Annotated in this window: 45 protein-coding genes (2 of these 45 running past the window's edge); 30 read left to right on the top strand and 15 right to left on the bottom strand. The window is 70.0% G+C overall.

Going from position 1 to position 57,671, the window contains the following annotated elements; translation table 11 throughout:
* Nucleotides 1-653, bottom strand: the 5' portion of a protein-coding gene (locus ACZ6X9_RS26920; RefSeq protein ID WP_469780584.1) for a PaaX family transcriptional regulator. It extends 190 nt beyond the left edge of the window; only the first 653 of its 843 coding nucleotides appear in the window; the start codon lies at nt 651-653; the stop codon falls past the left edge of the window.
* Nucleotides 646-2,277, bottom strand: coding sequence for an AMP-binding protein (locus ACZ6X9_RS26915; RefSeq protein ID WP_469780583.1), 1,632 nt, complete (start codon nt 2,275-2,277; stop codon nt 646-648). The genes ACZ6X9_RS26920 and ACZ6X9_RS26915 overlap by 8 nt, the downstream gene beginning before the upstream one ends.
* 279 nt (nt 2,278-2,556) lie before the next feature.
* Between ACZ6X9_RS26915 and ACZ6X9_RS26910 the strand changes: the two genes are divergently transcribed.
* The 3 genes from ACZ6X9_RS26910 to ACZ6X9_RS26900 all read left to right on the top strand — a co-directional run bounded on the left by ACZ6X9_RS26910 (nt 2,557) and on the right by ACZ6X9_RS26900 (nt 4,679).
* Nucleotides 2,557-3,786, top strand: a complete 1,230-nt coding sequence (locus ACZ6X9_RS26910) for an acyl-CoA dehydrogenase family protein (protein WP_469780582.1) — start codon at nt 2,557-2,559, stop codon at nt 3,784-3,786.
* Nucleotides 3,783-4,211 carry a RidA family protein gene (locus tag ACZ6X9_RS26905; protein ID WP_469780581.1) on the top strand — a complete coding sequence of 143 codons (429 nt, stop codon included), beginning with the start codon at nt 3,783-3,785 and terminating at the stop codon, nt 4,209-4,211. The genes ACZ6X9_RS26910 and ACZ6X9_RS26905 overlap by 4 nt, the downstream gene beginning before the upstream one ends.
* 66 nt (nt 4,212-4,277) lie before the next feature.
* Nucleotides 4,278-4,679, top strand: a complete 402-nt coding sequence (locus ACZ6X9_RS26900) for a cupin domain-containing protein (protein ID WP_469780580.1) — start codon at nt 4,278-4,280, stop codon at nt 4,677-4,679.
* Nucleotides 4,680-4,728: 49 nt separating this feature from the next.
* Here the strand turns inward: ACZ6X9_RS26900 and ACZ6X9_RS26895 are convergent, their stop codons facing one another.
* The gene (locus ACZ6X9_RS26895; RefSeq protein WP_469780579.1) at nt 4,729-5,949 is read right to left on the bottom strand and encodes a protein-glutamine gamma-glutamyltransferase; all 1,221 of its coding nucleotides are present in this window, start codon (nt 5,947-5,949) and stop codon (nt 4,729-4,731) included.
* An 841-nt stretch (nt 5,950-6,790) separates the two neighbouring features.
* On the opposite strand from ACZ6X9_RS26895, the gene ACZ6X9_RS26890 reads away from it, so the two are divergent.
* The 10 genes from ACZ6X9_RS26890 (at nt 6,791) to ACZ6X9_RS26845 (ending at nt 20,440) form a co-directional block, all read left to right on the top strand.
* Nucleotides 6,791-7,786: a hypothetical protein gene (locus tag ACZ6X9_RS26890; protein ID WP_469780578.1), complete on the top strand. Its 996-nt coding sequence runs from the start codon at nt 6,791-6,793 to the stop codon at nt 7,784-7,786.
* Nucleotides 7,787-8,494: 708 nt separating this feature from the next.
* The gene (locus ACZ6X9_RS26885; protein ID WP_469780577.1) at nt 8,495-9,637 is read left to right on the top strand and encodes a hypothetical protein; all 1,143 of its coding nucleotides are present in this window, start codon (nt 8,495-8,497) and stop codon (nt 9,635-9,637) included.
* 835 nt (nt 9,638-10,472) lie between these two features.
* Nucleotides 10,473-11,690 (top strand): RBBP9/YdeN family alpha/beta hydrolase, encoded by a 1,218-nt coding sequence (locus ACZ6X9_RS26880; RefSeq protein WP_356079663.1) that lies wholly within the window; start codon nt 10,473-10,475, stop codon nt 11,688-11,690.
* Nucleotides 11,687-13,648: a VMAP-C domain-containing protein gene (locus ACZ6X9_RS26875; RefSeq protein WP_469780576.1), complete on the top strand. Its 1,962-nt coding sequence runs from the start codon at nt 11,687-11,689 to the stop codon at nt 13,646-13,648. The genes ACZ6X9_RS26880 and ACZ6X9_RS26875 overlap by 4 nt, the downstream gene beginning before the upstream one ends.
* A complete protein-coding gene (locus ACZ6X9_RS26870) occupies nt 13,645-14,679 on the top strand; it encodes an AAA family ATPase (RefSeq protein WP_469780575.1) in 1,035 nt (344 codons plus the stop codon). The genes ACZ6X9_RS26875 and ACZ6X9_RS26870 overlap by 4 nt, the downstream gene beginning before the upstream one ends.
* Before the next feature lie 10 nt (nt 14,680-14,689).
* Nucleotides 14,690-17,416, top strand: coding sequence for an SAV_2336 N-terminal domain-related protein (locus ACZ6X9_RS26865; protein ID WP_469780574.1), 2,727 nt, complete (start codon nt 14,690-14,692; stop codon nt 17,414-17,416).
* A gap of 591 nt (nt 17,417-18,007) precedes the next feature.
* Entirely contained in the window at nt 18,008-18,712 is a 705-nt protein-coding gene (locus ACZ6X9_RS26860) for a hypothetical protein (RefSeq protein ID WP_469780573.1), read from the top strand.
* Complete coding sequence (locus ACZ6X9_RS26855; RefSeq protein ID WP_469780572.1) at nt 18,624-19,139, top strand: helix-turn-helix transcriptional regulator; 516 nt, start codon at nt 18,624-18,626, stop codon at nt 19,137-19,139. Before ACZ6X9_RS26860 ends, ACZ6X9_RS26855 begins: the two co-directional genes overlap by 89 nt.
* A 127-nt stretch (nt 19,140-19,266) precedes the next feature.
* Nucleotides 19,267-20,076 carry a tyrosine-type recombinase/integrase gene (locus ACZ6X9_RS26850; RefSeq protein WP_469780571.1) on the top strand — a complete coding sequence of 270 codons (810 nt, stop codon included), beginning with the start codon at nt 19,267-19,269 and terminating at the stop codon, nt 20,074-20,076.
* 37 nt (nt 20,077-20,113) lie between these two features.
* Complete coding sequence (locus ACZ6X9_RS26845) at nt 20,114-20,440, top strand: integrase (protein ID WP_469780570.1); 327 nt, start codon at nt 20,114-20,116, stop codon at nt 20,438-20,440.
* Nucleotides 20,441-20,583: 143 nt separating this feature from the next.
* On the opposite strand, the gene ACZ6X9_RS26840 is transcribed toward ACZ6X9_RS26845, so the two are convergent.
* A complete protein-coding gene (locus tag ACZ6X9_RS26840) occupies nt 20,584-22,113 on the bottom strand; it encodes a helix-turn-helix domain-containing protein (protein ID WP_469780569.1) in 1,530 nt (509 codons plus the stop codon).
* A gap of 124 nt (nt 22,114-22,237) precedes the next feature.
* On the opposite strand from ACZ6X9_RS26840, the gene ACZ6X9_RS26835 reads away from it, so the two are divergent.
* The 5 genes from ACZ6X9_RS26835 to acnA all read left to right on the top strand — a co-directional run bounded on the left by ACZ6X9_RS26835 (nt 22,238) and on the right by acnA (nt 27,585).
* A complete protein-coding gene (locus ACZ6X9_RS26835; RefSeq protein WP_469780568.1) occupies nt 22,238-23,239 on the top strand; it encodes a hypothetical protein in 1,002 nt (333 codons plus the stop codon).
* A gap of 1 nt (nt 23,240) precedes the next feature.
* Nucleotides 23,241-23,603, top strand: coding sequence for a GntR family transcriptional regulator (locus tag ACZ6X9_RS26830; RefSeq protein ID WP_469780567.1), 363 nt, complete (start codon nt 23,241-23,243; stop codon nt 23,601-23,603).
* Between the two features lie 125 nt (nt 23,604-23,728).
* Nucleotides 23,729-24,148: a DnaJ family domain-containing protein gene (locus ACZ6X9_RS26825; protein ID WP_469780566.1), complete on the top strand. Its 420-nt coding sequence runs from the start codon at nt 23,729-23,731 to the stop codon at nt 24,146-24,148.
* Between the two features lie 254 nt (nt 24,149-24,402).
* Nucleotides 24,403-24,546: a hypothetical protein gene (locus ACZ6X9_RS26820; RefSeq protein ID WP_469780565.1), complete on the top strand. Its 144-nt coding sequence runs from the start codon at nt 24,403-24,405 to the stop codon at nt 24,544-24,546.
* A gap of 324 nt (nt 24,547-24,870) precedes the next feature.
* Entirely contained in the window at nt 24,871-27,585 is a 2,715-nt protein-coding gene (acnA, locus tag ACZ6X9_RS26815) for an aconitate hydratase AcnA (protein WP_469780564.1), read from the top strand.
* A gap of 79 nt (nt 27,586-27,664) precedes the next feature.
* On the opposite strand, the gene ACZ6X9_RS26810 is transcribed toward acnA, so the two are convergent.
* The 4 genes from ACZ6X9_RS26810 to ACZ6X9_RS26795 form a co-directional block, all read right to left on the bottom strand.
* Nucleotides 27,665-27,871, bottom strand: coding sequence for a DUF397 domain-containing protein (locus tag ACZ6X9_RS26810; RefSeq protein WP_469780563.1), 207 nt, complete (start codon nt 27,869-27,871; stop codon nt 27,665-27,667).
* Entirely contained in the window at nt 27,855-28,700 is an 846-nt protein-coding gene (locus ACZ6X9_RS26805; protein WP_469780562.1) for a helix-turn-helix domain-containing protein, read from the bottom strand. The genes ACZ6X9_RS26810 and ACZ6X9_RS26805 overlap by 17 nt, the downstream gene beginning before the upstream one ends.
* A 55-nt stretch (nt 28,701-28,755) precedes the next feature.
* Nucleotides 28,756-29,676, bottom strand: a complete 921-nt coding sequence (locus ACZ6X9_RS26800) for an FG-GAP repeat domain-containing protein (protein ID WP_469780561.1) — start codon at nt 29,674-29,676, stop codon at nt 28,756-28,758.
* A 140-nt stretch (nt 29,677-29,816) separates the two neighbouring features.
* A complete protein-coding gene (locus ACZ6X9_RS26795; protein ID WP_469780560.1) occupies nt 29,817-30,476 on the bottom strand; it encodes a TetR/AcrR family transcriptional regulator in 660 nt (219 codons plus the stop codon).
* Nucleotides 30,477-30,593: 117 nt separating this feature from the next.
* Between ACZ6X9_RS26795 and ACZ6X9_RS26790 the strand changes: the two genes are divergently transcribed.
* Nucleotides 30,594-31,319, top strand: coding sequence for a DUF5701 family protein (locus tag ACZ6X9_RS26790; protein WP_469780559.1), 726 nt, complete (start codon nt 30,594-30,596; stop codon nt 31,317-31,319).
* A gap of 58 nt (nt 31,320-31,377) precedes the next feature.
* On the opposite strand, the gene ACZ6X9_RS26785 is transcribed toward ACZ6X9_RS26790, so the two are convergent.
* The 4 genes from ACZ6X9_RS26785 to ACZ6X9_RS26770 all read right to left on the bottom strand — a co-directional run bounded on the left by ACZ6X9_RS26785 (nt 31,378) and on the right by ACZ6X9_RS26770 (nt 38,433).
* The gene (locus ACZ6X9_RS26785) at nt 31,378-32,310 is read right to left on the bottom strand and encodes an FG-GAP repeat domain-containing protein (RefSeq protein ID WP_469780558.1); all 933 of its coding nucleotides are present in this window, start codon (nt 32,308-32,310) and stop codon (nt 31,378-31,380) included.
* A gap of 50 nt (nt 32,311-32,360) precedes the next feature.
* Nucleotides 32,361-33,320 carry an FG-GAP repeat domain-containing protein gene (locus tag ACZ6X9_RS26780; RefSeq protein WP_469780557.1) on the bottom strand — a complete coding sequence of 320 codons (960 nt, stop codon included), beginning with the start codon at nt 33,318-33,320 and terminating at the stop codon, nt 32,361-32,363.
* A gap of 115 nt (nt 33,321-33,435) precedes the next feature.
* Nucleotides 33,436-34,338, bottom strand: coding sequence for an FG-GAP repeat domain-containing protein (locus ACZ6X9_RS26775; protein WP_469780556.1), 903 nt, complete (start codon nt 34,336-34,338; stop codon nt 33,436-33,438).
* 105 nt (nt 34,339-34,443) lie between these two features.
* The gene (locus tag ACZ6X9_RS26770; protein ID WP_469780555.1) at nt 34,444-38,433 is read right to left on the bottom strand and encodes a GH92 family glycosyl hydrolase; all 3,990 of its coding nucleotides are present in this window, start codon (nt 38,431-38,433) and stop codon (nt 34,444-34,446) included.
* 407 nt (nt 38,434-38,840) lie between these two features.
* Between ACZ6X9_RS26770 and ngcE the strand changes: the two genes are divergently transcribed.
* From ngcE to ACZ6X9_RS26720, 10 genes are all read left to right on the top strand, one after another.
* Nucleotides 38,841-40,286 carry an N-acetylglucosamine/diacetylchitobiose ABC transporter substrate-binding protein gene (gene ngcE / locus ACZ6X9_RS26765; protein ID WP_469780554.1) on the top strand — a complete coding sequence of 482 codons (1,446 nt, stop codon included), beginning with the start codon at nt 38,841-38,843 and terminating at the stop codon, nt 40,284-40,286.
* Nucleotides 40,287-40,335: 49 nt separating this feature from the next.
* Entirely contained in the window at nt 40,336-41,250 is a 915-nt protein-coding gene (locus ACZ6X9_RS26760) for a carbohydrate ABC transporter permease (RefSeq protein ID WP_469780553.1), read from the top strand.
* Nucleotides 41,251-41,350: 100 nt separating this feature from the next.
* A complete protein-coding gene (locus ACZ6X9_RS26755; RefSeq protein ID WP_469780552.1) occupies nt 41,351-42,271 on the top strand; it encodes a carbohydrate ABC transporter permease in 921 nt (306 codons plus the stop codon).
* Nucleotides 42,272-42,528: 257 nt separating this feature from the next.
* Nucleotides 42,529-43,725, top strand: a complete 1,197-nt coding sequence (locus ACZ6X9_RS26750) for an ROK family transcriptional regulator (protein ID WP_469780551.1) — start codon at nt 42,529-42,531, stop codon at nt 43,723-43,725.
* Nucleotides 43,726-43,893: 168 nt separating this feature from the next.
* Entirely contained in the window at nt 43,894-45,000 is a 1,107-nt protein-coding gene (locus tag ACZ6X9_RS26745; protein WP_469780550.1) for a substrate-binding domain-containing protein, read from the top strand.
* A gap of 17 nt (nt 45,001-45,017) precedes the next feature.
* Nucleotides 45,018-45,815: an ATP-binding cassette domain-containing protein gene (locus ACZ6X9_RS26740; protein WP_436780741.1), complete on the top strand. Its 798-nt coding sequence runs from the start codon at nt 45,018-45,020 to the stop codon at nt 45,813-45,815.
* The gene (locus tag ACZ6X9_RS26735) at nt 45,812-47,107 is read left to right on the top strand and encodes a sugar ABC transporter permease (protein WP_469780549.1); all 1,296 of its coding nucleotides are present in this window, start codon (nt 45,812-45,814) and stop codon (nt 47,105-47,107) included. The genes ACZ6X9_RS26740 and ACZ6X9_RS26735 overlap by 4 nt, the downstream gene beginning before the upstream one ends.
* A gap of 281 nt (nt 47,108-47,388) precedes the next feature.
* Complete coding sequence (gene dxs / locus ACZ6X9_RS26730) at nt 47,389-49,368, top strand: 1-deoxy-D-xylulose-5-phosphate synthase (protein WP_469780548.1); 1,980 nt, start codon at nt 47,389-47,391, stop codon at nt 49,366-49,368.
* A gap of 264 nt (nt 49,369-49,632) precedes the next feature.
* Nucleotides 49,633-51,192 (top strand): amino acid permease, encoded by a 1,560-nt coding sequence (locus ACZ6X9_RS26725; RefSeq protein ID WP_469780547.1) that lies wholly within the window; start codon nt 49,633-49,635, stop codon nt 51,190-51,192.
* A 208-nt stretch (nt 51,193-51,400) separates the two neighbouring features.
* Nucleotides 51,401-52,894: an ArnT family glycosyltransferase gene (locus tag ACZ6X9_RS26720; protein WP_469780546.1), complete on the top strand. Its 1,494-nt coding sequence runs from the start codon at nt 51,401-51,403 to the stop codon at nt 52,892-52,894.
* Between the two features lie 199 nt (nt 52,895-53,093).
* Here the strand turns inward: ACZ6X9_RS26720 and ACZ6X9_RS26715 are convergent, their stop codons facing one another.
* Nucleotides 53,094-53,525 carry an NTP pyrophosphohydrolase gene (locus ACZ6X9_RS26715; protein WP_469780545.1) on the bottom strand — a complete coding sequence of 144 codons (432 nt, stop codon included), beginning with the start codon at nt 53,523-53,525 and terminating at the stop codon, nt 53,094-53,096.
* Between the two features lie 135 nt (nt 53,526-53,660).
* Between ACZ6X9_RS26715 and ACZ6X9_RS26710 the strand changes: the two genes are divergently transcribed.
* A complete protein-coding gene (locus tag ACZ6X9_RS26710; protein ID WP_469780544.1) occupies nt 53,661-54,737 on the top strand; it encodes a PLL family lectin in 1,077 nt (358 codons plus the stop codon).
* 255 nt (nt 54,738-54,992) lie between these two features.
* On the opposite strand, the gene ACZ6X9_RS26705 is transcribed toward ACZ6X9_RS26710, so the two are convergent.
* Both ACZ6X9_RS26705 and ACZ6X9_RS26700 read right to left on the bottom strand, forming a co-directional pair.
* Entirely contained in the window at nt 54,993-57,122 is a 2,130-nt protein-coding gene (locus ACZ6X9_RS26705) for a 3-hydroxyacyl-CoA dehydrogenase NAD-binding domain-containing protein (protein WP_469780543.1), read from the bottom strand.
* Nucleotides 57,119-57,671, bottom strand: partial view of a thiolase family protein gene (locus ACZ6X9_RS26700; RefSeq protein WP_469780542.1) — the 3' portion only. The gene runs 662 nt beyond the window's last position; 553 of the gene's 1,215 nt are visible here — the last part of the coding sequence; its start codon lies beyond the right edge, outside the window; it ends in the stop codon at nt 57,119-57,121. The genes ACZ6X9_RS26705 and ACZ6X9_RS26700 overlap by 4 nt, the downstream gene beginning before the upstream one ends.

The raw sequence follows: 57,671 nt of genomic DNA, 5'->3' as shown, positions 1-57,671 counted from the left end.
TCCTCGGGCGCCGCCGGCCGTCGCCGCGCCCAACGGCGCAGCACCGGCTCGTGCGCCTCCAGGAACGCGTGGTGCCGGTGGGCCAGTGCGTCCAGATCCCACCAGCGGGCCACCGCCTCAGCGGTCGGATCGAAGCCCAGATGCCGGCCGCGGAACAGGTCCACGTACGGGCCCAGGCCCAGCCGGTCCAGCGTGTGCCGGGTCTCCTCGTACACGTGCGCGGGGGCGATCCACACGCCGGGTGCCGCCGTCCCGAAGCCCAGCCGGGAGAGCCGCGAGCGCAGCAGGTGCCGCTTGTGCCGTTCCTCCTCGGGCACCGAGAAGACCGCCAGCAGCCAGCCGTGGCCCGGGCGGGCGGCGGGCCGGCCGAAGATCCGCCGGTCACCGTCGTCCAGCAACTGCCGCGCCGCGTCGGAGAGTCCGTAGCCCGCCGCGCCGTCCGCCGTCCGGCCGGCGGTCAGCAGGCCGCGCCGCTTCAGCCGGGAGACCGCCGACCGCACCGAGGGCGCGTCCACGCCCACCGCGCCGAGCAGTCGGATCAGCGCCGCGACCGGCAGCGGGCCGGCCGGACGCCCGGCGGCCCCGCGGCCGTACGCACCGTAGAAGGAGACGATCAGCGAACGGGGGGTGGGGGACGGCTGGTGGTCAGTCACGGGGAAACTGTAAAGCGCCCGAACGCAGCCGGAACCGCTGGAGTTTGCCGGTGGGCGTGCGCGGCAGCGCGTCGAGGAACTCGATCTCGCGAGGGCACTTGTAGGGGGCGATCTCCTTTTTGGTGAATTCCCGCAGGTCGTCCGCGGTGTGTCCGGAGCGCGGTACGCCGGCCCGCAGCACCACGTGGGCGACGACGACCTCGCCGCGCCGCTCGTCCGGCCGCCCGGTGACCGCCGCCTCCAGCACGTCGGGGTGGCGGAGCAGCGCCTCCTCGACCTCGGGTCCGGAGACGTTGTGCCCGCCCGAGACGATCAGGTCGTCGGCGCGGCCGAGGAAGGTGTGGCAGCCGTCGGGGTCCCGGACGTAGCGGTCGCCGGTCAGGTTCCAGCCGTTCCTGACGTACGTCGTCTGCCGCTCGTCGGCGAGGTAGCGGCAGCCCACCGGGCCGCGCACGGCCAGCAGGCCGGGCGTGCCGTCGGGCAGCGGCCGGCCCGCGTCGTCGACGATCCGCGTCTCGAAGCCGGGCACCGGGCGCCCGGTCGTACCGGGGCGGGACGTTTCGCCGTCCGCGGCGAGGAAGATGTGCAGCATCTCCGTGGCACCGATCCCGTTGATCAGTGCCAGCCCGGTGGCCGTCCGCCAGGCGTGCCACAGCGCGGCGGGCAGGTGCTCACCCGCGGAGACGCACCGGCGGAGGGACGAGGTGTCGTACGAGCCGATCCGGTCGAGCATCGCCCGGTACGCCGTCGGCGCCGTGAACAGCACGGAGACACGCTGCCGTTGGACGTCCGCCAGCAGTTGCCCGGCGCCCGACCAGGAGGCGAGCACCGTCGAGGCGCCCGCCCGCAACGGGAAGACCAGCAGCCCGCCCAGGCCGAAGGTGAAGCCGAGCGGTGGGCTGCCGCCGAAGACGTCGTCGGGCCGGGGGCGCAGCACCCGCGCCGAGAAGGTGTCGGCGACGGCCAGGACGTCCCGGTGGAAATGCAGGCAGCCCTTGGGCGGCCCGGTGGTCCCCGAGGTGAAGGCGATGAGCGCGACGTCGTCCGCCGAGGTCTCCACCGCGGCGTAGGATGGCGGTTTCTTTGCCGACAGCCGCAGCAGGTCGCCGGGGGAGCCGCCGCCGAACGGCGTCGTCCGCAGGCCGGGCACGGCCGCTTTGACGAGCTCCCCGGTGGACCGCGCGTCGCACAGCGCGTGTCGGATGCGGGCGATGCGGCAGATGGCGGTCAGTTCGCGGGCCCGTTGGGCGTCGGGGACGGTCACCGCGACCGCTCCGGCCTTCATCACCGCCAGCCAGCAGGCGGCGAGCAGTGGGGTGGTCGGGCCGCGGAGCAGCACGCGGTTGCCGGGGACGACGCCCAGGTCGGTGGTGAGCGCGTGCGCGATCCGGGCCACGCGCTCGCGCAGTTCGCCGTACGACCAGACGCTCCCGGCCTTGTCCCGCAGCGCCGGCCGGTCGGGACCCAGCCGTTCCGCCGTCACGTCCAGCAGCTCCGCACCGCAGTTGAGCCGGTCCGGGTAGGGCGGGACGGCCGGGCCGAACGGCAGGTCCGGCCACTGGCCGGGCGGGGGGAGGCTGTCGCGGGGGAAGGTGTCGACGTGTGCCGACGGCAGGAGCTCCATGACGGATCGCGCCCCCTCGTCCGGGGAAGGGTGGAGGTGCGGGGAGGTACGGGGGTACGGGGAGGTGCTGAGAGTACGGGGGGAGCCGCCGGAGGTGCGCGGGGACCGGCGGGGGTACCCGGGGTCTTGCCAGCCGTACGGATGCGCTGCCAGCGTAACGAGACCGTGACGACAGTCAACAGAGCGCGACAGGCTGCCGGGCGCGGCGATTGCAGGATGTCCTCTCCGTCCCCCCCGCCCCCCCGATGACCGACGCCACCGAAAGGAAGAACGGTTCCGATGCCGACCGAGCAGGATTCGCAGGGTTCACAGGATGCGCGGGGCTCGCGGGATCCACACGGCTCACCGGGCTCGCACGGTGTCCCAGGGGTCGGCCCGGCGGGCCGCGCCTCGCTCGGACCGAGACCCGAACAGCGCGCGTGGAGCGCCACGTTACGCACCCTGGCCGCCCGCCGGCTGCGCCCCCTCGCCGAGGCCGGCGAACCCGGACGCGTCAACCGCCCGCTGGTGGCCGCCCTGGGCGAACACGGCCTGCTGGAACGGTTGTTCCCGGCCGACGGAGTGCTCAGCGCCGTCGACCTCTGCCTGCTGCGCGAGGCGCTGGCGCAGGAGTGCACGGAGGCGGAGACGGCCCTCGCCCTCCAGGGCCTGGGCGCCCACCCGGTCGCCCAGGCCGGCACGGAAGCGCAGCGGAACCGCTGGCTGCCGGAGGTCGCCGCCGGGCGGGCCGTCGCCGCCTTCGCCCTGAGCGAGCCGGAGGCGGGCTCCGACGCCGCCGCCCTCCGGTTGCGCGCCGAACCCGCCGGCGAGTCCGGCTGGACCCTGCACGGCGAGAAGCAGTGGATCTCCAACGCCCCGGAGGCCGACTTCTACACCGTCTTCGCCCGGACCCGCCCGGACGCCGGGGCGCACGGCATCACCGCGTTCCTCGTCCCGGCCGGCCGGCCCGGCCTCGGCGGCCGGCCGCTGCGCATGGTCGCCCCGCACCCCATCGGCACCCTCACCTTCGACGGCGTCCCCGTCGGCCCCGACGACGTACTCGGCGAGGTGGACGCCGGCTTCCGCGTCGCCCTGCGCACCCTCGACCTCTTCCGGCCGAGCGTCGGCGCGTTCGCCGTCGGCATGGCCCGCGCGGCCCTGCGCGCCGCCCTCACCCACGCCGCCGAACGCCACGCCTTCGGCGCCCCGTTGAAGGACCTCCAGGCCGTCTCCCACCGCCTCGCCGACATGGCCACCCGCACCGAGGCCGCGTCCCTCCTCGTCCACGCCGCCGCCACCGCCTACGACGCCGGCGAACCGGGCGTCGCCGGCCGTTCGGCCATGGCCAAGCTCTACGCCACCGAGACCGCCCAGTACGTCATCGACGCCGCCATCCAGATCCACGGCGCCCGCGCCCTGGAACAGGGACACCTCCTGGAACACCTGTACCGCGAGGTCCGGGCGACCCGCATCTACGAGGGCGCGACCGAGGTACAGCGCACGATCATCGCGAGGGAGCTGTACCGGTGAGCGCGGAGCGGAAGGAGAACGAGCCGGCGCGGGTGACTCGCGTCAACCCTCCGGAACTGTCCCCGCCCCGCGGCTTCACCCACGCCGTGGCCGCCGAGGGCGGCCGTCTCGTCTTCCTCGCCGGCCAGACGGGACTCGACGCCGAGGGACGCCTGCTCCCGGGCGACCTCCCGGCCCAGTTCGAGCGCGCCCTCACCAACCTCCTCACCGCACTCGCGGCCACCGGCGGGGCCCCGGCCGACCTCGCCCGCGTCACCGTCTACACCACGGACGTCGCGGCGTACCGCGCGTGCGCCGGGGAACTGGGCCGCGTCTGGCGGCGGTTGGCGGGACGCCACTACCCGGCGATGGCGGTCATCGGCGCGGTGCGGCTGTGGGACGAGGAGGCGCTGGTGGAACTGGACGGTGTGGCAGTGCTGCCGTGACACGGCGGTCCGAGGTGTGACGACAACGCACTGGACCCCGCGGGCAGCCCCACCGAGACTCGACACATGAACAACACCGAGCCCGTCAACCTCACCAAGGCACTCGCCTCCTTCGACGACGTCTACAGCCCGCGCATCGTCGCCCGCATGAACGACTACGACGTCCGCGTCGCCCACACCCGGGGCGAGCACGTCTGGCACGTCCACGAGGACACCGACGAGTTCTTCCTCGTCCTGGACGGCCGGTTCGACCTCGCCCTCCGGGACCCCGACGGCTCGGAACGCACGGTGCGCCTCCACAAGGGCGACACCTTCGTGGTCCCCAAGGGCACCGAACACAAGCCGTCCTCCCCGGGCGCCTCCATCCTCATGTTCGAACCCACGGGCACCCCGACGACGGGCGACCGCCACGAGGGCGACCTCCCGGACCACGTGGACAGCACGACGGGGCACGAGCTCCGGCGCTGAGTGCCGGGACAGGAGAGCCGGGCGCCCCGGCCCTCCTCTCCCGCTCACATCACGGCCAGCCCTGCGTCACCTTGTCGGGGGCGGTGTTCCAGCTCCTGGGAACGAACGTGATCACATACGCTCCGCGGTCGAAGTCCGAGTACCCCTCCGACCAGTTACGGAACTTGCTCTCGTAGACGTGCATGGCGCCCAGGCTGCCGTTGGGCGCGTGGTAGTGGTTGCCGTGGGTCCATATGGTCTTCTCGGCGTCGGCTTCCGTCTGGGCCCCGAACCAGCCGTAGTCGAAATTGACGAAACCCTCGCCGGGGCTGGTGGGACTGCGCGGAATGTTCCTGTCCCGCGACATGTCGACCAGACCGGTCGCCCGGTCGGGGCGGAAGGCCTCCGGATCGCCGTACTTCCTCTTGTCGGCGGAACCCGACCGGTCCTGACCGCTCCAGAAGTGCTTCGAGTAGATGACCGCCTTCATCCTGGAGGGATCGTGATTCCCTCCGTCCCGCTCCTTGAACGACGGCGTGTTCCGCAGCGCCGAGTAGAACGTCGAGCGGGTGTCCTCGTTCCGCAGAGCGTCGTTCTCGTTCGCGAGCTCCTTCCTGAGGTTGTCGACGTAGGCGCTCTCGTCATGGGAGTTCGCCAGCGCCCTGTTCATGGCGGCCGCCACATCACGCGCCCGCTTGAACCCCTTGCCCTCGTCGAAGCTGTCCTTCGCGACGCGGCCCTCGAACTCCGCCCGCGTCTCACCCGACCGGGGCCTGCCGTTCTTCAGCGCGCTCTGGTACTTGTCCTCGTCGAAGAACGCGAAAGCCAGTCTGTTCGTCGGGTACTGGCCCGAATTGACCCACGTGACGCCGACGCAACCGTAGGACAGCCATTCACGCTGCTCCTCGGTCATCTGCTGCTTCCTGCCGTCACGATGGCTGTAGACCTGCTGCCACTTGCGTATGTAGTTGCTGACGACCGTCTCCGCCCTGCCGTACGACGGCCGGTACGGGTCGGGCATCCGGTCGAGCGGCTCGGCCGGAGGAGTCACCCTCTCGTCCGAGTCGGGCACCGGGCGGAACGTTCCCGCACCCGGAGGAGCCAGCGCGCTCCCGTTCAGCGCGTTGATGCTCTCGACGTCGTCCGCCGTCAGGTGATGCGTTTCGGCGTAGGACCTCTTCTCTCCCCCGGGACCGCTACCGGTGGCCGCGCCGGCCGACGGCGTCAACGCGGTGGTGCACATGACCGCACCGAGAGCGGCGAAGAGGAGAGTTCTCCGGCGTTCGTACATGGAAGTCGACAACTCCTTGTGTGGTGAGGCGTCGTGGAACGAGAGCGTGCGAAAACGCGATGTGGCGGAGGGGTACGCGATGGGTCGCCGCTCGGAGACCGGACCCGCGCCAACCCACGCTGCGCGGCCGCGGGAAAGCCCTCGCGCGGGCCGGAGCGTGGGGCGCGTCGAAAGCCGGACGCGGCGGTGGCGGCTCGGCCGTCTCCGGGGCGTGACCGTATCGGCCGGCGGCGGGCGGGATGCGACTCGGGCACCCGCGAGGAGGGGCTCGTGGCCCGGGGCGGGTGAGGCCGGCGCGCGTTACTTCAAAAGCGTCGCAGAGGCGACGAGGCACGCCCGGCCAAGGTGGCCCTCCGGGCGGGAAGCAGGACTGAGCTCGAGGTCACGGCGACGGGTGCGAGGGCGCGGAGACGGGTTCCGGCGTAACACTTTTCGGCTCCTGAGTGGGTGATCGGGCTGATACGAACAGTGATCATGTCTCCGAGGTGACTCCACGGCAACACCACGACGTCAAAACCGGCCAACCCGTCATGGGGGCGGTGTTCAGTCGCGCCCAGGACCCCACCCTTCGCCCGCGGGGTGAAGGCCCACGACGCGCAGGGGGGTAAGTGTCCGACCTCCGTTGCGCGCCTGTCCGTCCCGGCGCGGAGTGCTGCTTGCGGCGGGAGGCGCCGGCCGTCTAGCCTGCGGGCAGGAATGGAGCCCGGGAACGTACCTGGGCCACCCCCGGTCATCTTGAGGTACGGAGCGTCGGAAAGCGCCCTCGCCACCACCTCCTTCGCATCTCTCCGTACCTGCCCCGTCCGATTGTTCGCCGACCGGACGGGCGAAAGGCCTTATCGTGACCATCTACTCCCAACACGCCAACCGCGGAAAGACGCAGGTCCTGGCGGCCTATCAAGGGCCGGACGGCGTCGTCTCCAAGACGGTGACGAGTCTTGAGGATTCTCCCGACGCAGCTCGGATCGCCGACGCTCTCAACCGCATCTCCGCTTTCGCCACTGTCCCCGTCAGTGTTTACGACCGTCGGAAACGGGGGGTGGAGCACTACCCGAGCAAGCACCTTGCGGCGCTGACCGACACTGCCGCCCGCGCCGAACTTCTCAGCGGCGCACACAGCCTGTGGTACGAGTACGTATGCCTACGTCTTCATCAGGCGTTGACCGATCTGGACAACGCCCTGACGGGCGTTCCCGAAACAATCGGTAGGGCAGTCCGTGCCGAACTGGTCGAAGAGGCGAGCCAATTGCAGGCGGCACTCGCCGACTATTCGGGAACCGGCTGCGATCTCGAGGAAGAGCCCGTACGTCACTGGCGGTTCGCCCATCCCTTTGTCAATTATGACGACGGTGCAGACACGCTGAGCGACGAAACGCGATCAGCGCTCGATCGTCAGGAGGAGGCGCTCACCGCAAGGGAGCGGGAGAAGGCGGTGGATTCCCTCCGAGTGCTCGTCACGGCACATTCCCGGTGTGCCGGCAGGGGGGTGTCGCTGGACGATCCCAGCGGTGAGATCTTTGCCGAGCCGTCCGGCTCCGAAGGTTTCTACATGACGGTGCAAACTCCGGATCCCAGCGATGACGGCGGATCCTGGGAGATCGAGATCGCCCGCTGGCAGCCGGACGATCCCGACGAAGCGCACGAAGACTGCACGAGCGCTACGGGAATCCCCTTGGTCGGCTGCGCCCTCCCGACCGCGCCCGAAGCCGACGACATCGCGGACTTGCTCCAACTCGTCGTGGAACAGCCGCTGCTTCTCTCCCAGTGGGCCGAGACACCCGTGGGGGCCGCGCTCGACGGGACGAAGGTCGTCGTGACCAAGCGCTACCAGCCCTGATGCATGGCCGGACGGCTGCCGTGCCTCCGATCGCACCGTCCGCGCAGTGCGGCACCTCGCCCTGTTCGCCACGTTCAGGGCGAGGCCGAGGGCGCGCTGTGAACCGGGAAGAGCTTCGTTTCCCAAGCCCTCCGTGACCACATGTGTGTCCGCCATTCCTCCGAGAGCTTCGGCGGAACATCGAGGTACACAGGGCTGCTGCCAAGGGGCGGTCCGGGAGGGTCGGTGAAGCCCGCCCGGGCCGCCATGATGCGAGTGAAGCGGTGCCGCGAGATCGGAAAGCCGCAGGGTCGGCTGGGTCTGGGCGACCTGAGGGACGGTGGTATCCAGGGGGTGCTGAGCGGCGGATCTCGCGGGTGCGGCCCAACCGCGGGCCCGTGCCGGCCTGCGGCCGGGTAAGGTCGGCGGCAGACCGGCGACGCGGGATCAGATGTCTTGGAAGAGGCCAGTGAACGCGCTGACCTGCCGCGATGAGTGGCCTGTGGCCGCTGAGCTGCGCGAATGACCTTTCGGCTGTTTCACGCTCGTGCCGCTTGATGGGGCCGGAAGCCCCGGAAAAGCCCCAGGGGACTCCCACTGCTGACGGGTGCCTTTCGGCTCTGTCGGCAGTACGGGCAGTCGAACGCCCTCGATTCCAGCGAAGGTGGTGGAGCCTGGATGTCGAGTGACTGGCGCTCGGCCGACGCCTTGCGGGATGGTGGGGTCCTGATGATCGACGATGACTCTGCGGTCGCTGGTGGCAGCGAGCCGGCATTGCCCGCCAGCTCTCGGACGCCCTACAGCGAGAGGCCCGTCGCGCGGGCCCGGCGGGCGAAGGCTCAGGAGCTGATCGAGCGGCTCGTCGCCAAGGGCCGCGTTCGGATCGCCGACCCTGATGACGACGAGGTCGCGGAGTGGCGGCGCGTCGTCAACTACGCGAAACGGCACGGCCTGGAACCAGCGGGCAAGCGCATTGAGAAGGTTCCGTACGGTGGGCCCGGGCTGGAGCTCTTCCTTGCGGATGGCCCGCATCCCAACGCGCGGAGTCAACGGCCGGAGGCGGGCGGGGATCCGGTTCCTGTGCCCTCACGACTGGGAAACATCCATCCGATCGTGACCGCGCTCAGAGACGACGAGCGCCGACTCGTCATGCCGTCTGCGCTGCGCCGTAGGTCGCTCCTGCTGTTGCAGGGACTGGCGGCTGAGGCGATCCGGCGCGGATACGAGGTGCGGAAGGCCGGGTCGTCCTTCTACCCGCGCGAGGGCGGAGTGGACATCGCTGTCGACGGCTTCGCGTATACCGTCACCGTCAGACAGGAGTTCCCGGAGTCCACAGATTCGGAGCGTTCCGTTCGTCTTGTCGTGGAGCTGGCCCATGGCCTGACCGGTCGGCCCGGTCGCTGGCGGGATCGCAAGAACCGGACGCTCGAAGAAGCCCTGGGCTTGATCCTTGGAGAGATCGAGGCGCGGGCGGTAGAGGACGCTCGGCGTAGGCAGGAGAAGCAGCAGGCCCACCGTGCACGCGAACTTCGATGGCAAGCGGCCATGGACGCGGCGAAGGAACAAGCTGTCCGTGAACAGCTTGCCCAGGCGCTGTGTGAAGAGGCTGCGCGCTGGCAGGAGGCCGCTGCCCTCAGTGCGTACTGCAATGCATTGGAACGTCGCATCGGCGAGTTGAACGGTGTTGCGGACGAGTCGGCTCTGGACTCAGCTCGACTGTGGCTGGAGTGGGCAAGGGAGTACGTGAGGTCAATCGACCCCTTTACCCCGCTTCCAGGACTGCCGCACACCCATGAGCCCACGCGTGAGGAACTCAAGCCATTTCTCAGGGGTTGGAGTCCCGATGGTCCGGAGCGTCTAGGCGGACGGTGACGCCCGCGTGAGCATTGAGCCGACGTGTTGCCGACGACGCATCATGTGGAGTGCGTCGCCATCCTTGAACCGGCCACAAAAGGCTCCTGACCTGCGATTTTGTCTGCGTGCATTATGTGCGGTGTGGGCGTTATGGGCGATATCTTGACGCTGAAATGACGCTCGTTCTGATGGGGTGTCGGGTGCGCTGCTGGGCCGGTGTCAGGCCACCTGAAGTGCGGCCTGGTGGGCGAGGAGATCTTCTTGAAGTTGTCTACGTGGTGGCGCTGACCTGCATCGATGCGGCTGCACGCGTCCCTGACCTGCATGAATGAGTCTTTCAGCGTCTTTCAGAATCGTGCTGCGTTACGCGGTCGATTCTTCCCACGCGCTCCCCAGCGCCTTCGATACTCCCCAGGTTCTCCCCAGGAAGCGGCGTTGCGGCGGGCCGTGGTGGGATCGGAGGTCAGCCCAGAGGAGACACTGCCAACGGCACGCTGAGTGACGGCCAGGTGCGGGTAGGGCAGAACCTGGCGCCGCGGATGAGCGCAAGGTGCGGATCTGATGCTGCCTGGGCAATGTGCCAGGTACCGGGGACTACCGCCGCACGGCGCGGTCGATGCAGCATCCTCCCGAGAATCGGGTGCTCGGGTGCTTCGCTTTCGGACATCCTTCTGATGGCAGAGCTTGGCGGCAAGGTCCGTGCTGGGGCGGCGACTCAGCCAGCCCCTTGCGCCGCTGCGCATCCACCGAGGCGCCCCGCAGCACGTGCAGCAACACTGATTTCCACTTGCTCATGCGGTGCAGCAGATATTCTCCTGCCTGCAAACTGCACGATGGGGGAGGGCTGGTCCGCATGCGGTTCATCTTCGTTCACGGGACTGGCGTGCGCCGTAGGCGTTACGATCAGTGGGCCAGCCTTGTCACCTCGGGGCTGACCGCGCGCTTCCCCGATGCAGAACTGGTGCCCTGTTACTGGGGCGACGCCTATGGCGCGAAGCTCAGTGCGGGTGGCGCCTCGATCCCGGGGTTCGACGGTACTCGTGGCACGTCGGCTGCGAGCCCGCTCGACCAGGAGACCGCAGAGTGGCTGTTGCTGCTAATGGACCCACTCTGTGAGTTGCGGGTTCTGGCTGAGTCCGCTGTGGAGGACGACGGATTGGGGATGCCGGGAGTCCGTGCTGCAGGCGAAGAGATCGCCGATCGGCTCGCCAAGCTGCAAGGCGACACGGCGCCCAGTGAACTGACGCCGTTGCTCGGGTCCATGGGCATCGAGGCCGGTTACCGAGAAGCCCTGACCACTGTTGCCGGTTCCGCAGAATTCGCTGGCGCGTGCGAAACGGTGCACGAGGCCCCGGCCGTCCGGGAGCTGGCAGCGACCGTGGCCCGCTCGGTTGTCGCCCAGGCTCTGAACGCAGCCGGGGACGAGGCTCTGTGTACCGGTGACGAGCGCGACCGGCTAGTGGACCTCGTCGGCGCCAGGCTGGGCGGCACTGGGCGTTTCCCGGGCGGCCGGGCTGCCGCCGTACTCGGCACGCTCGCCCTGCGGTTGACCACCCAGCCTGCACTCGATCACTGGAGGGCGCCGCTGACTACAGGATCCGTGCCAGCGCTCGGCGACATTCTGCGGTACCAGGCCCGTGGCCGGCCTCTCCGCGACCACCTAGAGAGCCTAATCACAGCGAGCCCCAAACCGACTGTCGTGATCGGTCACAGCCTGGGTGGCATCGCACTCGTGGATCTCTTTGCCCTCGCAGCCGTCGACCAGAGACCGCTGCCCGGGGCGCGACTGCTGGTGACTGTCGGCTCGCAGGCGCCATTTCTGCACGAACTGGGTGCCCTCTCCGGACTGCCGCCGACCGCCGGGCTGCCGCCCGGCTTCCCGCGCTGGCTCAATGTCTTCGACCGTAAGGACCTCCTCGCATACCGGGCGGAACCAGTTTTCCCCGGCGACTCCCGCGTCATCGACCACGAGGTGAGCAGCAGGCAGCCATTTCCCCTTAGTCACAGCGCGTACTGGAAGCTCGATGCGGTGTACGACCGGATCGCAGAGGAGATCGAGGCGCCACGGTGACAGTCGACGGGCATGAACAGATCGACCCGCATCGTGTCTTCGCGCTCGTCGTAGGCATCGAGTCGTACGGCATTAGCCACCGGTGGGACCTGCCCGGCGCGGCCCGCGACGCCGTTCGGTTCGCCGACTGGCTTACCGGCCCCGCCGGCGTCCCGGACCACCAGGTGAACCTACTGCTCTCGCCTCTTGATCGGACCCGGCATGAGCTATCGCGGCACAGTTACCTCTCGCCGACCCGGGACAACGTAGAGCGGATCCTCTTCAAGGAACTTCCTACGTGTGACGGCGATCTGCTGTGGATCTACTGGGCCGGACACGGCTATCTCGACCAAACCCACCAGATGCTCCTCCCTTACGCGGACGCTACCCGTGACTGGACTACGCATCTCAACCTGGAGGCAGCGCTGCGGTGGTGGAAGGGAGCTGGACCGGCTGACGGTCGCTTTCGCCGACAGATAGCCATCGGTGACGCCTGCCGGGTCGATGCCCGCGCGGCAAGCAAGCTCTCCTTCGGCGAGATGGACTACGGAGCACGCCCGCCAGACCCAGGGCGCCGCCAATTTACGCTTTACGCCTCACACGCTGGCGAGGTCGCGCAAAACCGCGCTGACCGGGGCGCTGGCCAGTTCACCGACACTCTGATGCGCCGGCTACACGAGAGCACCCTGAACCAGAGTGTGCACGGACTCGTCGGCATCGCCCGCTCCTTACAGGCTGACTTTCAGCTACTGCGGACCAAGGGGCTTGCCTGGCAGTACCCGCAGTTCGTCATTGACCGCGATTGGAGCGGCTCTACCATCTTCGGCGATCGCTGGACCGATCCCGACTTCGCAGGACCTGGAGCTCCGCGTCTAGACCAGATTGGCTGGAAGGAACTCGGAGCGCTATTGCACGGACGAGGGACCCCTGCCCATACTCACGATGCTTATCACTGGGCCTTCGACATCACCGGCTGCGCGCTTCCCGCTCACCGCGGCCTGCCGCCCGGCGGGCTGATGGCTATCGCTCACGACCTCGACGCTCGACAGGGCAGGCAGCGCGACATGCCGCTCACGCTGCCCTTTATTCGTTATCTCGCTGCATGCTCTCCCGAGCTGCCATGGGCCGAAGCGGCTGACGCCTGGGTCGACGAAACCCGGGAACGCCTGGGTTCGGCTCCCGTCCCTGCCCCACCCCAGCCAGATCCCGAACCCGCGGGTCTACATGCACGGCTCGCGGAAGACACTGAGACCGACGGCGTCTACTGGTTACGGATGTGGCTCTACCGAGAAGGCGCCTTCGAAGCGATTTTTGAGTCGAACCGCCCCCTAGCCATGTCGGAGGTGCAAGATCGGTTGGCCAGGCAGTTGCTCGCAGATCAGGCGGGCGGGCTGACGCGCATCGAGTTCCATGTGCCCTACGGTCTGTTAGAAGAAGAGTTCGAGTGCTGGCGGCTGCCAATCGGAAGGCGGGGAAAGGAGATCGAACTCGGCTGCCACTACGAGGTCCTCGTGCGCTGTCCCGGCGAACGCGATGGCGTGGCAGGGGAGCACTGGCGGCGCAAGTGGCAGTGGTTCAAGGCCCATGGTGGAACTGACCCGAAGGCCGTGCACGAGCTGGGCGACGGCGACGTCAGTGACACCCTCGGCGTCTTTCTACAGGCCACTGAACCGCCCGTGTGCGTGCTGGCCGACGTGTCCCAGCAACGCCTGATGGACACGCTCGACGCCGTGCTGGACGCCGGCGTACCAATTGCCGTCTGGCCACGCCGCGGCCATGCGCCACCGGCCGTAGGCGGGCTGGTGGCCGCGCTTGCGGGAGCAGACGGAATGGATGTCCGTCGGCTTCCTGCGTTGCTGAGAACACTACGGATTCCCCTGCCCGGAGCCCCCACCGACGGGGTGCGACGGTCTTCGTTCCCCTTGGCACTGATGTGGGACGACCCCGAACGCGTACCTGAAAGGCGGCCGCTGTCATGACGGCAAAGGAATGGTGGATCTACCAGGGCCCCGGGACCATCCAGCAGAGGCACATGCGGCTGGCTGAACAGCGGCCGCCCTGGCGTGACTTCTTGGGCGTGCAAGATCCGGAGTACGCTCCCCCGGGGACCGGTGGCTCAGCCTGGCGGGAGACGCACCGCCGGGGCACCGGATACGTGCCGGACATGGCTGAGAAGGACGCGGTCAACACAGCCCTGTACTTGCGCCGACCGCTGCTGGTCACGGGAAAGCCCGGCCTCGGCAAGTCCACGCTCGCGTACAGCATCGCAACCGACCTGGAACTCGGTCCCGTACTGCACTGGCCGATCACCAGTCGCACCACCTTGCGTGATGGCCTGTACCAGTACGACGCAATCGGCAGGCTTCACGATGCCAATCTACGCAACCTCCAACAGGCACCCGCCACCCCCTTAGACCCGTCCATCGCACCGTATCTACGCCTCGGGCCGCTGGGTACTGCACTGCTGGCGCAAGACCGGCCCCGTGTGCTGCTCGTTGACGAGATCGACAAGAGCGACATCGACCTGCCCGGGGATCTGCTCACAGTCTTCGAGGAAGGGGCTTTCGAGATCCCTGAGCTGGTCCGGGTGGCGGCGCAGCAGCCGGAGGTGAGGATCGGTACGCAGGACGATCCACAGGCGCGGGTACGGGTGGAACGCGGGCGGGTGCAGTGCCGGTCCTTCCCCATCGTTGTCCTCACCAGCAACGGAGAACGCGACTTCCCTCCCCCCTTTCTACGACGCTGCATCAGACTGCACATGGAGCCGCCAGGAAAGGAGAAGTTGACGCAGATCGTTCGGCAGCGGCTGGGACTGGACTGCACGTCGGACGAGCGCTACAGGGAACTCGTCGAAGCGTTCATCCACCGACGCATGGACGGCGACCTCGCGACCGACCAACTACTAAATGCCGTTCAACTGCGCTTGAAGGGGGCATGGGCCGACCCGGACGAGCGCACACAGTTCCTGGAGACGGTGCTGCACCGGCTCAGCGGCCCCTCGTCCGTGTGAGGACCCTTCGGTGATCGAGGGATTGCTCGCAGCCCTGCTCGAATCGGGTGTCGACGCCGGACACGAGGAACTGGCTGACATCCTATGGCTAGCCGCGCGCATCAGCGCCGAGGGGCATCTGGCCCGCACGGGCGACGGAGGAGAGCCGGACGTCGAACACGGGACCGTGCCACCGAGCAAGCCAGACCGAGACGACGGTGGGCCTCAGGCCAGCGAACGGTACTACAGCGCCACGCCCGCAGAGGACACGAGTGGTGTCAGTTCGGACGCTCGGCGAGGCGAAGCCGTCCTAGTGCGGCGCGCTCTGGCCCTCGAGAACCCCCTCGGCATTATGAGGGCGCTGCGTCCACTCGGCCGCCGGACGGCACCGGGCGTCACCACGACTGAGTTGGACGAGGAACTCAGCGCCAACAGCAGCGCCGAGCAGGGCATGGTAGTGCCGATACTGAAGCCACAGCGCGGCCGTTGGCTCGACCTAGCTCTGGTCATCGACACACATCACTCGATGCTTCTCTGGCACGACCTGGTCAGCGAGCTGACACGCACCATCGAACAGACTGGCATTTTTCGCGACGTACGAGTGTGGTTCCTAAGCGGTACTGAGGCAGGAGGCACACCGACTGTCGCACGGGCGAACGGCGGCGACTCTCGCCGCCCTCAAGAAGTTGCCGATCCGTCCGGACACCGGCTGGTCCTGGTAGTCACGGACACGGTAGCGGAGGGCTGGAGCGCTACCAGCCTCGAGGCCGTCTTGGCCCAGTGGGCGACACACAGCCCACTGGCACTCCTGAACGTGCTTCCGCGCCGTCTGTGGACCCGGGGCGCGGTGGCCCCAGCGGGTGTCGTTGTACGGGCCGCGCGGCCGGCGGCCCCCAACGCATCGTGGCGCCTGGCCGAGGCAGCTCCACCTGGTGGTCGTTCCAGGCCGAGCTCTAGGAGCCGAGGCCGGCAGGGGCTCGCAGGCAGCATCGCGATTCCCATAGTTGAGGCGTCGCCCCCGGGCCTTGCTGCGCTGGCCTCGCTGGTAGCGGGCGAGGGCCGGTGGAACAGGCTTTCGTGCCTGACAATCGGCCGGACGGGTACGGACAGTGGGCCGGCCCCGGCTCCGGTGTTTGTTGCCGCCCCGGAGCTCGCTGGGACCCAGGCCCTGCGCCGTTTCCAGGAGGCCGCGTCACCTGTCGCCCAGGAGTTGGCGGGCTATCTGTCCGCAGTACCGCTGACCCTTCCCGTGATGACACTCGTACGCCGGGCCATGCTGCCGCACTCGGACCACGGCCATATTGCGGAGGTCGCGCTGGGCGGACTCTTGGAAGGGTGGCAAGACGGTCACGGCATGCGTGACATGGTGCGCTTCGAGTTCCACTTCCTGCCCGGTGTGCGCGAGGCGCTGTTGGGTGCCCAACTGCGCCATGACGTCACTGCGGTACAGGAACTGGTCCGGCGGGAGGTAGCAGGCTACGTCGAACGGCTCGCAGGAGGACTGGGCGGTGATTTCCCAGCGATGCGTACGACAGCCGGGGGAACGGGAGAGCGAAGCATCGGCCCACGGGCAATGCCCTTCTCAGAGTCCGCCCTGCCACGGGCGGCGTGGCAGCAGGAACGGGAACGCTTCTCATTTCCGGTCCCCGGTGGTGTCGTGGCAATGGCTTCGGTTCCTGCCATCAATGGCCGGACGTACCTAGCCACCTACAGCCGACCGGATGGAAAGGTACGAACGTGGGACCCAGAGACGGGCTCCATGGTCAGTGAGCCATTTACGGTGCAGGCGCCTGGAGTCGTGGCAATCGCCGCAGTCCCAAGGCGTGCGAGATCTCCACTGCTCGCGACGGTCGACTATGGCGGGGAAGTGCGCCTTTGGGAATCAACCGACGGAAGATATGTCGGAATTCGATATGCTATTCGCCCAAAAGAAGTGCTGTCTATGGCGGAATTTTGGGAGGCGAACGAGCCTCCACGTCTTGTTGTTACGGAGTATGGCGGAGGATTCCAAATCCGGGACGCTATGAATGGGGCTCCAGTCGGTAAGGCCCTGCGGACCGGCGAGTTCCCCGGACGGGCCGTGACTGCACTCGTAGATCCCGCCGGGCGGCGCTGCCTAGCAACGGCCGACTATAGCGGCATTGTGCGGCTGTGGAATCTTCGAGTAGAACCTGCCGCTCGCCATGAACTAATCACCATTCGTCCGCAAAAGGTGCTGGCCATGGCTGCCATCGATAGAAGTTGGAGTCACAGCCTCCTAGCCACCATGGGGTACGACAGTATTGTTCGCGTATGGGATCCCTTTGTGGGGTCGGAAGTTCCCGACCCCGACCCAGTTCTTGATCTTAATGCGATGGACCCAATCCGATTCGAGAGATTGGTCTTCCGCCTTCTCGAGGAGATGGGTGAGGGGTCAGTGGCTATTGATGAGAGAAGGGATTCAGGAATCGATGCGGTGCTTACTCGTCCAGGCACCGGGGAAACCATTATCGTTCAGGTCAAGCACGTCCGGAGGGTCGTTGCTGGCGAGGTTATCCGTAGCTTTGCCCAGTCCATACGCGACAGTGAGGCCCGCAAGGGCATGGTCATCACGAACGGAACATTTTCAAAATCCAGCATCGAATTTGCCCAAGGGGCCGGCCGTATTCAGCTAATCGATGGCCGTGCGCTGCGAGGACTGATGCGGGAGCATCTTGGAATCGACTTCTTCCTCGAATCGCCGCCGAATGCGCCGCCAGCGACCCGTGACAGCCGCTGACGCGGTCCGTTCGCCCGAGTTTCGCTTCTTCCTGCACGCAGCGGCACAGCGCCGGGGCGCGCAGGTGGGGATGCCGACCAAACGGATCGGCGCCTCAGCGCCTGCACCGCGAGATCGCCGGTGGCGTTCCGGGTAGGGGGTGACTTGCGGAGAACGAGCTTGGTGGAGCGGGGGTAACAGGCCACGCGGTCGAGGGTGGTGTGCCTCCAGCCCTCGACGAGCTGTGGTCCATGTGAGGAGCAGGAGTGGGAGGGACCCAGCGCTTAGAAGGCGCCTGCTCTGTTCCTGCACTTTCGCTCGTTCAGATCGACCGCTCGGTGGCTGGGCGTCAGCGATTTCGGGGTCAGCATGGTGATTCGCTCACGGCAGACGCATTGAGCCCGGAAGGGACTGGAATTTCGCGGCGAAGGAAGTGAACCTAGAGCAGCTCACGGAAGATCGTCTGCGTGATCGGCGGAACATAGCACGGGATCGCCGGTTACCCAAACCGGCGATCCTCCGGACTATTGGAGAGGTTCGGTCGCCGTGCGATTCACAGGCGGTGCCCGGACTGCCGTGCCTACCCCCACGCCTCACCCAAGGAGCTCACCCATGGCTGCAGTTTTTGGCGCCAAAACGTTTCATGCGACCGATCGGCAGTGCTTTTCGATCCTGGACTGGGCCGCCGAGCAGCCGCAGAACGGTCTCGTACTGCGGGCCTTCCTGGCGTCCATCGCCCTCGCGGCGCTGCAGCCGAAGGAGGCCCTGCTGCTGCGTGTCCGAGACGTGGAACTCGTGGACGACGGCAATGGTTGGCTGCTGATCCATCCTCAGGGACAAGAGCGCCGCGAGACGGATTCGGAGCGCGCGGGCCACGAACGGCGTGTACCCGCCTGCCGGGAGTTGGTGGCGCTCCTGAAGGCGGAGATCACCCGGCGCGATCTTCGCCCCGATGACGCGATATTCGCTCTCGACGACGGGCGACCGCTGACCGCTCCGGTCTACCGGAAGATTTGGCAGCAAGCGCGGGCGGCGGTTCTGGAAGCGCACGAGGCCGACTCGTCGCTTGGCAGGAATATCTCCGCTCTGCGTGACGCGTGCGTCGCGGCGTGGCTGAAGAACGGTGACCAGAGCGCGGCGCACATCTTCGTGGTAGCCGAGTGCGCCGGAATGAGCGCTCCTCGCCTCGCCGAACGCTTCGCGCACTGCCTTCGTAAGCCGACACGGGATGAAATCCCTTGGGACCGGCTCGAAGCTGCCCTCGCCCTTCCTGACCTGTCGAGTGAGCCGGCCTCGGCCGCCGTGCGCCGTCCGTAGCGCTTTCCGCGTTGCGGATCGTCTGCGATTCCCTTCCTGCTGCTTGACAAGGCGACGGGTGGGCCGAATTGGATTTTCCCCCCCGCCCGGGCTCACTCCGCCCCTACCTCACAGAGAACCACCGATGCCTGGACGATCTTCGCTTGCCGCTACCGCTTCCTCAGGCGCCACATCCGCCACCTTCCTGACCGTGAAGGACGCCGCCGACTATCTCGGCCTCTCACCCCACACGCTCTACGTCTGGCGCCACCGTCGCCAGGGACCCCCGAGCTTCCGTATGGGAACCCGCGGTCGCGTCATGTACCGGCTCGAAGCGCTCGACGCCTGGGTCCGTGAACAGGAACAGGCCGACTCCCGCTCCAACCCGGCCCTCAACCCGCTCAACACCCCTCCGCAGGAGCGGTCGAGCCGCTTCCTCAGAGCCTGAACCCTCAAGCGTCGTAAAGCTTGCCGCCATCCCCATCACCAAGGAGTTCCACCTGGCCGGCTACATAGAAGACCGATGGCTGAAGAAGCGCCCCAACCCGAAGATCGGCAAACGTGACCGTACCGCCATGTACGGCAAGTGCACCCGCTATCGCGTCAAGGGCATCGCCGGTGTCAAGGACCGTTCCCTCGACGCCCTCCAGGACGCCAAGACCTGGCTCGCCCAGGCTCAGACCGACGCTCGCCGTGGCGAGTTCGTCGATCCGCGCGATGGGGCCATCTCCCTCAAGGACTACATCGCGACCCACTGGTGGCCCACCCAGAGCGGTGACCCGTCCACGATCGAACGGATCGAGCAGAGGGTACGCCGGCACATCGTTCCCCACCTGGGCGCTCAGCCGCTCAACGCCATCGGCACAGAAGTCCTGCGCCACTGGAAGAAGCGGCTGGAGAAGGACCTCGGTCCGACCTCGATCCGTCTCGTCTGGGCGACGCTCTCCAGCATCCTCCAGGCCGCCGTCGAGGACCGTCGCCTCGGACGCAATCCATGTCGGTCCAGCACGGTTGGCCCTCCGGCCGCCACACCCGGCAGGGTCGAGGCGTGGCCACCCGAACGGGTGCTGGCGGTACGGGCGGCCCTGCCCGACCGCTACCAGCTCCTCCTTGTGATCGGAGCGGGCCTTGGACTCCGGCAAGGGGAGGCGCTCGGGCTTGCCCTGGAGGACATCGACTTCGCCAAGGAGGTTGTCCACGTCCGGCGGCAGGTCAAGATGGTGCGGGCGAGGCTGTGCTTCGCCCTCCCCAAGGGCCGCAAGGTTACGGGACGTGCCGCTGCCATCCAGCGTGGCTCGGGCCATCCAGCAGCACACGGAGCAGTTCGCGCCGATCCCGGTCACGCTGCCTTGGGACGACCCGACTCCTGCCGAGACGCCGGTTGAAGCCAAACACCGGCGGCCGAGGACCTACAGCCTCCTGGTGACGGGACGCGAGCGGAAGGCCGTCAACCGGAACTACTTTAACTCCTACGTGTGGAAGCCCGCTCTGGCCACGGCGGACGTGATCGCCCCGCTGGACGAGGTCAGCACCGACGGTGCCCGTGTGTGGGAGCCGTCCCGGGAGCACGGCTTCCACGCCCTGCGCCACTTCTACGCCTCCGAGGAACTGGAGGCTGGTGAATCGATCGTCTCCCTGGCACGCTGGCTGGGGCACTCCGACCCCGGGTTCACGCTGCGGAAGTACTCCCACTTCCTGCCCCGCGCCGGTACACGAGGCAGCGCCGCCATCGACGCGATCTTCGCGTAATTGTGGCCAGTCGGCAGAGTCTGTGGAACCTGGCTCGTAGCCCGCCGCAGGCCCAAAGTCCCAGAGAAGTCCCAGAGATGCCGCCGTACCCTTCCCTGACCCGCTAAGTAGCAGGTCAGACGGGGTGCGGCGGCATCCGCATATCAAATATCCCGGAAAATCTCGATCTGGGCGCCGATCGAGTTGAGGCGTTCCGCCAGGTCCTCGTAGCCCCGGTTGATGACGTACACGTTGCGCAGTACGGATGTGCCCTCCGCCGCCATCATGGCGAGGAGGACGACGACCGCCGGGCGGAGGGCCGGGGGGCACATCATCTCGGCCGAGCGCCAGCGGGTGGGGCCTTCGACGAGGACGCGGTGGGGGTCGAGGAGTTTGACGTCGGCGCCGAGGCGGTTGAGGTCGGTGAGGTAGATGGCGCGGTTGTCGTAGACCCAGTCGTGGATGAGGGTCTGGCCTTGGGCGAAGGCGGCGATGGCGGCGAAGAAGGGGACGTTGTCGATGTTGAGGCCGGGGAACGGCATGGGGTGGATCTTGTCGATGGGGGCCCGGAGTTTGGAGGGGCGGACGGTGAGGTCCAGGAGGCGGGTGCGGCCGTTGTTGGCGCGGTACTCGGGGCTGCGCTCGTGGTCGAGGCCCATTTCCTCCAGGACGGCCAGTTCGATCTCCATGAACTCGACGGGGACCCGGCGGATGGTCAGTTCCGATTCGGTGATCACCGCTGCGGCCAGCAGGCTCATGGCCTCGACCGGGTCCTCCGACGGCGCGTAGTCGACGTCGCGGTCGATGCGGGCCACGCCGTGGACGGTGAGGGTGGTGGTGCCGATGCCCTCGACCTTGACGCCGAGCTCCTCCAGGAAGAAGCAGAGGTCCTGGACCATGTAGTTGGAGCTGGCGTTGCGGATGACGGTGATGCCGTCGTGCCGGGCGGCGGCGAGGAGGGCGTTCTCGGTGACGGTGTCGCCGCGCTCGGTCAGGACGATGGCGCGGGTCGGGGAGACGCTGCGGTCGACCTTCGCGTGGTACGTGCCGTCGGTGGCGGTGATCTCCAGGCCGAAGTGGCGCAGCGCGGTCATGTGCGGCTGCACGGTACGGGTGCCGAGGTCGCAGCCGCCCGCGTAGGGGATGCCGAACTGGTCCATGCGGTGCAGCAGCGGGCCGAGGAACATGATGACGCTGCGGGTCCGCCGGGCGGCCTCGCGGTCCATCGATTCCAGGTCGAGGTCGGCCGGCGGGATGATCTCCAGGTCGTTGCCGTCGTTGATCCAGCGGGCGCGGACGCCGATGCTGCCGAGGACCTCCAGGATCCGGTAGACCTCCTCGATCCGGGCCACCCGTCGGAGGGTGGTGCGGCCGGCGTTGAGGAGGGTCGCGCAGAGGAGGGCCACGCAGGCGTTCTTGCTGGTCTTGACGTCGATCGCACCGGACAGCCGGCGCCCGCCGACCACTCGCAGGTGCATGGGTCCGGCGTAGCCGAGGGAGACGATCTCACTGTCCAGCGCTTCACCGATACGGGCGATCATATCAAGACTGATGTTCTGATTTCCTCGCTCGATGCGGTTCACCGCGCTCTGGCTGGTGCCGAGCGCGTCGGCGAGCTGTGACTGGGTCCAGCCGCGGTGCTGCCGGGCGTCACGAATGAGCTTGCCGATGCGGGAGAGGTAAGCGTCTGTCATGAGGTAGACGGTATCTCAGATATGAGATCTTTCGCGGGAGGGTGGCCTTGATCTATCGTTGTTCTATTGTCATGCGAACAAGTTGTGGACGTATCGGGGGCGCGCCCCCGTCGAGAGGTGGCCGGTGAACCTTCCCCTGCGCACCGCCGCGAGGCCCTGGCGTCCGGCCCTCGTCGCGCTGCCGTACCTCCTGGCGGCCGCCGTCTTCCTGGTGGTCTTCGACGGGCGCCGGAACCGGATGGCGGACCGGCTGGCCACCCACTTCGACGGCTCGGGCCGGGCGGACGGCTTCACCGCCAGGAGCGCCTTCCCCTACGAGGGCCTGGCCATCGTCCTCGCGCTCGCCGTCCTCTTCGCCGCCCTCTCCTTCTTCCTCGAACTGGAAGCGCTCTCCTGGCGCGTCCTCGCCGCGACCGCCTACGCCGTGGCCGCGCTGATCGCCTCGCTCTTCGTGTGGACCGTCCTCGGCAACGCGTCCGCCGACACCCCCGAGGAGGCCCGGCTCGGTCCCGGCACCCTCGCGACCGCCCTGCCGGCCACGCTTCTCGCGGGCGCCCTCGGCGTCGTGCTCGCAGGCCTCACCGCCCCGCGCCCCCGCCCGGTGGCCGCCCCCGCCCCCACCCGCCCCGCACCGCGCCTGGCGCTGGGCGCCACGGAAGGCGCGGTCTGGACGCGGTCCGTGGTCTCGCGCCCCCTGCTCGGCCTCGGCGGTGCCTTCGTCGTCGCCGGGGCCGGCTTCGCACTCGCCTCCGGCTGGGAAGCCGGTCTCGCTCTGGGTGCCGGCGGCATCCTGCTCCTCGCCCTGCCCGGCGCGCGCGTCACCGTCGACCGCCACGGCCTCACGGCCGCGCCCCTGTGGGCGCCCCGGCCCCGGCTGAGGATCGGCCTCGACCGCGTGGTGTCGGCCGAGAGCCGGCCCGTCGACGCCTTCCGCGAGTTCGGCGGCTGGGGGTACCGGGCGCGGTCCGGGCGCAGCGGGCTCGTGCTGCGCTCCGGCGACGCCCTGGTGATCCGGCTGACGACCGGCGGCGAGTTCGTCGTCACGGTCGACGACGCGGCGACCGCCGCCGCCCTGCTCAACACCCTCGCCGACCGGGCCCGCCCGCGCGCGGACGACGGGGGCTGAGGTGCTCGTCCGGCTCGACCACGGGGCGCCCGTGCCCCTCGGCGACCAGATCGCCGCGTCCGTCCGCGCCGCGGTCGCCGACGGCTCGGTCCGTCCGGGGGAGCGGCTGCCCGCCGCCCGCGCCCTGGCCGACTCGCTCGGCGTCAACGTGCACACCGTGCTCCGCGGCTACCAGCGCCTGCGCGACGAGGGAATCATCGAACTCCGGCGCGGCCGGGGCGCGGTGGTCACCGCGGGCGACGCCGTCGCCGACCGCGCCCGGCTGCTCGCCGCCGCCGGCCGGCTCGTCAGCGAGGCCCGCTCCTCCGGCCTGGGGGACGAGGCCATCCTGGACCTCGTCCGCGTCAGTCTCGGGCCTGCCTGACTCGGGGACCGGGCAGGGAAGTTGACGGCCGTCGGGAAGGGACCGGGCCCTGCGGGGACGTCCGGGGCGTTCGTTCTTTCGTGCGGGACACTGGAAGCACAGGGCGACGGCGAGGGGAGCCGACGATGACCGAACGCAAGCCGCCGGGCATGGACTTCGAGACCTGGGCCGACCGGCAGATCCGCGAGGCCGCCGCACGCGGCGAGTTCTCGGACCTCCCGGGTTTCGGCAAGCCGCTGCCCGCCCTCGATCGGCCCTACGACGACCTGTGGTGGGTCAAGGAGAAGATGCGGCGGGAGAACCTGTCGTTCCTGCCTCCCTCCCTCGTCCTCCGCAAGGAGGCGGAGGACGCCCACGCGGCGGCGCTCGCGGCGGGATCGGAACGCGAGGTCCGGCGCCTCGTCGCCGAGATCAACGAGAAGATCGCCGCGGCGCTGCGCAGGCCGCCCGAGGGCCCGCCGCTCCGCCTCGCGCCGTTCGACGTGGAGGACGTCGTCCGCGCCTGGCGCGAAGCGCTGCGCGGCCGGCTGCGGGAAACGGGGTGACGCGGGAGGGGTGGGAAGGGTAGGGCGGCGGTATGGGGGGCGGGGGCGCGGACGGCGAGACCCCGCCCGCCCCCTCACTCAGCCCTCGTTCACCTCACCCTTCACCCCACCCGTCACCCACCCGGCCGTACGCCACCGCCGGATCCCGGGGTTCCGCCCGGCCGTCCCCTTTGCGATGATCGATTCCGGCGCCCCGCGGCTTCCCGCCGGGAAAAGCCGGGCGGGCGCGCCCGGGAAAGTCAGGAGCACCGGCCGTGACCACGCCCCCCGACGACGCCGCCGACGACGTCCCGCGCTGGATGCTCGTCGTCTCGGCGACGGCCGACCTGCTGCTCGGCCTGCTGAGGCCCGTGACCCACGGCGGCAAGGACCGGCCGGTCGAGGGTGACGGCGACTGACCGGGTCCGTGACTGATCGGGTCCGCGACTGACCGGGCCCGCGACTGACCGGGCCCGCGACTGACGGGGCCCGCGACCGGCCGGGTCCGCCGCGCCCGCCGTGAGGGCCCCGGACCTCGTCCGCTCCTCCGGGCATGACCGATCCCCGGCGATGTACTAGAGTTATCTCGACATCGAGATATATGCCGAGAGAGGCGTACCGCTGTCGCGCCACCAAGGAACACTAAGGCATGCCTAAGTTAGGGCAACCTTAGCGGACCGGCGCGACGTTGTCGCGGCAGGATGGCCGCAGTACGCGCATTCATGCACATGAAGGAGACTGTCGTGTCGGCGAACAGCTTCGACGCCCGCAGCACGCTGCAGGTGGGCGACGAGTCGTACGAGATCTTCCGGCTGGACAAGGTCGAGGGCTCCGCTCGCCTTCCCTACAGCCTCAAGGTGCTGCTGGAGAACCTGCTCCGCACCGAGGACGGCGCCAACATCACCGCCGACCACATCCGCGCGCTGGGCGACTGGGACTCGCAGGCCCAGCCCAGCCAGGAGATCCAGTTCACGCCGGCCCGCGTGATCATGCAGGACTTCACCGGCGTCCCCTGCGTCGTCGACCTCGCCACCATGCGCGAGGCCGTCAAGGAGCTCGGCGGCGACCCGGCGAAGGTCAACCCGCTCTCCCCGGCCGAGCTGGTCATCGACCACTCCGTCATCGCCGACAAGTTCGGCACGAAGGACGCCTTCGGCCAGAACGTCGAGCTGGAGTACGGCCGCAACAAGGAGCGCTACCAGTTCCTGCGCTGGGGCCAGACCGCCTTCGACGACTTCAAGGTCGTCCCCCCGGGCACCGGCATCGTCCACCAGGTGAACATCGAGCACCTCGCGCGTACGGTCATGGTCCGCAACGGCCAGGCCTACCCCGACACCCTCGTCGGCACCGACTCGCACACCACCATGGTCAACGGCCTCGGCGTCCTCGGCTGGGGCGTCGGCGGCATCGAGGCCGAGGCCGCGATGCTCGGCCAGCCGGTCTCGATGCTCATCCCGCGCGTCGTCGGCTTCAAGCTGACCGGCGAGCTGCCGGCCGGCACCACCGCCACCGACCTCGTCCTCACGATCACCGAGATGCTGCGCAAGCACGGCGTCGTCGGCAAGTTCGTCGAGTTCTACGGCGAGGGTGTGGCCGCCACGTCGCTGGCCAACCGCGCCACCATCGGCAACATGTCGCCGGAGTTCGGCTCCACCGCCGCGATCTTCCCGATCGACGGCGAGACCCTGAAGTACCTCAAGCTCACCGGCCGCTCCGAGCAGCAGGTCGCGCTCGTCGAGGCGTACGCCAAGGAGCAGGGCCTCTGGCTCGACCCGGCCGCCGAGCCCGACTTCTCCGAGAAGCTCGAGCTCGACCTGTCGACCGTCGTCCCCTCGATCGCCGGCCCGAAGCGCCCGCAGGACCGCATCGTCCTCGCGAACGCCGCCGCGCAGTTCGCCCAGGACGTCCGCAACTACGTCGACGACGTCGACGAGGCGGGCAAGGAGTCCTTCCCGGCCTCCGACGCCCCCGCCCTCTCCACCGGCGCCCCGTCGAAGCCGGTCACCGTGACCGCCCCCGACGGCTCGACGTACGAGATCGACCACGGCGCCGTCACCGTCGCCGCGATCACCTCCTGCACCAACACCTCCAACCCGTACGTCATGGTCGCCGCCGCGCTCGTCGCGAAGAAGGCCGTGGAGAAGGGCCTGACCCGCAAGCCGTGGGTCAAGACCACCCTCGCCCCGGGTTCCAAGGTCGTCACCGACTACTTCGACAAGGCGGGCCTGACCCCGTACCTCGACAAGGTCGGCTTCAACCTCGTCGGTTACGGCTGCACCACCTGCATCGGCAACTCCGGCCCGCTGCCGGAGGAGGTCTCCAAGGCCGTCAACGACCACGACCTCGCCGTCACCTCGGTGCTCTCCGGCAACCGCAACTTCGAGGGCCGGATCAACCCCGACGTCAAGATGAACTACCTGGCGTCGCCGCCGCTGGTCGTCGCCTACGCGATCGCCGGTTCGATGAAGGTCGACATCACCAAGGACGCCCTGGGCACCGACCAGGACGGCAACCCGGTCTACCTGAAGGACATCTGGCCCTCCGAGGCCGAGGTGAACGACGTCGTCGCCAACGCCATCGGCGAGGACATGTTCAACAAGTCCTACCAGGACGTCTTCGCGGGCGACGCCCAGTGGCAGGCCCTGCCCATCCCGACCGGCAACACCTTCGAGTGGGACGCCGAGTCCACCTACGTCCGGAAGCCCCCGTACTTCGAGGGCATGACGATGGAGACCACCCCGGTCACCGACATCGCCGGCGCCCGCGTCCTGGCCAAGCTGGGCGACTCGGTCACCACCGACCACATCTCCCCGGCCGGTGCGATCAAGGCCGACACCCCGGCCGGCAAGTACCTCACCGAGCACGGTGTCGAGCGTCGCGACTTCAACAGCTACGGCTCCCGCCGCGGCAACCACGAGGTCATGATCCGCGGTACGTTCGCCAACATCCGCCTGCGCAACCAGATCGCGCCGGGCACCGAGGGCGGCTTCACCCGCGACTTCACCCAGGACGGCGGTCCGGTGTCGTTCATCTACGACGCCTCCCGCAACTACATCGAGCAGGGCATCCCGCTCGTCGTCCTGGCCGGCAAGGAGTACGGCTCCGGCTCCTCCCGCGACTGGGCCGCCAAGGGCACCGCGCTCCTCGGCGTCAAGGCCGTCATCGCCGAGTCCTACGAGCGCATCCACCGCTCCAACCTCATCGGCATGGGCGTCCTCCCGCTCCAGTTCCCCGAGGGCGCCTCGGCCGAGTCCCTCGGCCTGACCGGCGAGGAGACCTTCTCCATCACCGGCGTCACCGAGCTCAACGACGGCACCACGCCGCGCACGGTCAAGGTCACCACCGACACCGGTGTGGAGTTCGACGCGGTCGTCCGCATCGACACCCCCGGTGAGGCGGACTACTACCGCAACGGCGGCATCATGCAGTACGTGCTGCGCTCGCTGATCCGCAAGTAAGCGGCAGGGCGCTTCGCGCCCGAGGGCCGCATCCCGTGTTCGCACGGGGTGCGGCCCTCGGTGTGTACAGGGCGGACGGTTATAGGGCGCCCATCCCGACGGCGCAGACGAACGAGGTCCAGCTTGCTCTCGTAAGGCAGATCGAGGCGCGCTCGGGAGCTTTGCTGTCGCGGACGCAAACGGCGCCGGGGACTTGGTCCGCCACTTCGACGCAGTTGCCGCCGGTTCCATCGGTGTAGGACGATGTGCGCCATTCCTCCGCGCATATGTCAGATACGGTGCCCATGCGTCGCCCAATCCTTCGCCACTGATTCGACCAGGGCCAAGGACGCTGCCGGGGAGAGCGCGTCAGCCCTGGCCAGATCGTATGACCGTTGGCAGTCGGCGACCAGGACAGGATCCTCCAGGAGCTGACCCGTGCCTCCGCCTTCGGTGTAGACGACAGGCGGGGTGTCGCTGAAGTCCAATAGTGACACCATCGAGTTCAAGAACGGGTGCGCCCCTGCGGTGAAGGGCATCACCTGGATGACGACATTGGGCAGGGTACGCATTACATTGGCGAGGTAATCTAGCTGCTCGCCCATGACCTTGGGGCCGCCGACGGCTACGCGCAGAGCCGCTTCGTGGATGATCGCCCAGTAAACGGGCGCGGACGGGCCTTCCAACAGTTTCGCCCGCTCCATTCGCGCTTGTACGAACCGCTCCACTACGTCGTGTGGGGTGAACCGCTGCGCAGCACGAATTACAGCCCGTGCGTACGCCTCGGTCTGCAATAGCCCCAGCACATACATCGACGAGATCTCGCTGATCGCTTGCGCCTGTTGCTCCAGCTCAGCAGCGTCTGCGAAGTAGTGGGCGACCTTGAATCTACGGGCGAGCTTGCACAGCCGTTGCAGGTGCTTGCCGGTGCCCAGGATCTCGTCGAACCGCTTCGACAGCTCCAACTGCGGGATGCGGAGAGCCGACTCGAACTGGCCGATGTACGAACCCGAGCAGAACGCACGCGTTCCGAGGCCGGTCTGCGACAGACCGGCCTCGTTACGTAGGCGCTCCAGCTCGGAGCCGTAGAACGCACGCGGGTTGGCGTACGGGTCCTTGTACTTGGTCGCGCTCACGCGCCCAGGGTAGCCACGCGGGTCGCTGGGTCAGATGAGTTCCGCGGAGCGTCACTCAGAAGAGCAACCGGTACTGGTTCCAGCCCGACTTCCCCATCAGCGCACGGGACTTGAACGGCGCCGATGCCCGTCCCGTCCCCTTGTACAGCCACAGCGCGCCCTTCCCGTCCCGGGCGAGCAGGTCCGGGTGGCCGTCGAGGTCGACGTCGCCGGTGCCGAGGAGGTGGTTGTACTGGTTCCAGCCGTCGCCTATCCGGGTGCGGGCCTTGAAGGGGTGGGCCGTGTCGCCGGTGCCCTTGTACAGCCAGAGGGTGCCCTTGCGGTCGCGGGCGACGACGTCCGTCTTCCCGTCGCCGGTGAGGTCCCCGCGGCCGGTGATCGACGTGTACTGGCCCCAGCCGGGGCCCACCTTCTTGCGGCCGGAGAGGGAGCCGTCGGCCTTGGCCAGGTAGAGCCAGAGCACGCCCGCGCGGTCGCGGACGAGGATGTCGGACTGCTTCGAGCCGCCGAGGGTGCCGGGGGAGAAGAAGCTGTCGTACTGACCCCAGTCGGTGGCGACCGCCCGCCAGTCCTTCCTGGTCAGGTAACTCACCTCGTCGCGCCCGTCGAGGATGTACGTGCCCTCCGCGAACCCGTCGCGGTCGTGGTCGACCGCGGTCGCGCCCTTGAACGCGTTCCAGTCGCCGTCGACGGTCTTGCGCGGCCCCAGCCCGCCCTTGCCGTCGGGCACGTAGAAGTAGTAGCCGCCGTCGCGGTGGACCGCCTGGACGGGCAGGAAGGGCGCGTCCGGCGACACCCGGGCGCCGGCCCCCGCCGGAGCCGCCAGGGCGGCCGGCGGCCGTACCGACGGGACGGCGCCCGGGCCGGGGGCCGCCGACGCCGTGCCGGCGGTGACGGCGGCCAGGGCGACGGTGGTCGCGGCGGCGAGGGCGCGCGACAGGGTGCGGCTACGGGAACGGCCGGGAGCGTGGGGCACGTAGGACTCCGTACGTAGGCGTAGGGGAACGGCACGAGGGAGGTACCGCGTGCGTACGTATCCCGCCGCGCCCCCCGCGTGATCAGTGATGCTGCCACACCGCCCCGGAGGCCCCGGAGTTGAGGTCCTCTTTCGGTCCGTCAGGCCCGCGCGTACTCCCCGAGGGACGGTTCCAGCAGGTCGAACGCGCGGGCCGCCTCCGCTCCCACGATTGCGGCGACCTCCGGGTTGGCGCGCCCGGCCAGGGTGAGGTCCTGGATGCGGCCGAAGAGAACCCGGTGCACACCGCCGAGCATCGCGGCGGCGGCACGCGGCGTGACGTCGTCCGCCGGCGCGCCCGTCGCCTCGGCCAGGGCGGTGGCCAGGGCGTCCTCGCGCCGGTCGTGCAGGCCGCGCAGGCAGGTGGAGAGGGTGGGGCTCTCGGCGATCATGCGGCTGAAGTCCGGTCCCGCGAACCCCGCGACGGGGTCCTGCTCCTCGACGGCCGTCAGGAAGGAGCGCCGGAGCGCCGCGAGGGCGGACTCGCCGGGCGCGCGGGCGGCGACGGTCCGGGCGAGCCCCTGGACGAACTCGTCCTGGTGGTCCAGCGCCATGTCCTCCTTGCGCGGGAAGTAGTTGGTCACCGTTTTCTTGGCGACGCGCGCCGCGTCGGCGATCTCGGCGATGGTGGTGCGTTCGAAACCCTGCTCGATGAAGAGCCTGGTCGCGTGGTCGGAGATCAGTCGGCGCGTCTCGCGCTTCTTGGTCTCGCGAAGGCCGGTGGGCAAGGTGCCCGGCTCCGCGGTCGGGTACGAGTCCATGAGCGAACTTTACCTCCGGGCTATGTTTACGTCGGCACCCCAAGGGTATCGACATAAAGTTGCCACGGGTGTAAGTTTAATACCGAGGTAAGAGCCGAGCTGTCTGACGGAGGATCCTTGTCCCTCACCACCACGCCGTCGTCCACCCCCTCGACCCCGCCCCCGTTCCTCTTCGACGCCGGGGCGGAGTTCGACCGCCAGGTGCGCAACCTTGTGGACCGCGACTATCCGGCCCTCGCCGGCCTCGGCGTCGAAAAGTTCGCGGCCCTCGTCGCTCCGCTGCGTGCCGAGGCCGTCGCGCCGGCCGGCGGACCGGACGAAGCCGCCGCGCCCTACGACGTGGAAGCCGGGCGCGTACCGTTCCTGCTGGTGATCGCCCGGGACGTGGTGCCGGTCGAGGAGACGATGCCCCGCACCACCCTGCACGGCGGGCGCCTGTCGGGGTTCGTCGACCGCTCCTTCGAACCGGGGGCGCTGGAACGGTTCGTCGCGACCGAGGAGACCGGAGCCGGCGGACTGTCCGCGTACCTGCTGTACGGGGTGGAGCGCGGCGAGGAGTTCTGCGGCGCGGTGCCCGAGACGGCCATGGCCGCCATCGCCGGGCGCGGTCGGACCCTGCTCACCATCGAGGAGGGGATCGCGCTGATCACGCACTTCCCGGAGGTGCTGGTCAAGAACAAGTGCTTCTCGCTGGGCGGTTCCCGCTGCGGCGACCGGCGCGTCCCGGCGATCTGGATCAGCAAGAAGTCGCCCAAGCTGGGATGGTGCTGGGCCGGAAACCCGCACACGTGGCTCGGCATGGCCTCGGCGGCCGGGCGGCGCACCGCGGCGGCGGGGTCCTGAACGCGCCTGTGGCGCCCCTCCGTCCGGAGGGGCGCCACAGGGCCGAGCCGAGGGTGGATCAGAACATCAGGCGGTACTGGCCGAAGCCCGTGCCGACCTTCACCGCGGGCTTGAAGGGCGCGTTCTGCTTGCCGGTGCCCTTGTGCAGCCACAGGACGCCGGACTTGTCGCGCGCCAGCAGGTCGGCGCGGCCGTCGCCGTCCACGTCGCCGGTGCCGACCAGCAGGTTGAACTTGTTCCAGCCGCCGCCGACCTTGGTGCGGCCCGCGAAAGGCTTCTTCAGGTCGCCGGTGCCCTTGTAGAGCCACAGCGTGCCGGACTTGTCGCGGGCGACGATGTCCGTCTTGCCGTCACCGGTCAGGTCGCCGCGGCCGGCGATCTGGGTGAACTGGCCCCAGCCGCCGCCGACCTTCTTGCGGGCGGACAGCTTGCCGATGATGTCGGCCTGGTAGACCCACAGCACGCCCGACTTGTCGCGGCCCAGGACGTCACTGTCGGCCGAACCGCCCAGGTTGCCCGGGGAGAAGACGGTGTCGTACATGCTCCAGCCGGTGCCGACGCGCTGGGTGAAGCCCTTGTCCGCGAACCAGGCCTCGTTGTTCTTCTGGACGTAGTAGTGGCCGTCGCCCTCGCCGAAGCGGTCGTGGCGCTGGGTGGCCAGCCGCATCTGCTTCCAGGCGTTGCGGGAGGCGGTGGTGTTGTGGCCCGCCTTGCGGGAGGTCAGGCCGCCCTTGCCGTTGGGCTGGTACGAGTAGTAGTCGCCCTTGTCGTCGATGGCGTTCAGCACCAGGAAGGGCGCCGCGCCGCTCGGGTCGGCGACGGTCGTCTTGGCGGCCGTGGCCTGGGGCGCGAGCTTGCCCGCCGCGGGGGCGGCCGGGCCGTCGGCCAGCGCCGTGCCGGCGGTGCCGGCCACGAGGGCGGCGGCGATGGCCGTCGTGACGACGCGGGGGAGTGCGCGACCGCCGGAACGGCGACCGGAGGTGTGGGTCACAAAAAGCTCCATACGGAAAACAGGAACAATCCGAAGAAAGGGAAAGTGTCTCAGAAGACCAGGTGGTACTGGTTCCAGCCCGACGCGGCGAGCTTCACCCGGGACTGGTAGGGCGACGACGCCTTGCCGGTGCCCTTGTAGAGCCACAGCGCGCCCTTGCCGTCCACGGCGAGCAGGTCGGCGTGGCCGTCGAGGTTCACGTCGCCGGTCGCGGCCAGCTTGGTGTACTGGTTCCAGCCGCCACCGATCCTTGTCCGGGCGGCGAAGGGCTTGCCGATGTCGCCGGTGCCCTTGTAGAGCCACAGCGTGCCGGACTTGTCGCGGGCGACGATGTCCGTCCTGCCGTCACCCGTCAGGTCGCCGCGGCCGGTGATCGCGCTGAACTGGCCCCAGCCGCCGCCGACCCGCTTGCGCGGGGCGAGCTTGGCGTAGTCGCGGCCGGACGTGCCGTTGGCCTGGTGGACCCAGAGGACACCCTGCTTGTCGCGGGTGAGGAGGTCGGAACCACGGGTTCCGCCGAGTTCGCCCGGGGTGAAGAAGGTGTCATAGCCGCCGAAGCCGCCGGCGAGCCGGACGGGACCGGCTTTCGGGGTGTAGTAGCCCATCTCGCCGTCGCCCAGCAGGATATAGAAGCCCTCGGCGATGCCGTTGCGGTCGTGGTCGAAGTACGTCGCTGCCTTGAACTGCGACCAGTCCTTGCCCTTGGACGTTCCTATCGACCGCAGGCCGCCCTTGCCGTCCGGTACGAAGGAGCGGACGACGGACGTGCCGACGCCGGTCACGGGCAGCAGCGGCGCGGCCCCCGTCGGCCCCTTGGCGGTGGCGATCGAGGGGGCGGCGATCGAGGGAGCGGCCTCCGCGATCGGTGCGCCCTTGAGGGCGGAGGGGAACTGCCCGGCGGGGCCGTCCGCCAGTGCGGTGCCGGCGGTGGCGCCGACGAGGGTGACGGCGATGGCCGTCGTGACGAGGCGCGGCAGAGCGCGCCCCTTGCGGCCGGAATTGGTGGCCACTTGGGTCTCCCGGAGAAGGAAAGAATGCACAGAAATGGAAGTCCGGCGGAGCCGGGGGACGGGCCGTGCCCCGTGGTGGCGGCACGGCCCGGTGGTGTCACCGCACAGCGGCGGGTCAGTACACCAGGCGGTACTGGTTCCAGCCCGACGTGCCGATCTTCACTGGGGACTTGAAGGGTGCGGCGGCCTTGCCGGTGCCCTTGTAGAGCCACAGGGCGCCCTTGCCGTCGACGGCCAGCAGGTCGCTGTGACCGTCGCCGTTCAGGTCGCCGTTGGAGAAGACCTTGGTGTACTTGTTCCAGCCGCCGCCGATCCGGGTGCGGGCCTCGAAGGGCTTGTCCGCCTTGCCGGTGCCCTTGTGCAGCCAGAGGACGCCGTTCTTGTCCTTGGCGACGATGTCGGCCTTGCCGTCACCGGTGAGGTCGCCGCGGCCCGCGAGGTCGGTGTACTGGCCCCACTCCTTGCCGGTGATCAGGTGCCGGCCGGAGAAGGTGCCGTCCTCCTTGACGGTGTACAGCGACAGGTGGCCGCTCTTGCTGCGGGCCAGCAGGTCGGACTGCCGGGAGCCGGCGAGGTTGCCCGGCGACAGGATGATGTCGTTGTAGTGGCCGAAGCCCGGCACGACGTTGCGGGCGCGGCCCGCGAGGCCGATGAACTTCAGGTCGCCGCGCTCGACGTAGTAGTTGCCGTCCTGGCGGCCGTCCGCGTCCCGGTCGACCCAGGTGGCCTGTGTGATGCCGCCGAACGTGGCGCCACTGGCCTGGCGCGGCTTCAGGCCGCCCTTGCCGTCGGCCTGATAAAGGTAGAAGTTGTCGCCCTTCTTGGCGACGGCGCCGATCGGGAAGACCGGCGCGGAAGCGCTCGGCTTCTTGGCGGCGAGCTGCGCGCCGGTGGTGTGCGCGGCGGCCACCCCGGCCGTCCCCCCGACCAGGGCCACGGCGACGGCGGCCGTGACGAGACGCGAGAGACCGCGTCCGGAAATCTGCGACGTGCGAGAAACGCGCGAAACAGTAGTCATGGAAAGTTCCCCCCAAACCATGAAAAAAGGTGTGCAGTGCCGCCCGCCGTGCACGGAGAGCAGCACTGGATCTTCACAGACTCTACACAGGCTTCCCGGCCCCAACTACCGCTGGGGCGACCCCAACAGCTCCATCTCGGCCAAGGTTGCCTCGCCACCGACGACTCTCAGCCGGTAGTGGCGGTAGGTGACCGGGGCCCGCAGAGAGAACACGCGGGTTTGCCGGTCCCATGTGAAGGACTGTCCCTCGCGCTGATCGGTTCCACTCCAGTCGCGTCCGTTGTCGGAACCTTCGAGCACCCAGGAGCGCGGCGCCCGGGCGCGGTCGGCGGAGGTCAGGGTGTACGACGTCACGCGGGAGCCCGCGGCCACCTCCACGGGGACGGTGGTGACGGTGGCGGCGGTGCGGGAGGTGTTGTCGGTGAGGGCGGAGCCGTCCGGGACGGAGACGTCGGACAGCGGGGCCGGCACCTTGTCGTCCTTGCTGATCGAGGTGGGCCCGGCGCCCGCGCCGGAGGCCCAGGTCGACGGCGCGGGCCCCATGGCGAACTCCAGCGTGGCGCCCTGCGCCACGACGGAGTGCGGCAGGGCGGTGGAGTTCCACGGCTTGCCGTTCACGGTCAGCCCCTGGACGTAGACGTTCCGCGCGCTGTTGCGCGGCGCCTTGACCACCAGGTCGCGGCCGTTCTCCAGGTGCACGGTCGCCTTGGTGAACAGCGGCGACCCGATCGCGTACTCGCCCTGTCCCATCACCAGCGGGTAGAAGCCGAGCGCGCTGAAGACGTACCAGGCGGACATCTCCCCGTTGTCCTCGTCCCCCGGGTAGCCCTGGCCGATCTCGCTGCCCAGGTAGAGGCGGGAGAGCACCTCGCGCACCTTCGCCTGCGTCTTCCACGGCTGCCCGGCCGCGTCGTAGAGGTAGGCGATGTGGTGCGACGGCTGGTTGCTGTGCCCGTACATGCCCATGCGGACGTCCCTGGCCTCGGTCATCTCGTGGATGACCCCGCCATACGAGCCGGCGAACGCCGGGTCGCCGGTCTCCGGGGTGGCGAAGTAGGCGTCCAGCTTCTTCGCCAGCCCGGACCGCCCGCCGTACAGCGCGGCGAGGCCGCGGGTGTCCTGGGGAGCGGTGAAGGCGAAGTTCCAGCCGTTGGTCTCGGTGTAGTCGTGGCCCCAGACGCGCGGGTCGTACGCCTCGGGCGACAGCCGCCAGGAGCCGTCCTCGTTCCGGCCCTGGAAGAAGCCGACCCGCCGGTCGAACAGCTTGACGTAGTCGCGGGCGCGGTTGAGGAAGTACTCCGACTCCTCGCGGTAGCGCTCCTTGTGCGTCTTCGCGTAGAGGGCCTGGCCCATCCGCGCCAGCCCGAAGTCGTTGAGGTAGCCGTCCAGCGCCCAGGACATGCCCTCGTGCGTCCTCGTGCTCGTCCAGCCGAGGAACACGGAGGTGTCCATGCCCTTGCGGCCGGTGCCGGGGTCGGTCGGCGCCACCGTCGCGTTCTTCAGCGCCGCCTCGTACGCGGCCTCGGCGTCGAAGCGGACGCCCTTCGCGTGGGCGTCGGCGAAGGCGATGTCGGAGCTGGTGCCCGTCATCAGGTCGGCGTAGCCGGGGGAGGACCAGCGCGAGACCCAGCCGCCGTCCTTGAACTGCTGCACGAAGCCGTCCACCATCCGCCCGGCCTGCCCGGGGGACAGCAGGGAGTACGCGGGCCAGGTGGTGCGGTAGGTGTCCCAGAAGCCGTTGTTGACGTAGACCCGGCCGTCCACGATCCGGGCGCCGGTACGGGTCGGGGTGGACGCGCCGGTGGGCGGGGAGAACGGGCTGGCGTAGCGATACCGGGGGCGTTCGGCGGAACCGGTGTTCTCGGAGCCGGAGTTGGGATACAGGAAGAGGCGGTAGAGGCCCGAGTAGAGGGTGGTGAGCTGGTCGGCGGTCGCGCCCTCCACCTCCACCCGGCCCAGCAGGGCGTCCCAGGCGTCCCGGGCCCGGTCGTGGACGCGGGTGTACGGCGTCCCGGCCGGGATCTCCTGCTCCAGGTTGGCCCTGGCCTGGTCGGTGCCGATGAGGGAGGTGGCGATCCGCAGGGTCACCGTGCGGTCGGCACCCGGCCGGAACCGCAGATAGCCGGTGACGTCGCTCGCGTCCCCCGGGCCGCCGCGCCGGAGCTTCCCGCCGCCGGTCACCGGCGCGTCGAAGACCCCGTACACGTACAGCCGGCCGGCCCCCACCGACAGCCCGCTCTTGACGTCCGACCAGCCGGTGAACGTCCCGTGCGCGGTGTCCAGCGTCAGGCCGCCCGCGTTGGTGACGTTGTCAAGGATGACGGCGGCGTTTTCGACGGATCCACCCGGTTCACCCGGGAAGGTGAATCGCATCATCGCGGCGTGGTCGGTGGGCACGATGTCGGTCTTCAGCCCGTTGTCGAAGGTGACGCCGTAATGGTGCGGCGTGGCCGTCTCGCGGGAGTGGTGGAAGGGGAGGGCACGGGCGGTGCGCGAGGCGTCGGGGGTACCGGCCGCGACCGAGGGCATCACCTGGAAGGTCTGCCGGTCGCCCATCCAGGGGCTGGGCTCATGGCTCGCCGAGAACGCCTGGAGGGTGGGCAGGTTGTCCTTGTTGTTGGCCGCCGCGTACCGGTAGAGCCAGCTCGTGGAGCCCGCGTCGGTCACGGGCGTCCAGAAGGTGAAGCCGTGCGGGACGGCGGTGGCGGGGAAGGTGTTGCCGCGCGAGAAGGAGGAGCTGGAGAGGGTGCCGCGGGTGGTGAGGGCGCGGTCCGCGGGGTGGGCCGGGGTCTTCTCCTCGGGCGCGGGGGCCAGGGACACGTCGTCGATCCAGCCCCGGAAGGGCGCGGGGCCGGCGGGGGCGTCGTAGGCGACGAGGACGCGCGCCACGGTCTTCCCGGCGGCGACGCGGCCGATCGCCGCCTCCTTGTTGTTCCACTGGTTCACGTACAGCGTCTTGGAGTCCGCCTGGCCGCGCGGGGTCAGCGGTGCGCCGTGCTGGTCCCGGGCGTCCAGTTGGCTGAGGTAGGTGCCGTCGCTGAAGGCGAGGTCGAGGGAGACGTGGGTGGCGGGGTAGCGGGCGTCGCGTTCGGCCATGGCGGGGAAGATCTTGTACGCCAGTCGGGTGCGCGCGGTCACCCGCACGTTGACGGCGAAGACCTTGTTGTACGCGTAGGCACGGCCCTTGGCGCGGTGGGTGCCGCCGTAGCGGAGGGCGTGGGTGCCGGTGAAGCCGGCGCGGGCCTTGGCCGTGGGGGAGGCGGCCGGGCCGGTGTCGGGGTACGTGCGCATGGCCGGGGGCGGCGGGGTCGCGGGGTCCGCCGTGGCGAGCTGCACTTCGGCGAGCTGGGTGAGCTCGTCCCCGGCGTTGCCGGTGATGTCGAGGCGGAAGTGGCGGTAGGCGGCGCCGGCGGTGACGGTGAACTGCCGGGTCTGGAGCCGCTTTTCGAAGTCCTCGCCCCGGCGGCTGTCGAGGGTCGTCCAGGTCTTGCCGTCCACCGAGCCGCGGAGGGTCCAGTCCCGGGGGTCCCGGCCGGGTGCGTCGTTGGCGGAGGTGAGGGCGTACCGGGCGACGGCGACCGGCTCGGAGAGGTCGAATTCCAGCCAGGCCGTCCGCTGCCGGACCAGCCACTTGCTGGTGGGCTCGCCGTCGACCAGGTTCTCCTTGATCTCCCCGCCCTCGGCGTTCTCGCCGCTGGCCCGGACGGCCGTCACCTTGTCGGTGGCGTTGCCGGGGAGACCCTGGCCGTCACCGCCGTCGACCCCGGACGACCGCGCCCGGCCGTCCGGGCCGGTCTCGGGGGCGTTGCGCCAGTCGGGGCGGGGTTCGCCCGGCTCGAAGGAGGAGGCGAAGCTTTCCGCGGCCCTTCCCTTGCCCCTGCCTCCCGCTCCGGCGCCTACCCCGGCCGGTGCTCCGGCGCCGTCCTCGGCCGGTGCTCCGGCCCCTTCCCCGGCCGCCGCGCCCGGGGCCCTCCCGGCGGGCGCCGTCGCGGCGCCGGAAGGGGCGATCTGAGGGGCCGTCACCAGTATGGCGGCCACGAGAACGGCCGCGGGACGGGCGAGCGCCCGCCGGCGACGTCTGAGTCTCTGTCTCATCCCTTGCCTCTCCCGAAGGCAGACAACGTTGTCACCCGGATCGCGCTCTGTTAAGTAGGGCGTGAGGCTCCAGTGGTGTCAAGGGTCCCGGGGCTGGTGTCGCCCGGTGTCGGAGAGGTCTCAACTCGGGAAAGACTGACGGCCAAAAGCGCTTCCGATCTTGCCCAGTTGGTGAGAAGTGGACTATACCTGTCGCGTCCGGGGCGACCCAGCGTCGCCGTGGCGGAACCGGGGGACACCGGGGCCCATCGAGGGAGCGAGCCGACGGCTCCGCCCGGGCGCCTCCTCCGGCGCACACCCAGCACGCCCAGCTTCGACCGATCCGCGGTGTCGTGCCCTTCGTCCAGCCGATTGCACAGGGGAGACCGCCACACCGCCTGAGTCCTGGAGAAGGCGAGGACTTGAGCATGGGATCCACCTCGGAATTCAACCGGCGCGACCTGATCAAACGCGCGGCGGCGCTCGGCCTGTTCGCCGTCCCGGCGATGAGCGCGCTCAGCGCGTGCGCGACCGGGGACGACGGCGACGACGCCAAGCCCGACAAGCCGGCCGGCAGCGGCGGCGGCGCGGGCGAGATGAAGCCGCTGAAGGTCAACGCCTCGGCCCCGCTCGACGTGGTCATCTTCGACGGCGGCTTCGGCCAGCAGTACGCCAAGGACGCCGAGGCCGAATACAAGAAGGCGTACCCGCAGGCCGAGATCAAGCACACCGGCACCCAGGACATCGCCCCGCAGATCCAGCCCCGGTTCAACGGCGGCACCCCGCCCGACCTCATCGACAACTCCGGCGCCAAGCAGATGGACCTGGGCACCCTCGTCGGCCTCAAGCAGCTCACCGACCTCAACGCCCTGCTCGACGCGCCGTCCCTCGACGACCCCAAGAAGAAGGTGCGGGACACCCTCCGCCCGGGCGTCGTCGAGATGGGCCAGTTCGACGGCGACGAGGTGTGGGTCTTCTACTACGCCTACACCGTCTACGGCGTCTGGTACTCGAAGACCAACCTGGAGAAGCTCGACGCCCAGTACCCGGAGACCTGGGACGAGATGCTCAAGGTCTGCGAGAAGGCGAAGAAGAAGGGCATCGCCGGCTGGACGTACGCGGGCCAGCACCCGTACTACCTCCCGTTCAGCCTCTACCCGTTCATCGCCAAGATCGGCGGCACCGAGGTGCTGGACCGCATCGACAACCTGGAGCCGGACGCCTGGAAGCACCCGGCCGTCAAGGCCGCCTTCGAGGCGTACTACGAGCTCTACAAGAAGGGCTACATCCTCCAGGGCACCCCCGGCCTCGACCACATCCAGTCGCAGACGGCCTGGAACGAGGGCAAGGCGCTGTTCATCCCGAACGGCTCCTGGGTGGAGAACGAGTCCAAGAAGATGACGCCGAAGGATTTCCGGATGGCGGTCGGCGCGCCCTCCAGCCTGGACAAGAACGACAAGATGCCGTTCGGCACCCTTTGGGCGTCCGGCGGCGAGCCGTTCATCGTGCCGAAGAACGCCAGGAACGCCCAGGGCGGCATGGAGCTGCTGCGGATCATGCTGGGCAAGAAGTCCACGCAGAACTTCATCAAGGCGGTCTCCTCCCTCACCTCCCTCAACGGCGGCACCGAGGGCCTCACCCTGCCGCCCGGTCTGGCCTCCTCCCAGGAGGCGCTGAGCAAGGCCGGCCGGAACGTGGTCAATCCCCGGATCCAGGACTGGTACGTCTCGCTCCAGAAGGAGAAGATCGGCAAGGCCGCGCTCGGCGAGATGATGGCCGGCCGGCTCACCCCGGACGAGGCCATCAAGAAGATCCAGAAGTTCACCGACGAGACCCGCAAGGACGACTCCGTCAAGAAGTACAAGCACAAGTAGCCCGTCCCGCAACGACGGCACCCGTCACGGAAGATCGGGGTCCGAGGTCATGCAGCACGGTAAGTACCGTTTCATCGCCGGGTTCCTGCTCGTCCCCCTGGCGATCTACGGGGTCTTCGTCGTCTCGCCGTTCGTCCAGGCCATCTACTACTCGTTCACCAACTGGACCGGCCTGAGTTCGAAGTTCAAGGTGACGGGGCTGAAGAACTACCAGCGCCTCTGGGACGACGAGCTGTTCTGGAAGGCCCTGGGACACAACGTCCTGCTGCTGCTCCTGCTGCCGCTGCTGACGCTCGGACTCGGTCTGTTCTTCGCCTTCATGCTCAACGTCGGCGGCCGCCGACGGAAGAACGCGGCGGTGGCCGGCGTCCGGGGCTCGGGCTTCTACAAGATCGTGTACTTCTTCCCGCAGGTGCTGTCGATCGCCATCGTGGCCCTGCTGTTCAAGTTCGCCTACAACCCCAACAGCGGGGCGATCAACTCCTTCCTGGACGCGATCGGCCTCGACTCCGTCCACCCCGACTGGCTGGGCGACCCCAAGCTGGCGCTGTGGTGCGTGATGGCGGTGATGGTCTGGAGCAACGTCGGCTTCTACGTGGTGCTGTTCTCCGCCGGGATGAGCGCCATCCCCAAGGACTTCTACGAGGCCGCGCTGCTGGACGGCGCCAACCGCGTCCAGACCTTCTTCCGGATCACGCTGCCGCTGCTCTGGGACACCGTCCAGACCGGCTGGGTCTACATGGGCATCATGGCCCTGGACGGCTTCGCGGTCGTCCAGATCATGATGGACGGGCCGGGCCCGGACTACTCGACCGAGCTGCTCACCTACTACCTCTACACCAAGGCGTTCACCGACGGGCAGGCCGGCTACGCGACGGCCCTGGGCGTCGCGCTGCTCATCGTCACCATGGTCTTCGCCGGCATCGTGATGAAGCTCGGCCGGCGCGAACGGCTGGAGTACTGATGCCCGGAGCGCTGATGCCGGCCGGGACACCGATGCCCGGGCCCGTCCCCACGCGGGTGACGCCGACCGTCCGTCCGCACTACCACCCGGGGGTGGCACCGTGACCGTGCAAGCCGAGCCGTCGGACCGCCCGGACACCCCCGCTCCGGCCGCCCCGCCGGAGGGGCGGGCGCGGGGCGGGAGGAGCGAGCGCGAGGGCGGCGTCCTGAACGTCTTCTCGCACGGCGTCCTCGTCATCTGGGGCCTGATGGTCACCCTGCCGCTGCTCTGGGCGGTGATGAGCGCCTTCAAGACCGACCGGGAGATCTTCTCCTCGCCCTGGTCGCTGCCGAAGAGCCCGGACTTCGGGGCCTGGAGCCGCGCCTGGTCCCAGGCCCATATGAGCGAGTACTTCCTCAACTCGATCGTGGTGGTGGCCGGTTCGCTGTTCGGCACCATGCTGCTGGGCTCCATGGCGGCCTATGTGCTGGCCCGCTTCGACTTCCCCGGCAACCGCTTCGTGTACTACCTGTTCGTGGGCGGGATGAGCTTCCCGGTGATCCTGGCGCTGGTGCCGCTGTTCTTCGTGATGAAGAACATGCAACTGCTCAACACGTACCACGGGCTGATCCTCGTCTACATCGCCTATTCGCTGCCCTTCACGGTCTTCTTCCTGACCGGTTTCTTCCGGACGCTGCCCTCGTCGGTCGCGGAGGCGGCGATGATCGACGGAGCGTCGCACACCCGGACCTTCTTCCAGGTGATGCTGCCGATGGCCAAGCCCGGCCTGATCAGCGTGGGCATCTTCAACTTCCTCGGCCAGTGGAACCAGTACCTGCTGCCGGCCGTGCTCAACGTCGGCGACGACGACAAGAAGCTGCTGCCCCAGGGCCTGGTCGCGCTGGCGGCCAGCCAGCGGTACAAGGGCGACTGGTCGGGCCTCTTCGCGGGCCTGGTGATCGCCATGCTGCCCGTCCTCGCCGCGTACATCGTCTTCCAGCGGCAGGTGCAGTCCGGCCTGACGGCGGGGGCCCTGAAGTAGGCCGCGCGCCGGGGGCGCCCGCCTGCCCGCAGGCGCCCCTGACGGCACTCGCACACCGCCCGGACCGCCCCGGGCGGTGATCCGTACCATGGGAGGGCCCCCGCCCGGCGCCGTAGCGGTGTCCGGAGCCTTGACGCGCTCCCGGGTGTGCGGCTGAGCTTAGAGTTCACATGTTGTACGGATACCGGGCTCCACTGTCGCAGCCCGGTGGCCGGGGCGGCCGTCGTGCCGTGCCGACGAGGCGGGAGTGGATGGGCGTGGAGACTCCGGGGTCGCAGTCGTCGCTGCACCGGGCCAACCTGGAGCGGGTCGTACGGGCGGTGCGCAGGTCGGGGGCGCTCACCCAGGCGGAGATCGCCCGGACCACGGGCCTGTCGGCGGCCACCGTCTCCAACATCGTCCGCGAGCTGAAGGACAACGGCACCGTCGAGGTGACCCCCACCTCCTCCGGCGGCCGGCGGGCCCGCAGCGTTTCCCTCTCCGGGGACGCCGGGATCGTCGTCGGAGTCGACTTCGGCCACACCCACCTGCGCGTCGCCGTCGGCAACCTGGCCCACCGGGTGCTCGCCGAGGAGGCCGAGCCGCTGGACGTGGACGCCTCCGCCGCCCAGGGCCTGGAACGGGCGGAACACCTGGTCAAGACGCTGATCGCGGCCACCGGCATCGACCCGGGGAAGATCGTCGGGGTCGGGCTGGGCGTCCCCGGGCCGATCGACGAGTCCGGCGTGCTCGGCTCGACGGCGATCCTCCCCGGCTGGGCCGGCACCAACCCGCGCGACGAGCTCGCCGCCCGCCTCGACGTCCCCGTCCACGTCGACAACGACGCCAACCTCGGCGCGCTCGGCGAGCTGGTCTGGGGCGCCGGCCGCGGCGCCGCCGACCTCGCGTACATCAAGGTCGCCAGCGGCGTGGGCGCCGGCCTGGTGATCAACGGGCAGATCTACCGGGGCCCCGGCGGCACCGCGGGCGAGATCGGCCACATCACCCTGGACGAGTCCGGGCCCGTCTGCCGCTGCGGCAACCGCGGCTGCCTGGAGACCTTCACCGCCCACCGCTACGTCCTGCCGCTGCTGCACTCCGCCCACGGCCCCGACCTCACCGCGCCGCGCATGGTCCGGCTCGCGCGCGACGGCGACGCGGGCTGCCGCCGGGTGATCGCGGACGTCGGCCGGCACATCGGCAGCGGCGTCGCCAGCCTCTGCAACCTGCTCAACCCCAGCCGGGTCGTGCTCGGCGGGGACCTCGCGGAGGCCGGGGAGCTCGTCCTCGCGCCCATCCGGGAGTCGGTCGGCCGGTACGCGATCCCCAGCGCCGCACGGCAGTTGGAGGTCGTACCGGGCGCGCTGGGCGGCCGGGCCGAGGTGCTCGGCGCGCTCGCCCTCGTCCTCAGCGAGATGGGCGACTCCTCGCTGTTGGACGGAGTGCCGGCGGCGGCCGCGCCCGGCCCCTTCTGATCCTTTTCCCGGGGTCTCCCGCAACACACCCCTTGAGTTCACGCACATAACGCATGGCATCGTTGCCATCTCGTTAAGGATTAACTTCTTGACGCCCCTTTGCGGTCCGAGTTGACTTCCGCTCACCTCGGCCGCAACGGCGCGGCCATGTCAGGGAGGTATCCGTACGTGAACACGCATCTGCGCCGCGCCGCGGTGGCCGTCGTCGCTTTGTCGACGGCCGTCACCCTCGCCGCCTGCGGCAAGGCGAAACAGGCCGGCGACAACGGGGACAAGAAGGAGAAGAAGGGGTCGCTCACCATCGGGCTGCTCCTTCCGGAGAACCAGACCGCGCGCTACGAGCGTTTCGACAAGCCGCTGCTCGAAAAGAAGATCAAGGAATTGGCGGGCACCAGCGCCACCGTCCTCTACGAGAACGCGAAACAGGACGCCTCCGTCCAGCAGCAGCAGGTCGACACGATGATCACCAAGCGGGTCGACGCGCTGATCGTCGACGCCGTGGACGCCAAGTCGATAGCGAGCTCGGTGAAGAAGGCACACGACAAGGGAATCCCCGTCGTCGCCTACGACCGGCTCGCCGAGGGCCCGGTCGACGCCTACACCTCCGTCGACAACGAGCGGGTCGGAAAGATCCAGGGCGAGTCGCTGCTCAAGGAACTCGGCGACAACGCCGGCAAAGGCCAGATCGTCATGATGAACGGCTCGGTCACCGACCCCAACGCCAAGATGTACAAGGACGGCGCCCATTCCGTGCTCGACGGAAAGGTGAAGGTCGGCAAGGAGTACGACACCAAGGAGTGGAAGCCGGAGAACGCCAACGAGAACATGAAGGGCGCGATCTCCTCGCTCGGCAAGGAGAACATCGTCGGCGTCTACTCGGCCAACGACGGCATGGCGGGCGGCATCATCACCGCGCTCAAGAACGCCGGCTTCGACAGGCTCCCGCCGGTCACCGGACAGGACGCGGAGCTCTCCGCCGTCCAGCGGATCCTCGCCGGCGAGCAGTTCATGAGCGTCTACAAGCCGTACGTACCCGAGACGGAGGCCGCGGCCACCATGGCCGTCGCGCTCGCCCAGGGCAAGAAGCTGGACGGCACCGCCAAGACCACCGTCGACAGCGGCAGCGAGAAGAAGATCCCCGCGATCATCGTCGACCCCTTCGCCCTCACCAAGGCCGACATCCCCAAGTACGTCGGCAAGGAGGGCTTCTTCACCCTCCGCGAGATCTGCACCGACAAGTACAAGTCCGCCTGCGACGCCGCCGGCCTCAAGTAGGGCGCGCGCCCGAGGAGCTGATCCACATGTCCGCTGCGCCCGTCCTGGCGTTGCGCGGGATCTCCAAGCGGTTCGGTGCCGTCCAGGCACTGACCGACGTGGAGCTGGAGATCCGTCCCGGTGAGGTGGTCGCCCTGGTGGGCGACAACGGCGCCGGCAAGTCCACTCTCGTCAAGACCATCGCGGGCGTCGCGCCCGCCGACGACGGCGTCATCGAGTGGGAGGGGCGGCCCGTCACCATCGACCGGCCGCACACCGCCCAGGAGCTCGGCATCGCGACCGTCTACCAGGACCTCGCGCTCTGCGACAACCTCGACGTCGTCGGCAACCTCTTCCTCGGCCGGGAGATCTCCCGCTTCGGGGTGCTGGACGAGGTCGAGATGGAACGCAGGGCCCGGGAACTGCTCGCCACCCTGTCCATCCGCATCCCCAGCGTCCGGATCCCCGTCGCCGCCCTCTCCGGCGGCCAGCGGCAGACCGTCGCCATCGCCCGCTCGCTGCTCGGCGAGCCCAAGGTCGTCATCCTCGACGAACCCACCGCCGCGCTCGGCGTGGAGCAGACCGCGCAGGTCCTCGACCTGGTGGAACGGCTCCGCGAACGAGGTCTCGGGGTGATCCTCATCAGCCACAACATGGCCGACGTCCAGGCCGTCGCCGACCGCGTCGCGGTGCTGCGCCTCGGCCGGAACAACGGCGTCTTCGCCGTGCGCACCACCTCCCAGGAAGAGATCGTCTCGGCCATCACCGGCGCCACTGACAACGCTGTCACCCGCCGCAGGGCCCGTACCGAGCAGGACCGGGAGGCCCGGGCATGACCACCGACCTGTCGAAGAACCCCCGCCCCGACGGCACCCCCGACGGCCCCCAGCCCGTCGCCCCGGCCGCCGTCACCCCCGTCGACCCCCGGCTGCTGGTCCGCCAGGAGGGCTTCGCCGGCTACTGGACCGAGTTCCTGCGCAAGCTGCGCAGCGGCGAGCTGGGCTCGCTGCCCGTCGTCGTCGGCCTGATCGTCATCTGCCTGGTCTTCCAGCTCCAGGACACGGCCTTCCTCGGCGCCGAGAACCTCTCCAACCTCTTCATCACCGCCGCCGGCACCGGCCTGATCGCCGTCGGCATCGTCTTCGTCCTCATCCTGGGCGAGATCGACCTCTCCGTCGGCTCGGTCAGCGGCCTCGCGGCCGCCGTCTTCGCCGTGCTCAACGTCAACCACGGCATGCCCGAGTGGCTCGCCCTGATCCTCGCGCTCCTCTCCGGCACGGTCGCCGGCGTGATCCACGGCTTCTTCTTCGCCCGGATCGGCGTCCCGGCGTTCGTCGTCACCCTGGCCGGCCTGCTGGGCTGGAACGGCCTGATGCTGGAGGTGCTCGGCTCCAACGGGACGATCAACCTCGACGACTCGGGGCTGGTCGCCAAACTCACCAACCACTACTTCGAGGACATCTCCGCCGCCTACGGGCTGGCCACGGCCACCGTCGCCGCCTACCTGCTGGTCGCCTGGCGGGACGCCCGCCGCCGGTCCGCCGCCGGGGTGCCCAGCCGCCCGTTCACCGAGATCGTGCTGCGCACGGCGGCCCTGGCGGTGCCCGCGTACGCGGTGGCCTGGGTCTTCAACCAGTACAAGGGCCTGCCGGTGGCCGTGGTCATCTTCCTGGGCGTGGTCGTCGCCCTCGACCTCGTGCTGCGCCGCACCCGCTACGGCCGCAAGGTCTTCGCCCTCGGCGGCGGCGTCGAGGCGGCCCGCCGGGCCGGCATCGACGTGGCGCGCGTGCGGATCTCCGTCTTCGCGCTGTCCGGGACGATGGCGGCGCTGGGCGGGATGTTCCTGGCCTCGCAGATCAACGCGGCGAACCAGTCGTCGGGGGCGGGGAGCCTGCTGATGAACGCGATCGCGGCGGCGGTGATCGGCGGGACGAGCCTGTTCGGTGGGCGCGGGAAGACGTGGTCCGCGCTGCTGGGTGTGCTCGTCATCCAGTCGATCGCTTCGGGGATGGCGTTGCTGGGCATCGCCTCGGCCGTGCAGTACATGATCACGGGTGCGGTGCTGCTGGCTGCGGTCGTAATCGATTCCGTTTCACGGCGGACACAGCGCACGGCGGGCCGCGCGTAGCGCGCCTGCGGCGGGCTGGTGCCCCGGTCCCTCCCCCAGAGGGGGCACCCCCATTCGCCGGTTCCCGGGGGCAAGCCCCCAGACCCCCTGAAAGCGGCTTCGCCGCTTGTCCTCAAACGCCGGACGGGCTGAAATCAGCCCGTCCGGCGTTTGAACACCCCCTCCGGCCCCGCCACCGAGCATCCGGGTGACATACACCCCCCTCACCCGTTCACCGCCACACCAAGCGGAAGATTAGACTCGACCGACCGGCAAAAGCTCGACAGCTTAAGGAGGCACGGGTGGCCCTGCTGACCCGCATCAGGGAACCGCGCGATCTTGACCGGCTGAGCCCCGAGCAGCTCGACCGGCTGGCCGCGGAGATCCGGACCTTCCTCGTCGACGCCGTCTCCAAGACCGGTGGCCACCTCGGCCCCAACCTCGGTGTGGTCGAGCTCACGATCGCCCTGCACCGCGTCTTCGACTCGCCCAAGGACAAGGTCCTCTTCGACACCGGGCACCAGTCGTACGTGCACAAGCTGCTCACCGGCCGCCAGGACTTCTCCCGGCTGCGGGCGAAGGACGGCCTGTCCGGCTACCCCTCGCGGGCCGAGTCGGAGCACGACGTCATCGAGAACAGCCACGCCTCCACCGTGCTCGGCTGGGCCGACGGCCTCGCCAAGGCCAACCAGGTGCTGGGCCGCCACGACCGGCACGTGGTCGCCGTCATCGGCGACGGCGCGCTCACCGGCGGCATGGCCTGGGAGGCGCTGAACAACATCGCCGTCGCCAAGGACCGTCCGCTCGTCATCGTGGTCAACGACAACGAGCGCTCCTACGCGCCCACCATCGGCGGCCTCGCCAACCACCTGGCCACCCTGCGCACCACCGACGGTTACGAGCGCTTCCTGGCCCGCGGCAAGGACCTGCTGGAGCGCACGCCGGTCGTCGGCAAGCCGCTGTACGAGACGCTGCACGGCGCCAAGAAGGGCCTCAAGGACTTCATCGCGCCGCAGGGCATGTTCGAGGACCTGGGCCTGAAGTACGTCGGCCCGATCGACGGCCACGACATCGAGGCCCTGGAGTCCGCGCTCCAGCGCGCCAAGCGCTTCGGCGGCCCGGTGATCGTCCACTGCCTCACCGAGAAGGGCCGCGGCTACCAGCCCGCCGAGCAGCACGAGGCGGACCGCTTCCACGGCATCGGCGTCATCCACCCCGACACCGGTCTGCCGGTCGCCGCCTCCGGCGCGAGCTGGACGTCCGTCTTCGGCGACGAGATGGTCGCGCTCGGGCGCGAGCGCGAGGACATCGTGGCGATCACCGCCGCGATGATGCAGCCGGTCGGCCTCGGCAAGTTCGCCCAGGAGTTCCCCGACCGCGTCTACGACGTCGGCATCGCCGAGCAGCACGCCGCGACCTCCGCGGCCGGCCTGGCCACCGGCGGCCTGCACCCGGTCTTCGCCGTCTACGCCACCTTCCTCAACCGCGCCTTCGACCAGGTGCTGATGGACGTGGCCCTGCACAAGTGCGGCGTCACCTTCGTCCTCGACCGCGCGGGCGTCACCGGCGACGACGGCGCCTCGCACAACGGCATGTGGGACATGTCGATCCTCCAGGTCGTCCCCGGCCTGCGGATCGCCGCCCCCCGCGACGCCGACCAGGTCCGCGCCCAGCTCCGCGAGGCCGTCGAGGTGCACGACGCGCCCACCGTCGTGCGCTACTCCAAGGGCACGGTCGGCCCCGCCGTCGAGGCCGTCGGCCGGGTCGGCGGCATGGACGTGCTGCGCCGCCCCGCGGACGACGCGGACCGGGCGGACGTCCTCATCGTCTCCGTCGGCGCGCTCGCCCCGATGTGCCTGGAGATCGCCGGCCTCCTCGACAAGCAGGGCATCTCCTCCACCGTCGTCGACCCGCGCTGGGTCAAGCCGGTCGACGAGGCGCTGCCGGGTCTGGCCCGGGAGCACCGCGTCGTCGTCACCGTCGAGGACAACGGCCGTGTGGGCGGCGTCGGTTCGGCCGTCGCCCAGGCGCTGCGCGACGCCGGTGTCGACCTGCCGCTGCGCGACTTCGGCATCCCGCCGCGCTTCCTCGACCACGCCTCCCGCAAGGAGGTCATGGCCGAGATCGGGCTGACCGCCCCGGACATCGCCCGCCAGGTCACCGGCCTGGTCGCCAAGCTCGACGGGACCTCCGTCGAGGACGGCGTCGCCGAGCCGGCCGAGGGCGCGTCCCTGCCCGGTGCCGACGGGCCGGGCGAGCCCGCCGAGGCCGTCCGCGACTGACCGGCCGGCGCGCGCGGGCCGCGCCGAGCCGTTCCGATCCGCCCCGGGGGCCGGTCGCACCATCCCCCCGGGGTTGGTCCGGCCGGCCCCCGTGCATACCCCCGCCTGACCTCCATCGGGTGAATCCGGCGGCAGGGAGGCTGTGGCCCCCTAGGCCCAACCCGGAACATCGCGGACACTCGCTCAGTTCAGGGACGACGCGGTGCGGCGCCGACGCGGTGCGTCCGCGGGGCGGCGGGAGCCGCGACTGGTGGAGGTGGGCCGATGACCACGGAGCGACCGACCCGGAACGACCGCGGCAGGAGCGGGGTGTTCCGGACCAAGACGGTGGAGCAGTCCATCCGCGACACCGAGGAACCCGAACACGTCCTCAAGAAATCCCTCTCCGCCCTCGACCTCACCGTCTTCGGCGTCGGTGTCGTCATCGGCACCGGCATCTTCGTCCTCACCGGCAAGGTCGCCAAGGAGAGCGCGGGACCCTCCGTGGCGCTGTCCTTCGTCCTCGCCGGCATCGTCTGCGGACTGGCGGCGCTGTGTTACGCCGAGTTCGCCTCGACCGTGCCGGTGGCCGGCTCCGCGTACACCTTCTCGTACGCCTCGCTCGGCGAACTGCCCGCCTGGATCATCGGCTGGGACCTGATCCTGGAACTGGCGCTGGGCTGCGCCGTGGTCTCCGTCGGCTGGTCCGGCTACATCCGCTCGCTCTTCGACACGGCCGGCTGGCACTTCCCCGCGGCCCTGTCCGGGCCGCACCACGGCGACTTCGGCTTCGACCTCCTCGCCTGCCTGCTGGTGCTGGTCCTCACCGGGATCCTGGTCGCCGGGATGAAGCTGTCCTCACGCGTCACCTCCGTCGTGGTGGGCGTGAAGGTGACGGTCGTCCTCATCGTCATCATCGCCGGGTCCTTCTTCATCAGCGGCGACAACTACGACCCGTTCATCCCGCCCGCCCAGGGGACCGCCGGCGGCAGCGGGCTGGCCGCGCCCCTCTCCCAGCTCCTCTTCGGCTTCACCCCGTCCCACTTCGGCGTCATGGGCATCTTCTCCGCCGCCGCCGTGGTCTTCTTCGCGTTCATCGGCTTCGACATCGTCGCCACCGCCGCCGAGGAGACCCACAACCCGCAGCGCGACGTGCCGCGCGGCATCCTCGGCTCGCTCGCCATCTGCACGGTGCTCTACGTGGCCGTCTCCGTCGTCGTCACCGGCATGGAGAAGTACAGCAAGCTGTCCGTCGACGCGCCGCTCGCCGACGCCTTCAAGGACGCCGGACACCCCTTCTGGGCCGGTCTGATCAGCTTCGGCGCGGCCGTCGGCCTCACCTCCGTCTGCATGATCCTGCTGCTCGGGCAGAGCCGGGTGTTCTTCGCGATGAGCCGCGACGGGCTGCTGCCCCGCGTCTTCTCCACCGTCCACCCCCGCTTCGGCACGCCCTACCGCTCCACCCTGCTCCTGGGGGCCGTCGTCGCCGTCGTCGCGGGCTTCACCTCCATCGACGTGCTCGCCGAGCTGGTCAACATCGGGACCCTCTTCGCCTTCGTGGTCGTCGCCCTCGGCGTCGTCCTCCTCCGCCGGGCCCGCCCCGATCTGCCGCGCGCCTTCCGCACGCCGTTCGTGCCCTTCGTGCCGGTGCTGTCGGTGCTGGCGTCGCTCTGGCTGATGCTCAACCTCCCGGCGGAGACCTGGCTGCGGTTCGCCGTGTGGATGGCCGTGGGCGTCGTCGTCTACTTCGCGTACGGCAAGCGGCACAGCAGGGTCGCGATGGAGGCGGCACGGCCGGGGCCGGGAGCCGAACCGGGATCCGGGGCGGGGCCGGGCGGACGGTGACCGGGTGCCCGGTGGGGCGGTGACCGGGGCCCGGCCGGGCGGCGGGCGCCCCGCTTGCCTCAGGCCCGTCCCCGAGCCGCTCCTCCGGGTCGTCCCCGGGCCGCTCCTCCGGGTCGTCCCCGACGCGGCCCCGACTCCACCCTGATTCCTCCCTGACGGCTCCGTATGTCACCCGCCGCCGGAACATACGGAGCCCTAGGTTGTCCGCATGCCCGCCGTGCAGCCCGTCGCCGTCCCGGCCCCCGTCGCCGTCCCGCGCCCCCGCGCGAGCGCCGAGCCGTCCGGGCGGCCCCGGCGCGCGCTGCCCTTCTGGGCCGGGCTGCTGCCGGTCCTGACCGCCCTGGCCCTCGCCACCCGGCTGCCGTCCTTCCTCCGCCCGCTGTGGAACCCGGACGAGGGCTTCCTCGCCACCCAGGCCCGGATGCTCACCCAGGGCGCCGTCCTCTACCGCACCGTCGTCGACCGCAAGCCGCCGCTGCTGCCGTGGCTGTACGAGGCGTGCTTCCGCGCCTTCGGCGACGGCTCGCTGCTGCCCGTCAAGGGGCTGGCCGTGGCCGCCCAACTGGCGACGGCCGTGCTGCTCGCCTCGCTCGCCCGCCGCCGCTGGGGCGAGCGCTCCGGGCGCACGGCCGGGGTGCTCTACCTGCTGGTCTCCATCGGCCTTGAGCCGGAGGACGCGCAGGCCGCCACCTTCGAGGTGTTCGCCGTGCCCTGGACGGCCGCCGCCCTGTGGTGCGCCGACCGCGGCCGCTGGGGCCGGGCCGGCCTGGCGACGGCCGGGGCCCTGCTGACCAAGCAGACCGGGGGAGCGGTCCTGGCCCCCGTCCTGCTGATGCTCTGGACCACCCGCCCCGCCCCCCGCGGCGGCACGGCCGCCCTCGCGCTCGGCGTCACCCTGCCCGTCGCCGCCGTGGCCTGGGCGTGCGGCCCGGCCCGGCTGCTGTTCTGGTGCGTCACCGGCTCCGGCAGCTACGCCTCCGTCGAGGGCACGGTCGCCGCCTCGGCCGCCCGCGCGGTCGCCAACGCCGGTGTGCTGACGACCAGTTGCGCCGGTCTCCTCGCGCCCGTCTGCCTCCTGCTGCTGGCCCGGCGCCGGGTCGCGCCGCCCGAGCTGTGGCTGTGGCTGATCGCCTCGGCGGTGGCCGTCACCACCGGCTTCCACTTCTTCGGCCACTACTACCTCCAGCTCATCCCGCCCCTCACCCTGCTGGCCACCGCCGCCCTGCGGGCCCTCCCCGAGGCGGCCCGCCGCGTCGCCACCGCCCTCTGCGCCCTGTCCTGCGCGGCCTTCCTGACCGCCGGGCTGCTCGCCACCCCGCCCGAACTGCCGCACTCGCTGCGCGTCGCGGAAGCGGTCCGGGCCCGGACCGCCCCCGCCGACCCGGTGCTGATCTGGGGCATGCACCCCGAGCAGTACTGGTTCGCCGCCCGCCCGCCCGCGGGCCGCTTCCTGACGGCCGGACTGCTCACCAACTACAGCGGCGGCCGGGACGCCTCGGCCGTCGGGGAGGCGTACGGCGTGCCGGGCGGCTGGCCCGTCCTCCGCCGCGAACTCCGGACACGCCCGCCGGCGCTGGTCGTGGACGACTCCCGGGGCCGGCCGTACGCCGTGGCCCGGGTCCCCTCGCTGCGGGCCTTCCTGCGGGGCCGCTACGCGCGGGTGGGGGACGTGGAGGGGGCGGTGCTGTACGCGCGGCGGTGAGGCGGGCGCGGGGCGGCGGACGGCGGTGGGTGGTGGCCGTGGCCGGGGGTGGGCGGCGGCCGGTGGGAGACTCGCCGTCCGCGGCGTCGGGCCGTACCGGCCGCGGTGGGGGCCGTGACGACCGCGGTGCCGCCCCCACCGGCGGCGTGAGGGACCCGCCTGCGCCCCGTCCTGCCCCGCCCCTCCCCGTCCCGCCGCGTCAGGGGCGTACCGCCCGCGGCCCCACCGTCTCCGCGCCCAGCTCGGCGACCCGCTCCCGCAGCTCCCGGTCGGCGGTCGCCACCACGCACCGCCGCCCCCGGGCCCGCTCCCCGGCCACCACCTCGACGATCCGGTCGTCCCCGCTGCCGTCCGCCGCGTCCACCCGCACCCCCGGCACCGGCTCCGTCCCGCGCGCCGCGCCCTCGACCACCAGGACGACGTCCAGCGGTCCGGGCAGCGGCGGCCAGACGTCCGGCAGGCCGTCGGCCGCGTACGGCGTCAGGGCGTCGCGCAGCCGCTCGGTGGCCCCGCGGCGGTCCCGCCACCAGCCGTCGGGCACACTGCCCACGACATTGGCGGCGTCGACGACGAGCACGGGCCCGGCCGCTTCGCTTTCGGCAGTTTGCCCATCGGTGTTCACATCGACCATGCCGACCAGGCTCGCACGCCCGTAGCGAACCGGAATGCGCTCACCTGCGCAATGTTATTGTCGGGGGTCGGAAATCGCCGGTGAAACGGCTCCGCGCGACGCGGAATTGGGGCAGAGAGAGGCTGGCAGCGAGTCATGGCACGGACGGCCACCCCCACGACCGGCTGGCTGCTGCGGGGACAGGACGGCCGGCTCACGGCCTACGCGCCCACCGCCGACGGCCTGCTGCGCTGGACCGAGACCCACCCCGGCGGCCCCGACTGGTCGGGCCCCGAGCGCATCACCGTCCCCGGCCTGGAGCCCCACCTCTCGCTGTGCCGCACTCCGCAGGGGTACGTCTACCTGTTCGGCGTCCGCAGCCGGGGGACCGACGACGGCCGCACCGAGACCGACGTCGTCTACGCGACGCAGTTCCAGCCCGGCCGGGCCCTGACGCCCTGGCGCTCGATCGGCACCCCCTACGGCCAGGACCGCGAACGCGCCGCCCGGATCGGGGCGCCCGCCGCGGTCGTGGACAAGAACGGCCCGCAGGTGTTCGTCCGCAACGCGGGCGGCGGCGTCTGCGGCCGCCGCCAGGACGCCAAGGGCGTGTGGGGCCCGTGGACGGACATGAAGGGCAGCCAGGTCCTCGACTCCCTCGCCACCGCCGTGACCGAGGACGGGCGCGCCGAACTCCTCGCGCTCACCGACGGCAACGTCCAGAGCTGGCGGCAGGAGGAGCCCGGCGGGCCGTGGAAACGGGTACGGAACATCCCGGCCGCGCCGCTGGCCGGCTCCGCCGCCTGCCTCGCCACCGGCGAGGGCCGGATCAGCCACTTCTGGCGGGACGCCGCCGACTCCACGCTCCGCGTCCACACCCGCGCCGTCGGCGACCCCGAGGACGACGTCGCCCCCGTCGCCCTCGGCCCCTCCGCCGCCGAGGGCGGCGGGCCCGTCGCCGTCCTCCGCACCACCATCGACGGCCACGACTGCACGGTCCTCGCCCAGCGCACGGCCTCCGGGCTGCCGGCCGTGGCCGCTTATCCGACGGGTGACGAGTCGGCGGGGACGTTCTGGTCGGAGACCGGGGAGGCGTGTGCGGGGGCGCCGGCGATGGCGCTCGACGCGGTGGGGCGGGTCGTGCTCGCGGCGTTCGCTCCCGACGGGGGGCTTTGCGTCACACGGCAGAAGGACGAGCCCGGGCTGGCGCTGGGGCGCTGGGTGCGGGTGTAGCGCCTGCGGCGGGGGGTGCCCCGGTCCCGCCCCTTCACCGATTCCTGGGGGCAAGCCCCCAGACCCCCTTGTCCTCAAACGCCGGACGGGCTGAATTCAGCCCGTCCGGCGTTTGAGGACAGCGTCCGCAGGGCGCTTCGGGGGTGCGGGGGCTCGCCCCGCAAGAAACGGTGAAAGGGCGGGACCGGGGCACCCCCAACGCGGCCGAGGGCCGCACGGACTTCGTCCGCACGACCCCCGGCACAACCCCCGGCGTTACGCCGGCACGCTCGCGACACCCGGCTCCAGGAACCGCTTGCCGTTCACCCGCTCGGAAACACCCTCCCGGTCCAGGTAAGGCGTCACACCGCCCAGGTGGAAAGGCCACCCGGCACCGGTGATCAGGCACAGGTCGATGTCCTGCGCCTCCGCCACGACGCCCTCGGAGAGCATCAGGCCGATCTCCTGCGCCACGCCGTCCAGGACGCGGGCGCGGACCTGCTCCTCCGTCAGGACGGTGTCGCCCTGCTTGAGGAGGGCGGCGACCTCGGGGTCCAGCTCCGGCTTGCCGGAGTCGTGGACGTAGAAGCCGCGCTTGCCCGCCTTGACCACGGCGGCCAGGTTGGGGGAGACCTTGAAGCGGTCGGGGAACGCGCCGGCCAGCGTCTCGGAGACGTGCAGACCGATCGCGGGGCCGACCAGCTCCAGGAGCACCAGCGGCGACATCGGCAGACCGAGCGGCTCGACGGCCTTCTCGGCGACGGCGACCGGGGTGCCCTCGTCGATGACGTTCTGGATCTCGCCCATGAAGCGGACCAGGATGCGGTTGACGACGAACGCCGGGGCGTCCTTCACCAGCACCGCGGTCTTCTTCAGCTTCTTGGCCACACCGAAGGCCGTGGCCAGCGCCGCGTCGTCGGTGCGCTCGCCGCGCACGATCTCCAGCAGCGGCAGGACCGCGACCGGGTTGAAGAAGTGGAAGCCGACGACCCGCTCGGGGTGCTTCAGCTTCGACGCCATCTCGGTGACGGACAGCGACGAGGTGTTGGTGGCGAGGATGGCGTGCTCCGGCACGACCGCCTCGACCTCGGCGAACACCTGCTGCTTGACGCCCATCTCCTCGAAGACGGCCTCGATGACGAAGTCCGCGTCGCCGAAGGCGGCGGCCTTGTCGAGGGAGCCCGTCACCGCGGCCTTGAGGCGGTTGGCCTTGTCCTGGTTGACGCGGCCCTTGAGCAGCAGCATGTCGATCTGGTCGTGGACGTACTTCACGCCCTTGTCGACACGCTCCTGGTCGATGTCGGTCAGCACGACCGGCACCTCCAGGCGGCGGGCGAACAGCAGCGCCAACTGGGAGGCCATCAGGCCGGCGCCGACGACGCCCACCTTGTTGACCGGGCGGGCCAGCGACTTGTCCGGGGCGCCGGCGGGCCGCTTGCCGCGCTTCTGCACCAGGTTGAAGGCGTAGATGCCGCTGCGCAGCTCCTCGCCCATGATGAGGTCGGCCAGCGCCTCGCTCTCGGCGTCGAAGCCCTGGCGCAGGTCGCCGTTCTTCGCCGCGGAGATGATCTCCAGCGCGCGGTAGGCGGCGGGGGCCGCGCCGTGCACCTTGGAGTCGGCGATGGCCCGGCCGCGCTCGACGGCCGCGTCCCACGCCTCGCCGCGGTCCACCTCGGGGCGGGAGATCCGGATCTCGCCCTTGAGGACGGAGGCGGTCCAGATCAGCGACTGCTCCAGGAAGTCCGCGCCCTCGAAGATCGCGTCGGCGATGCCGAGCTCGAAGACCTGCTTGCCCTTGAGCTGCCGGTTCTGGTTGAGCGAGTTCTCGATGATCACCGAGACCGCGCGGTCCGCGCCGATGAGGTTCGGCAGCAGGACGCAGCCGCCCCAGCCGGGGAGCAGACCGAGGAAGACCTCGGGCAGCGAGAAGGCGGGGATCGCCTGGGACACCGTCCGGTACGAGCAGTGCAGGCCGACCTCGACGCCGCCGCCCATCGCCGCGCCGTTGTAGTACGCGAAGGTGGGGACGGCCAGCGACGACAGCCGCTTGAAGACGTCGTGGCCGCCCTTGCCGATGGCCAGCGCGTCCTCGCGGGTCTTCAGCAGCTCGACGCCCTTGAGGTCGGCGCCGACGGCGAAGATGAACGGCTTGCCGGTGATGCCGACGCCGACGATCTTCCCGGCCTTCGCCTCGGCCTCGACCTGGTCGATCGCCGCGTCGAGGTTGGCCAGCGACTGCGGGCCGAAGGTGGTCGGCTTGGTGTGGTCCAGGCCGTTGTCCAGCGTGATCAGCGCGAACGAGCCCGCGCCCAGCGGGAGTTCGAGGTGGCGTACGTGCGCCTGGGTGACGACCTCGCCCGGGAAGAGCTCGGCCGCCCCCTTCAGCAGCTCGGCGGTGTTGCTCACTTGCCCTCCCAGTGGGGGTTCTCCCAGATGACCGTTCCACCCATGCCGAAGCCCACGCACATGGAGGTGATGCCGTAGCGGACCTGCGGCTGCTCCTCGAACTGGCGGGCCAACTGCGTCATCAGGCGCACGCCGGAGGAGGCCAGCGGGTGGCCGAACGCGATGGCGCCGCCGTACTGGTTGACGCGCGGGTCGTCGTCGGCGATGCCGTAGTGGTCCAGCAGCGAGAGCACCTGGACGGCGAAGGCCTCGTTGATCTCGAAGAGACCGATGTCGTCGATCGACAGACCGGCCTTGGCCAGCGCCTTCTCGGTCGCCGGCACCGGGCCGATGCCCATGACCTCCGGCTCCACGCCGGCGAAGGCGTAGGAGACCAGCCGCATCTTGACCGGCAGCTCCAGCTCGCGCGCCACGTCCTCGGCGGCGATGAGCGAGGCGGTCGCGCCGTCGTTGAGGCCGGCGGCGTTGCCCGCGGTGACCCGGCCGTGCGGACGGAACGGCGTCTTGAGCGCCGCCAGGCCCTCCAGCGTGGTGCCCGGGCGCATCGGC

This window comes from Streptomyces sp. NPDC052910 (assembly GCF_055585605.1).
Note: the sequence above shows the minus strand (reverse complement) of the source record. Positions and strands in the feature narration are given on the sequence as shown.

Coding starts and splice junctions, on each gene's coding strand:
- ACZ6X9_RS26915 (WP_469780583.1), bottom strand. CDS start 2,277: ATGGAGCTCCTGCCGTCGGCACACGTCGACACCTTCCCCCGCGACAGC.
- ACZ6X9_RS26910 (WP_469780582.1), top strand. CDS start 2,557: ATGCCGACCGAGCAGGATTCGCAGGGTTCACAGGATGCGCGGGGCTCG.
- ACZ6X9_RS26900 (WP_469780580.1), top strand. CDS start 4,278: ATGAACAACACCGAGCCCGTCAACCTCACCAAGGCACTCGCCTCCTTC.
- ACZ6X9_RS26895 (WP_469780579.1), bottom strand. CDS start 5,949: ATGTACGAACGCCGGAGAACTCTCCTCTTCGCCGCTCTCGGTGCGGTC.
- ACZ6X9_RS26885 (WP_469780577.1), top strand. CDS start 8,495: ATGATCGACGATGACTCTGCGGTCGCTGGTGGCAGCGAGCCGGCATTG.
- ACZ6X9_RS26880 (WP_356079663.1), top strand. CDS start 10,473: ATGCGGTTCATCTTCGTTCACGGGACTGGCGTGCGCCGTAGGCGTTAC.
- ACZ6X9_RS26870 (WP_469780575.1), top strand. CDS start 13,645: ATGACGGCAAAGGAATGGTGGATCTACCAGGGCCCCGGGACCATCCAG.
- ACZ6X9_RS26860 (WP_469780573.1), top strand. CDS start 18,008: ATGGCTGCAGTTTTTGGCGCCAAAACGTTTCATGCGACCGATCGGCAG.
- ACZ6X9_RS26855 (WP_469780572.1), top strand. CDS start 18,624: ATGAAATCCCTTGGGACCGGCTCGAAGCTGCCCTCGCCCTTCCTGACC.
- ACZ6X9_RS26850 (WP_469780571.1), top strand. CDS start 19,267: ATGTACGGCAAGTGCACCCGCTATCGCGTCAAGGGCATCGCCGGTGTC.
- ACZ6X9_RS26840 (WP_469780569.1), bottom strand. CDS start 22,113: ATGACAGACGCTTACCTCTCCCGCATCGGCAAGCTCATTCGTGACGCC.
- ACZ6X9_RS26825 (WP_469780566.1), top strand. CDS start 23,729: ATGACCGAACGCAAGCCGCCGGGCATGGACTTCGAGACCTGGGCCGAC.
- ACZ6X9_RS26810 (WP_469780563.1), bottom strand. CDS start 27,871: ATGGGCACCGTATCTGACATATGCGCGGAGGAATGGCGCACATCGTCC.
- ACZ6X9_RS26795 (WP_469780560.1), bottom strand. CDS start 30,476: ATGGACTCGTACCCGACCGCGGAGCCGGGCACCTTGCCCACCGGCCTT.
- ACZ6X9_RS26775 (WP_469780556.1), bottom strand. CDS start 34,338: ATGACTACTGTTTCGCGCGTTTCTCGCACGTCGCAGATTTCCGGACGC.
- ACZ6X9_RS26770 (WP_469780555.1), bottom strand. CDS start 38,433: ATGAGACAGAGACTCAGACGTCGCCGGCGGGCGCTCGCCCGTCCCGCG.
- ngcE (WP_469780554.1), top strand. CDS start 38,841: ATGGGATCCACCTCGGAATTCAACCGGCGCGACCTGATCAAACGCGCG.
- ACZ6X9_RS26760 (WP_469780553.1), top strand. CDS start 40,336: ATGCAGCACGGTAAGTACCGTTTCATCGCCGGGTTCCTGCTCGTCCCC.
- ACZ6X9_RS26735 (WP_469780549.1), top strand. CDS start 45,812: ATGACCACCGACCTGTCGAAGAACCCCCGCCCCGACGGCACCCCCGAC.
- ACZ6X9_RS26725 (WP_469780547.1), top strand. CDS start 49,633: ATGACCACGGAGCGACCGACCCGGAACGACCGCGGCAGGAGCGGGGTG.
- ACZ6X9_RS26720 (WP_469780546.1), top strand. CDS start 51,401: ATGCCCGCCGTGCAGCCCGTCGCCGTCCCGGCCCCCGTCGCCGTCCCG.
- ACZ6X9_RS26715 (WP_469780545.1), bottom strand. CDS start 53,525: ATGGTCGATGTGAACACCGATGGGCAAACTGCCGAAAGCGAAGCGGCC.
- ACZ6X9_RS26710 (WP_469780544.1), top strand. CDS start 53,661: ATGGCACGGACGGCCACCCCCACGACCGGCTGGCTGCTGCGGGGACAG.